Origin of the sequence: Bacillus sp. G16 (genome assembly GCF_021282335.1) — a bacterium.
In the GTDB taxonomy this organism is placed as follows: Bacteria; Bacillota; Bacilli; order Bacillales; family Bacillaceae; genus Bacillus; species Bacillus inaquosorum.
This window is the reverse complement of the sequence record NZ_JAJSOZ010000009.1, coordinates 57,672-115,342: the sequence shown is the minus strand read 5'-3', so window position 1 is coordinate 115,342 and position 57,671 is coordinate 57,672. Positions and strand designations below refer to the sequence as shown.

At 44.2% G+C, this 57,671-nt stretch carries 56 protein-coding genes (1 of these 56 only partly in view); 27 read left to right on the top strand and 29 right to left on the bottom strand.

The genetic code is table 11. The features are described 5' to 3' along the window. The 3 genes from LWH95_RS13585 to LWH95_RS13575 all read right to left on the bottom strand — a co-directional run. Positions 1 to 186, bottom strand: partial view of a metallophosphoesterase family protein gene (locus LWH95_RS13585; RefSeq protein ID WP_232919768.1) — the beginning only. The gene continues 1,041 nt to the left of window position 1, outside the view; the window shows 186 of its 1,227 coding nt (coding positions 1-186); the start codon lies at positions 184 to 186; its stop codon lies beyond the left edge, outside the window. 106 nt (positions 187 to 292) lie between these two features. Then, complete coding sequence (locus LWH95_RS13580; protein ID WP_232919767.1) at positions 293 to 1,552, bottom strand: ABC transporter permease; 1,260 nt, start codon at positions 1,550 to 1,552, stop codon at positions 293 to 295. After that, positions 1,545 to 2,441 carry an ABC transporter ATP-binding protein gene (locus tag LWH95_RS13575; protein ID WP_003239512.1) on the bottom strand — a complete coding sequence of 299 codons (897 nt, stop codon included), beginning with the start codon at positions 2,439 to 2,441 and terminating at the stop codon, positions 1,545 to 1,547. Before LWH95_RS13575 ends, LWH95_RS13580 begins: the two co-directional genes overlap by 8 nt. 126 nt (positions 2,442 to 2,567) lie before the next feature. On the opposite strand from LWH95_RS13575, the gene LWH95_RS13570 reads away from it, so the two are divergent. Beyond that, positions 2,568 to 2,753, top strand: a complete 186-nt coding sequence (locus LWH95_RS13570) for a YhzD family protein (RefSeq protein WP_133488082.1) — start codon at positions 2,568 to 2,570, stop codon at positions 2,751 to 2,753. Between the two features lie 20 nt (positions 2,754 to 2,773). On the opposite strand, the gene LWH95_RS13565 is transcribed toward LWH95_RS13570, so the two are convergent. Further along, positions 2,774 to 3,541: an enoyl-CoA hydratase gene (locus LWH95_RS13565; RefSeq protein WP_232919766.1), complete on the bottom strand. Its 768-nt coding sequence runs from the start codon at positions 3,539 to 3,541 to the stop codon at positions 2,774 to 2,776. A gap of 165 nt (positions 3,542 to 3,706) precedes the next feature. Here LWH95_RS13565 and LWH95_RS13560 point away from each other — a divergent pair, with 165 nt between their 5' ends. Genes LWH95_RS13560 through khtU form a run of 3 tightly spaced genes read left to right on the top strand, consistent with a single transcriptional unit; the run spans position 3,707 to position 5,825 of the window. After that, a complete protein-coding gene (locus LWH95_RS13560; protein WP_080010760.1) occupies positions 3,707 to 4,045 on the top strand; it encodes a hypothetical protein in 339 nt (112 codons plus the stop codon). A gap of 57 nt (positions 4,046 to 4,102) precedes the next feature. Beyond that, a complete protein-coding gene (gene khtT, locus LWH95_RS13555; RefSeq protein ID WP_003239516.1) occupies positions 4,103 to 4,600 on the top strand; it encodes a K(+)/H(+) antiporter subunit KhtT in 498 nt (165 codons plus the stop codon). A 7-nt stretch (positions 4,601 to 4,607) separates the two neighbouring features. Next, complete coding sequence (gene khtU / locus LWH95_RS13550) at positions 4,608 to 5,825, top strand: K(+)/H(+) antiporter subunit KhtU (RefSeq protein ID WP_232919765.1); 1,218 nt, start codon at positions 4,608 to 4,610, stop codon at positions 5,823 to 5,825. 19 nt (positions 5,826 to 5,844) lie between these two features. On the opposite strand, the gene LWH95_RS13545 is transcribed toward khtU, so the two are convergent. Both LWH95_RS13545 and LWH95_RS13540 read right to left on the bottom strand, forming a co-directional pair. Next, positions 5,845 to 7,350 (bottom strand): coproporphyrinogen III oxidase, encoded by a 1,506-nt coding sequence (locus tag LWH95_RS13545; RefSeq protein ID WP_003239518.1) that lies wholly within the window; start codon positions 7,348 to 7,350, stop codon positions 5,845 to 5,847. Between the two features lie 111 nt (positions 7,351 to 7,461). Then, the gene (locus LWH95_RS13540; protein ID WP_003239519.1) at positions 7,462 to 8,328 is read right to left on the bottom strand and encodes a Cof-type HAD-IIB family hydrolase; all 867 of its coding nucleotides are present in this window, start codon (positions 8,326 to 8,328) and stop codon (positions 7,462 to 7,464) included. Between the two features lie 488 nt (positions 8,329 to 8,816). Between LWH95_RS13540 and LWH95_RS13535 the strand changes: the two genes are divergently transcribed. After that, the gene (locus LWH95_RS13535) at positions 8,817 to 9,890 is read left to right on the top strand and encodes a DNA alkylation repair protein (protein ID WP_232919764.1); all 1,074 of its coding nucleotides are present in this window, start codon (positions 8,817 to 8,819) and stop codon (positions 9,888 to 9,890) included. A gap of 43 nt (positions 9,891 to 9,933) precedes the next feature. Here the strand turns inward: LWH95_RS13535 and LWH95_RS13530 are convergent, their stop codons facing one another. Continuing rightward, positions 9,934 to 10,287: a YlbF family regulator gene (locus tag LWH95_RS13530; RefSeq protein WP_148982676.1), complete on the bottom strand. Its 354-nt coding sequence runs from the start codon at positions 10,285 to 10,287 to the stop codon at positions 9,934 to 9,936. Between the two features lie 92 nt (positions 10,288 to 10,379). Beyond that, positions 10,380 to 11,513, bottom strand: a complete 1,134-nt coding sequence (locus LWH95_RS13525; RefSeq protein ID WP_232919763.1) for a DUF445 domain-containing protein — start codon at positions 11,511 to 11,513, stop codon at positions 10,380 to 10,382. A gap of 266 nt (positions 11,514 to 11,779) precedes the next feature. Here LWH95_RS13525 and spaC point away from each other — a divergent pair, with 266 nt between their 5' ends. From spaC to LWH95_RS13495, 6 genes are all read left to right on the top strand, one after another. Further along, positions 11,780 to 12,871: a spore coat associated protein SpaC gene (gene spaC, locus LWH95_RS13520; RefSeq protein WP_003239523.1), complete on the top strand. Its 1,092-nt coding sequence runs from the start codon at positions 11,780 to 11,782 to the stop codon at positions 12,869 to 12,871. After that, positions 12,861 to 14,222 (top strand): spore coat associated protein YheD, encoded by a 1,362-nt coding sequence (gene yheD / locus LWH95_RS13515; RefSeq protein ID WP_019257930.1) that lies wholly within the window; start codon positions 12,861 to 12,863, stop codon positions 14,220 to 14,222. The genes spaC and yheD overlap by 11 nt, the downstream gene beginning before the upstream one ends. Before the next feature lie 150 nt (positions 14,223 to 14,372). Beyond that, positions 14,373 to 14,591, top strand: coding sequence for a YheE family protein (locus LWH95_RS13510; RefSeq protein WP_080010759.1), 219 nt, complete (start codon positions 14,373 to 14,375; stop codon positions 14,589 to 14,591). Positions 14,592 to 14,801: 210 nt separating this feature from the next. Further along, positions 14,802 to 15,005, top strand: a complete 204-nt coding sequence (sspB, locus tag LWH95_RS13505) for a beta type acid-soluble spore protein SspB (RefSeq protein ID WP_003233287.1) — start codon at positions 14,802 to 14,804, stop codon at positions 15,003 to 15,005. A 104-nt stretch (positions 15,006 to 15,109) separates the two neighbouring features. Beyond that, the gene (locus LWH95_RS13500) at positions 15,110 to 15,235 is read left to right on the top strand and encodes a hypothetical protein (protein WP_080010758.1); all 126 of its coding nucleotides are present in this window, start codon (positions 15,110 to 15,112) and stop codon (positions 15,233 to 15,235) included. A 37-nt stretch (positions 15,236 to 15,272) separates the two neighbouring features. Continuing rightward, on the top strand, positions 15,273 to 15,893 hold the full coding sequence (locus tag LWH95_RS13495) for an NAD(P)-dependent oxidoreductase (protein ID WP_232919762.1): 621 nt from the start codon (positions 15,273 to 15,275) through the stop codon (positions 15,891 to 15,893). A gap of 46 nt (positions 15,894 to 15,939) precedes the next feature. Here the strand turns inward: LWH95_RS13495 and bmrD are convergent, their stop codons facing one another. The 3 genes from bmrD to LWH95_RS13480 all read right to left on the bottom strand — a co-directional run bounded on the left by bmrD (position 15,940) and on the right by LWH95_RS13480 (position 19,996). Then, the gene (gene bmrD, locus LWH95_RS13490) at positions 15,940 to 17,961 is read right to left on the bottom strand and encodes a multidrug resistance ABC transporter ATP-binding protein/permease BmrD (protein WP_232919761.1); all 2,022 of its coding nucleotides are present in this window, start codon (positions 17,959 to 17,961) and stop codon (positions 15,940 to 15,942) included. Beyond that, positions 17,958 to 19,715, bottom strand: coding sequence for a multidrug ABC transporter ATP-binding protein BmrC (gene bmrC / locus LWH95_RS13485; protein WP_148982684.1), 1,758 nt, complete (start codon positions 19,713 to 19,715; stop codon positions 17,958 to 17,960). The genes bmrD and bmrC overlap by 4 nt, the downstream gene beginning before the upstream one ends. A gap of 119 nt (positions 19,716 to 19,834) precedes the next feature. Continuing rightward, positions 19,835 to 19,996 (bottom strand): hypothetical protein, encoded by a 162-nt coding sequence (locus LWH95_RS13480; protein WP_019257926.1) that lies wholly within the window; start codon positions 19,994 to 19,996, stop codon positions 19,835 to 19,837. Between the two features lie 163 nt (positions 19,997 to 20,159). On the opposite strand from LWH95_RS13480, the gene LWH95_RS13475 reads away from it, so the two are divergent. Further along, positions 20,160 to 20,660: a universal stress protein gene (locus LWH95_RS13475; RefSeq protein WP_003239531.1), complete on the top strand. Its 501-nt coding sequence runs from the start codon at positions 20,160 to 20,162 to the stop codon at positions 20,658 to 20,660. A gap of 125 nt (positions 20,661 to 20,785) precedes the next feature. Beyond that, a complete protein-coding gene (gene nhaC, locus LWH95_RS13470; protein ID WP_119913614.1) occupies positions 20,786 to 22,147 on the top strand; it encodes a Na+/H+ antiporter NhaC in 1,362 nt (453 codons plus the stop codon). Positions 22,148 to 22,189: 42 nt separating this feature from the next. Here nhaC and dat read toward each other — a convergent pair whose 3' ends face one another. Then, positions 22,190 to 23,038, bottom strand: coding sequence for a D-amino-acid transaminase (gene dat / locus LWH95_RS13465; RefSeq protein WP_003239533.1), 849 nt, complete (start codon positions 23,036 to 23,038; stop codon positions 22,190 to 22,192). A gap of 286 nt (positions 23,039 to 23,324) precedes the next feature. Between dat and LWH95_RS13460 the strand changes: the two genes are divergently transcribed. Continuing rightward, complete coding sequence (locus LWH95_RS13460) at positions 23,325 to 24,173, top strand: polysaccharide deacetylase family protein (RefSeq protein ID WP_133488100.1); 849 nt, start codon at positions 23,325 to 23,327, stop codon at positions 24,171 to 24,173. Between the two features lie 26 nt (positions 24,174 to 24,199). Here the strand turns inward: LWH95_RS13460 and srtN are convergent, their stop codons facing one another. From srtN to LWH95_RS13445, 3 genes are all read right to left on the bottom strand, one after another. Continuing rightward, on the bottom strand, positions 24,200 to 24,943 hold the full coding sequence (gene srtN, locus LWH95_RS13455) for a sirtuin NAD-dependent deacetylase (protein ID WP_232919760.1): 744 nt from the start codon (positions 24,941 to 24,943) through the stop codon (positions 24,200 to 24,202). Between the two features lie 73 nt (positions 24,944 to 25,016). Beyond that, on the bottom strand, positions 25,017 to 26,132 hold the full coding sequence (mscY, locus tag LWH95_RS13450) for a small-conductance mechanosensitive channel protein MscY (RefSeq protein ID WP_003239536.1): 1,116 nt from the start codon (positions 26,130 to 26,132) through the stop codon (positions 25,017 to 25,019). Between the two features lie 150 nt (positions 26,133 to 26,282). Further along, a complete protein-coding gene (locus LWH95_RS13445; RefSeq protein ID WP_003224203.1) occupies positions 26,283 to 26,390 on the bottom strand; it encodes a YhdX family protein in 108 nt (35 codons plus the stop codon). Positions 26,391 to 26,623: 233 nt separating this feature from the next. Between LWH95_RS13445 and LWH95_RS13440 the strand changes: the two genes are divergently transcribed. Genes LWH95_RS13440 through crcB form a run of 3 tightly spaced genes read left to right on the top strand, consistent with a single transcriptional unit; the run spans position 26,624 to position 28,090 of the window. Then, positions 26,624 to 27,355 (top strand): glycerophosphodiester phosphodiesterase, encoded by a 732-nt coding sequence (locus LWH95_RS13440; protein WP_119913612.1) that lies wholly within the window; start codon positions 26,624 to 26,626, stop codon positions 27,353 to 27,355. After that, the gene (locus LWH95_RS13435) at positions 27,342 to 27,737 is read left to right on the top strand and encodes a fluoride efflux transporter FluC (RefSeq protein ID WP_232919759.1); all 396 of its coding nucleotides are present in this window, start codon (positions 27,342 to 27,344) and stop codon (positions 27,735 to 27,737) included. Before LWH95_RS13440 ends, LWH95_RS13435 begins: the two co-directional genes overlap by 14 nt. After that, entirely contained in the window at positions 27,734 to 28,090 is a 357-nt protein-coding gene (crcB, locus tag LWH95_RS13430) for a fluoride efflux transporter CrcB (RefSeq protein ID WP_232919758.1), read from the top strand. The genes LWH95_RS13435 and crcB overlap by 4 nt, the downstream gene beginning before the upstream one ends. Before the next feature lie 13 nt (positions 28,091 to 28,103). Here crcB and LWH95_RS13425 read toward each other — a convergent pair whose 3' ends face one another. Both LWH95_RS13425 and loaP read right to left on the bottom strand, forming a co-directional pair. Further along, the gene (locus LWH95_RS13425; protein ID WP_060398268.1) at positions 28,104 to 29,489 is read right to left on the bottom strand and encodes a hemolysin family protein; all 1,386 of its coding nucleotides are present in this window, start codon (positions 29,487 to 29,489) and stop codon (positions 28,104 to 28,106) included. A gap of 196 nt (positions 29,490 to 29,685) precedes the next feature. Beyond that, entirely contained in the window at positions 29,686 to 30,228 is a 543-nt protein-coding gene (loaP, locus tag LWH95_RS13420; RefSeq protein ID WP_232919757.1) for an antiterminator LoaP, read from the bottom strand. Between the two features lie 971 nt (positions 30,229 to 31,199). Between loaP and pdxR (LWH95_RS13415) the strand changes: the two genes are divergently transcribed. Further along, a complete protein-coding gene (pdxR, locus tag LWH95_RS13415) occupies positions 31,200 to 32,618 on the top strand; it encodes a MocR-like pyridoxine biosynthesis transcription factor PdxR (RefSeq protein ID WP_232919756.1) in 1,419 nt (472 codons plus the stop codon). 152 nt (positions 32,619 to 32,770) lie between these two features. On the opposite strand, the gene LWH95_RS13410 is transcribed toward pdxR (LWH95_RS13415), so the two are convergent. Then, positions 32,771 to 33,952 carry a pyridoxal phosphate-dependent aminotransferase gene (locus tag LWH95_RS13410; protein WP_232919755.1) on the bottom strand — a complete coding sequence of 394 codons (1,182 nt, stop codon included), beginning with the start codon at positions 33,950 to 33,952 and terminating at the stop codon, positions 32,771 to 32,773. 36 nt (positions 33,953 to 33,988) lie between these two features. After that, on the bottom strand, positions 33,989 to 36,223 hold the full coding sequence (fabD, locus tag LWH95_RS13405) for an ACP S-malonyltransferase (RefSeq protein WP_232919754.1): 2,235 nt from the start codon (positions 36,221 to 36,223) through the stop codon (positions 33,989 to 33,991). 938 nt (positions 36,224 to 37,161) lie between these two features. Here fabD and cueR point away from each other — a divergent pair. From cueR to LWH95_RS13390, 3 genes are all read left to right on the top strand, one after another. Then, the gene (gene cueR / locus LWH95_RS13400; RefSeq protein WP_003239551.1) at positions 37,162 to 37,593 is read left to right on the top strand and encodes a Cu(I)-responsive transcriptional regulator; all 432 of its coding nucleotides are present in this window, start codon (positions 37,162 to 37,164) and stop codon (positions 37,591 to 37,593) included. Between the two features lie 60 nt (positions 37,594 to 37,653). Next, positions 37,654 to 38,988 carry a hemolysin family protein gene (locus tag LWH95_RS13395; protein WP_003239552.1) on the top strand — a complete coding sequence of 445 codons (1,335 nt, stop codon included), beginning with the start codon at positions 37,654 to 37,656 and terminating at the stop codon, positions 38,986 to 38,988. Between the two features lie 160 nt (positions 38,989 to 39,148). Beyond that, entirely contained in the window at positions 39,149 to 40,048 is a 900-nt protein-coding gene (locus tag LWH95_RS13390; protein ID WP_003239553.1) for an NAD-dependent epimerase/dehydratase family protein, read from the top strand. A 21-nt stretch (positions 40,049 to 40,069) separates the two neighbouring features. Here the strand turns inward: LWH95_RS13390 and LWH95_RS13385 are convergent, their stop codons facing one another. The 3 genes from LWH95_RS13385 to LWH95_RS13375 form a co-directional block, all read right to left on the bottom strand. Next, the gene (locus tag LWH95_RS13385) at positions 40,070 to 41,197 is read right to left on the bottom strand and encodes an NAD(P)/FAD-dependent oxidoreductase (RefSeq protein ID WP_232919753.1); all 1,128 of its coding nucleotides are present in this window, start codon (positions 41,195 to 41,197) and stop codon (positions 40,070 to 40,072) included. Positions 41,198 to 41,298: 101 nt separating this feature from the next. After that, on the bottom strand, positions 41,299 to 41,898 hold the full coding sequence (locus tag LWH95_RS13380) for a 1-acylglycerol-3-phosphate O-acyltransferase (RefSeq protein ID WP_019257912.1): 600 nt from the start codon (positions 41,896 to 41,898) through the stop codon (positions 41,299 to 41,301). Between the two features lie 134 nt (positions 41,899 to 42,032). Next, positions 42,033 to 43,028: an aldo/keto reductase gene (locus LWH95_RS13375; RefSeq protein ID WP_232919752.1), complete on the bottom strand. Its 996-nt coding sequence runs from the start codon at positions 43,026 to 43,028 to the stop codon at positions 42,033 to 42,035. Between the two features lie 196 nt (positions 43,029 to 43,224). On the opposite strand from LWH95_RS13375, the gene sigM reads away from it, so the two are divergent. The 3 genes from sigM to LWH95_RS13360 are packed head-to-tail and all read left to right on the top strand — an operon-like array spanning position 43,225 to position 45,060. Continuing rightward, positions 43,225 to 43,716: an RNA polymerase sigma factor SigM gene (sigM, locus tag LWH95_RS13370; protein ID WP_003224177.1), complete on the top strand. Its 492-nt coding sequence runs from the start codon at positions 43,225 to 43,227 to the stop codon at positions 43,714 to 43,716. Further along, positions 43,706 to 44,782, top strand: a complete 1,077-nt coding sequence (locus LWH95_RS13365) for an anti-sigma factor (RefSeq protein WP_080010757.1) — start codon at positions 43,706 to 43,708, stop codon at positions 44,780 to 44,782. Before sigM ends, LWH95_RS13365 begins: the two co-directional genes overlap by 11 nt. Continuing rightward, on the top strand, positions 44,770 to 45,060 hold the full coding sequence (locus LWH95_RS13360; RefSeq protein ID WP_003239559.1) for a hypothetical protein: 291 nt from the start codon (positions 44,770 to 44,772) through the stop codon (positions 45,058 to 45,060). The genes LWH95_RS13365 and LWH95_RS13360 overlap by 13 nt, the downstream gene beginning before the upstream one ends. A gap of 32 nt (positions 45,061 to 45,092) precedes the next feature. Here LWH95_RS13360 and LWH95_RS13355 read toward each other — a convergent pair whose 3' ends face one another. Beyond that, on the bottom strand, positions 45,093 to 45,521 hold the full coding sequence (locus LWH95_RS13355; RefSeq protein ID WP_019257909.1) for a GNAT family N-acetyltransferase: 429 nt from the start codon (positions 45,519 to 45,521) through the stop codon (positions 45,093 to 45,095). A gap of 109 nt (positions 45,522 to 45,630) precedes the next feature. Here LWH95_RS13355 and pdxR (LWH95_RS13350) point away from each other — a divergent pair, with 109 nt between their 5' ends. Beyond that, on the top strand, positions 45,631 to 47,040 hold the full coding sequence (gene pdxR / locus LWH95_RS13350) for a MocR-like pyridoxine biosynthesis transcription factor PdxR (protein WP_232919751.1): 1,410 nt from the start codon (positions 45,631 to 45,633) through the stop codon (positions 47,038 to 47,040). A gap of 32 nt (positions 47,041 to 47,072) precedes the next feature. On the opposite strand, the gene LWH95_RS13345 is transcribed toward pdxR (LWH95_RS13350), so the two are convergent. The 4 genes from LWH95_RS13345 to citA form a co-directional block, all read right to left on the bottom strand. Continuing rightward, positions 47,073 to 48,428, bottom strand: a complete 1,356-nt coding sequence (locus LWH95_RS13345; RefSeq protein WP_060398262.1) for a sodium-dependent transporter — start codon at positions 48,426 to 48,428, stop codon at positions 47,073 to 47,075. A 120-nt stretch (positions 48,429 to 48,548) separates the two neighbouring features. Continuing rightward, the gene (gene bcaP, locus LWH95_RS13340; protein WP_003239563.1) at positions 48,549 to 49,946 is read right to left on the bottom strand and encodes a branched-chain amino acid transporter BcaP; all 1,398 of its coding nucleotides are present in this window, start codon (positions 49,944 to 49,946) and stop codon (positions 48,549 to 48,551) included. A gap of 255 nt (positions 49,947 to 50,201) precedes the next feature. Further along, complete coding sequence (locus LWH95_RS13335) at positions 50,202 to 51,071, bottom strand: SDR family oxidoreductase (RefSeq protein ID WP_232919750.1); 870 nt, start codon at positions 51,069 to 51,071, stop codon at positions 50,202 to 50,204. 73 nt (positions 51,072 to 51,144) lie between these two features. Then, positions 51,145 to 52,245 (bottom strand): citrate synthase CitA, encoded by a 1,101-nt coding sequence (gene citA, locus LWH95_RS13330; protein WP_133488118.1) that lies wholly within the window; start codon positions 52,243 to 52,245, stop codon positions 51,145 to 51,147. Positions 52,246 to 52,353: 108 nt separating this feature from the next. Between citA and citR the strand changes: the two genes are divergently transcribed. Beyond that, complete coding sequence (gene citR, locus LWH95_RS13325; RefSeq protein ID WP_003239568.1) at positions 52,354 to 53,229, top strand: transcriptional regulator CitR; 876 nt, start codon at positions 52,354 to 52,356, stop codon at positions 53,227 to 53,229. 70 nt (positions 53,230 to 53,299) lie between these two features. Here the strand turns inward: citR and LWH95_RS13320 are convergent, their stop codons facing one another. Then, positions 53,300 to 54,310: a C40 family peptidase gene (locus LWH95_RS13320; RefSeq protein ID WP_003239569.1), complete on the bottom strand. Its 1,011-nt coding sequence runs from the start codon at positions 54,308 to 54,310 to the stop codon at positions 53,300 to 53,302. A gap of 542 nt (positions 54,311 to 54,852) precedes the next feature. On the opposite strand from LWH95_RS13320, the gene phoA reads away from it, so the two are divergent. Further along, the gene (phoA, locus tag LWH95_RS13315; RefSeq protein WP_232919749.1) at positions 54,853 to 56,229 is read left to right on the top strand and encodes an alkaline phosphatase PhoA; all 1,377 of its coding nucleotides are present in this window, start codon (positions 54,853 to 54,855) and stop codon (positions 56,227 to 56,229) included. A gap of 34 nt (positions 56,230 to 56,263) precedes the next feature. On the opposite strand, the gene spoVR is transcribed toward phoA, so the two are convergent. Then, positions 56,264 to 57,670, bottom strand: a complete 1,407-nt coding sequence (gene spoVR, locus LWH95_RS13310; protein ID WP_003239572.1) for a stage V sporulation protein SpoVR — start codon at positions 57,668 to 57,670, stop codon at positions 56,264 to 56,266. Between the last annotated feature and the right edge of the window lies 1 nt (position 57,671).

Genomic DNA, 57,671 nt, shown 5'->3' with positions numbered 1-57,671 from the left:
CAGATCCCCCGCCAGCAAAATGAAATCAACGTTTTCTCTCACTGCGGCATCTATTATATGTCTCACGCTTGCAAACGTGCTTTCTTTGATCCGGGCAAAAATCGGTTCCGGCAGATGCGATATCCCGTAAAACGGGCTGTCAAGATGAAGATCTGCCGCATGAATAAAGGTTAGATCAGTCAACATTCTGCTCCTTTCCAGGATGAAGTACCCTTATTTTAGCACCGAATTCTTGCGAATGCACGTTCTGTCAATAAAGAAACAGCCTGAGAATCCCCAGGCTGTTTTCCAATCAGTTTTTCGCTAAACGCAGCGCTTGTTTGATCGCTTTGAACGCGCTTGAATTGCCGTAAATCAACACACCGCCTTTGTAAATTCTGGCGCCGATGACGGCCAGTATGATAATGGTGAGCAGTGTGATTCCGATTCCGGCAGCCGCCTGCCAAAACGGAATATCAAGCATGCCGACGCGCAAGAACATAATCATTGGCGTAAAAAACGGAATAAACGAGGTTACCGTAATAAATCCTGCGTCAGGTGCATTCAAGCCGAACATCGAGATCATAAAACCGGCGACAACCAATAGCGTCATCGGCGTGATCGTTTGCTGCACGTCCTCTATTCTGCTGACGACACTGCCGAGAAACGCGGCGAGTGTCGCATATAAAAAGTATCCGAGCAAAAAGAAAATCACAGCATAGATAACAGTCGTTACTGAAACGTCGGTCAGGTTAAGAAATCCGCCGACAGATGAAGCCGTGTCGCTCGTTTTGTTCAGCTTAAGGGACAGAGAGCCGGCTGCTATAATGACAGCAAGCTGAGTAATCCCGACGAGCCCGATGCCGAGCAGCTTTGCAAACATCTGCTGGATCGGCGGCATGCTTGAGATAAGAATTTCCATGACACGCGAAGATTTTTCGGTTGCGACCTCCATTGCAATCATGCTGGCATACATAATCACAGAGAAATAGATGACAAACAGCATAATATAAACAAGCCCTACCGTCTGGCCCAGCTCTTCCTCAGACTTCGCTCCCTCTTTCAGCGCCTCCTGCCCGACGGTAACGGGCGCATAAAGGCTGCTGATCGTTTCCTGCGAAACGCCGAGCTCCGCCGTTCCGACAGCCGTTTTGGTTTGCGTCAGCGCCTGCTGCAGCGTTTGGTATGTGCTTTCATCAGAAATCGTTAACGCCTTATATGTTCCTGAAATGGTCCCTTTTTCATCACGTTTGATGATGAGCATGCCATCGAGCGCTTCATCTTTGACTTGCTTTGTGACCTCTTCCTCCGATTGCTTCGACTGCTTCACATCAAGATCGCTGTCTGTATCCACCGCTTTCAGCTGCTTCGAGAAAACCGGATATAATTCGTTTGTTTCATCAACAACGGCGATTTTTTCTTTCGCATCATCACCTTGAAACAGAGAAATGATCGACTCCAGATTCGTTACAACTAAAACAAGCAGTACCGTGATAACAGTCGAAATAATAAAGGATTTTGCCATAATCTTATTTTTATATGTATGAGAAAGCATGATCCAAAATTTATTCATAGACGGCCCCCACCTTTTCTATAAAAATATCATGCAGTGACGGCTCTTCAAGTTCGAACTTTCTGATAAACCCTTTTCCTTGGAGCATGGCAAAAATCTCTTGAGAGATGTCTTCATTGGCAATCTGCAGCTTGACGCCGCCGGCCGTTTCCTTCCATTGAAGAATGCCTTCATGAGACTGCAAAAAACGCAGATCGTCATCGGAGTGAATCGTGACATTCTTTTTGCCGAAGGAACGCTTTATCTCCTTCAGCCTGCCTTGTACAACCGGCTTTCCTTTCTGCAATATGCAAAGGTTCTCACAAAGCTCCTCGACATGCTCCATCCGGTGGCTGGAAAATAAAATAGAAACACCGCTGTTTTTCAGAGAGATTACAGCCTCTTTTAACAGCTCCACATTGACAGGGTCCAAACCGCTGAATGGTTCATCAAGAATCAGCAGCTCCGGCTTATGCAAAACTGCCGAAATAAATTGGATTTTCTGCTGGTTGCCCTTCGAAAGCTCTTCCACCTTCTTATTTTCGTAATCTGTTATATTGAAGCGATCAAGCCATGTGCCGAGCTCTTTTACAGCCTCCCGCTTCTCCATCCCTTTTAATCTGGCAAGATAGACAAGCTGATCCTTTACCTTCATTTTCGGATAAAGGCCCCGTTCTTCCGGCAAGTAACCGATTTTGTTGCTGATACTGTAATTCACAGGACGGCCTTTCCAGCTGATTGAGCCCTCCGTAATGCTTAATAAGCCAAGGATCATGCGAAACGTCGTCGTTTTTCCCGCTCCGTTTGCGCCTAAAAGACCGAACATTTGCTGCTCCGGAATGTCTAAGTCTAATCCGTCAACGGCTTTATAATCTCCAAATGTCTTCGTGACATGATCAATCTTAAGCACCGAATCTCCTCCTTCCCTGACCCATTATATACTAATTTTGGATGAAACATAATGAAGGATTTTGATTTCCTATTTAGAATATAAATGAAGAAAGACTGAAAACCTTGAAAATGGAGGAGAAACCTGATGGCTGATTATTTCCTTACAGCTTTTGATCCTTCGGGGAAAACACTGGTAAACGAACGATTCGAGGCAGAAAATGAAGAAGCGGCAAAAACGCACGGTGAGGCTCTGTTAAAAGAAAAAGAGCTTCACAGTCATACCCATCGTTTAGTCAATGCAGCCGGAAAGCTGATTTTGTTTCACAGATGATCAGCTTTCCGGCTGATCTGTTACACTTGGAACTTCGGCTCCCGTTTTTCTAAAAAGGCACGGATTCCTTCTTGGTGATCCTTGGTCCTTCTCATTTTCTCTTGGGCGCTGCGTTCAAGGGCAAGCACCTTTTTCAGTTCTTCAAGCTGGAGGCTCTGAAAGATGGCTTTCGTTTCGATCATCGCCAAAAGAGGTGAGGCCAAAAGGGTTTCGATAAAGGGTCTTGCGCCTTCCGCAGGGTCTCCGGCAAATGTCCCGTCAAGGAGGCCCATATCGGCGGCTTCCGCGGCGGAAAGCTTTTTCCCGGTCCAAATCAGCTTTTTCGCTTTCGCTTCCCCTATTCTTTTCTTCAGCAAATAATGCCCTCCGCCGTCCGGAACAAGCCCAATGCCGATAAAATTCATCGCGAGAACAGCGTTTTTTTCTGCGAGCACAATGTCAGCGCACAGTGCCAAACTCAGGCCCAGTCCCGCAGCAGCACCGTGAATAGCAGCAATTGTCACTTTCTTCATTTGATATAACGTCAAAGTGACAGCCTCAATCGTATCCATCAGCTGCTTAAATTGATCAGGGTCATGCTCTGACGTCATCATCCGGATGTCTCCGCCGGCCGAAAAGCCTTTCCCGGTTCCTCTCAGGAGAACGATAAGCGCCTCGCTTGCAGCCGCCTTATCAACCGCCTCCTTCAGTTCAGACAGCATCTGTTCATTCAGGGCGTGATGGGCATCAGGGCGATTCAGGATAATCTCCGCAACGGCTCCATTCCGTTCATATTGAATAAATTCCATATGAAGCACCTCCATGTATGCGCTTGCTTTTTTCTTTCTCCTATACATTCCCCGCCATCCTCAAATAAACCTTTTTATTTTTCAAGGTCAATAGATACTGAAAAATGCATATTGTTTGAATGAAAACATAAAGTTTTATATAGTGAAAAAGAAGGGATTATCAGGATGAGAAAGGGGGAAAGGAATATGGATAAATTGCTGATCAGTTTTCTGTTAAGTTTATTTATGGTGTACTTTCCCCCTTCGGACGTGGTTCTGCCTTCCCAGCTTGAAGCAAGCACTGACAGCTATGTGCCTATGTCCTCATATCCGCAGGAAACACAAACGGCCAAAACACCGTCGCCGGGCAGCATGTACCCGGCAGAGCTGATCAAAGAGTACAGCCCGCTGGCGCAGTCTGTCAGGCAGCTGTCTGTCAAACCTCTTGACGAACCGCTGATAAACAGGTTGGAAAAGGTTTGTGCCGTCCCTGTCAAATACCAATCTAATTACCTCCGAATATAAATGTTCTTGTTTTTAACTTACCCCATTTAGCCAACACTACATTCGGAGGGATTTTCATTGAATATTAAAGAAAACGATCTGCCGGGCATCGGCAAAAAATTTGAAATCGAAACGAGAAGTCACGAAAAAATGACGATTATCATTCATGATGACGGAAGAAGAGAAATTTACCGGTTTAATGACCGGGACCCCGATGAGCTTCTTTCCAATATCTCATTAGATGATTCTGAAGCAAGGCAAATTGCCGCTATTTTAGGTGGCATGGTCTATAAACCGCAAGCGCTGGAATCCATCGAAATGGCCTTCAGCGATCTCATTATTGAATGGTTTAAGGTTGAAAAAGGCGCCAAATCAATCGGGCGCACGCTCGGGGAGCTTGATGTCCGCCAAAACTACGATGTCACTGTGATTGCCATCATCAAACACAGCCAGGAAAAGCTTTTAAATCCAGGAGCCGATTCGGTTATTGAAGAAAATGACACCCTTGTCCTCTCAGGTGAAAGAAAGCATCTGAAGAAACTGATTCACGATTTTCTTTCTGGAGAGGGCGTGTGAGCGGCCGATGGATCATCTTGTATTTGAAGTCGGGACTGCGCTTGTTCTTGTAGCGATTGCCAGTGTAATCGCCAACAAAATTAAATTTTCGATTATTCCATTTCTGATTGTGCTTGGAATGCTGCTTGGACCGCACGCGCCGAAAGTGGGGATTATTGACCTTACGTTTATAGAAAGCAGTGAAATCATCGAGTTTTTCGGGCGGATGGGCGTGCTGTTCCTCCTTTTCTATCTCGGACTCGAATTCTCCGTCGGAAAATTAATCAAATCCGGAAAATCAATTGCAATTGGCGGAACGATTTATATCTTGATTAATTTCAGCCTCGGGCTGCTTTATGGGTTTATCACCGGGTTTTCCTTTCTGGAAGTCCTCGTCCTCGCAGGCGTCATCACAATCTCGTCAAGTGCAATTGTCGCAAAAGTGCTCGTTGATTTAAAAAGAACGGCCAATCCGGAAACCGAGCTGATTCTCGGCATCATTATGTTTGAGGATATTTTCCTTGCCGTGTATTTGTCCGTTGTTTCCGGCCTTGTGTTAGGTGATGCGACATCAGTCGGGAGTGCGCTCTTGTCCATTTTGATCGCCTTCGGTTATATGCTGCTGTTTTTTATCGCAGCCAGAAAGCTCCCGCCGCTCTTGAATAAGCTGTTGGACATTCGCTCAAATGAAGTGTTTATTATCGTCATTTTCGCCGCACTCTTTTTTATCGCCGGATTTTCAGAGACGATCCATGTAGCGGAAGCGATTGGCGCGCTGCTGCTCGGTTTGGTTTTTTCAGAAACAGAGCATTCCGATAGGATTGAGCACCTTGTCGTTCCGTTTCGCGACTTCTTCGGCGCGATGTTCTTTTTCAGCTTCGGCCTCAGCATTGACCCGTTTTCGCTCGGTGAAGCGGTTTGGCTTGCGCTGGGAGCAGTGATTCTGACCATTCTCGGAAACTTTATCGCCGGGATGGTTGCTGGACGACGCGCAGGGCTTTCCCATAAGGCTTCATCGAATATCGGACTGACGATCGTATCACGGGGAGAGTTTTCGATTATCGTTGCGAATCTCGGGATAGCCGGCGGCCTGTCAGCCACTTTAAAGCCGTTTGCCGCATTATATGTCCTCATTCTGGCGATTTTAGGACCGCTTTTAACAAAGGAATCAAAACCAATTTACCGCTTACTGAACAAGGTATTTAAATGGAAGCCTGATGTTCAGCCTGCAAGAAAACAGGGATAAAAAAAAAGCAGCACTGTGATCAGTGCTGCTTTGTCGTTCTCTCAAAAATCTGCTCTAAATATTTGATTTTTTCGTCCGTGTAGTGTTCAAAGCGCTCATTGTACGATTTCGGATCTTTCGGATTGGCAAAGTGCGTAATTTTCCCTGTATCACGGTCTATAAATTTGCTTGCTGCGCCGCAGCCGATGCCGATAATCGTCTGCACCTCTTCCATAATCATGATGTTGTAGATGCTTTCTTGTCCCGGCAAAGAGTATCCGACGTTTTCAAGGTTTCCAAGAATATTTTTCTGGCGGTATAAATAATAAGGCACGTATCCATGCTCTTTCGTCCAGGCTACCGCGTCATCCATCATTTGAGAAACCTCTTCCCTGCCGGCGACTTTGTACTTATGCTTGTTTCTCGTCATTTCTGAGGCCCGTTTAAAGGAAAGAGTATGAACCGTAAGGGATTCCGGCATCAGTTTTTCCGTTTCTGAAAGGCTGTGTCTGAACTCCTTCACGCCTTCCCCCGGCAAACCGATAATCAAGTCCATGTTGATATTATTCATGCCGTGCTGGCGTGACAGATGATATTTCTCAATGGTCTCTTCAACTGTATGATGCCGTCCGATCGCCTTCAGCGTTTCGTTTTCATAGGATTGCGGATTGATGCTGATCCGGTCAATGTCATATTTGTTTAAAACGGCGAGTTTTTCTTCTGTAATCGTGTCAGGGCGGCCGGCCTCTACCGTAATCTCGCGAATGTTTTTCACATCAGGGAAGGAGCGGACCATTTCTTCATACAGCAGATCCATTTCCTCCGCTGTAATGCTTGTCGGCGTCCCGCCGCCAAAGTAAATGGTTGTAACCTTCACATCATGCGCCTTCAGCCATTCGCCGATTTTCTGCATTTCGTAATGCAGCCCCCATAAGAATGAGCCGACTCTGCCCGCCTGCCCTTGGATGGCGTACGCAGGGAATGTGCAATACGCGCATTTTGTCGGGCAGAACGGTATGCCGATATAAATACTGACTTCATCCTTTACTTGATACAAATCCGGCACTGCCGCCAGCTGCCGGTCAACAATTTCCTGCATTAACCCGATTTTCTCATCATGAATTAAATAGTCCTTTTTCAATTCAGCATGTGCCTGCTCCTGCGGCATTCCGCTTTGCAGCTTTTTATGAAGCAGCTTTGTCGGCCGGATTCCTGTCAGGATTCCCCACTTTTGCGTGATGCCCGTATGCGCTTGAAGAAGATTGAGATACACATAAGAAATCGTGTTTTTCACTTGCTTAAAAGCTTCTTTTTCATTCATGCCGGGAGAAAAAGATTTTGTATGCTGTTCCGTTATGCCAGTTCCCTTCACTTCTCCCGAAACCGTCACATGCTCATCCGTTTGTGAACAGTCTAAAGAAATGACAACATCTGCGGGCTCCCCTCCGCCGTACACAAGCTCGCACTCTTCATAAAACAAATTTGCAATATTTTGCAGAGGCCGATGCAGGCGGTCATCATGTATGCCTTCTATTTTAATTTGCAACTTCATCACCTAATTTATCAGATTCAAAACTTTCTTTAGTGTACAGAAATAAACCGTTAAAATCAATCCGGCAAAAAAGCCGCCGCACCTGTCAGGGCGCGAGCGGCTTTTTTACACACGTTTCATGTGGAACTTATCAAGAAATCCTTTTCGCTGCTGCATCCGGAAATATTCCTTCATCATGTAAGCAACACCCTGCTCGTCATTGGACCTTGTGACCCAATCGGCCTTTCTCTTAATCTCCGGAGCGGCGTTCCCCATCGCTACCCCAAGACCGGCAAGTTCAATCATCGGGAGGTCGTCATACTGATGCCCGATGGCCACGACATCATCCATGGTCAGGCCCAGCTCTGAAGCGACGAGGGCCAGACCCGCTTCCTTCGAGACACCTTTCGGGACGATATTCAGCTTCTCATCGTTTACGCGAATAACATCAACCGCAGAGAAAGCTTTCGTAATCGTTTCTGTAATGTCATGCTGAATGTCGTGCTCCGTGTACACCTCGATGACAGGTGCGCTCACTGGCTCATCCATGAGAAGATCACTTAATGATTCAACAAACTGGACTGGATAAAAGATCGGATCAGACGGGTGAATGAGTGCTTTCCCTAATAAATTTGAATTCACCTTTTTCTTGTTTCCGATCGAATACTTCTCGTGAAGAAGCCGAATATTGCATTGATAGCTCTCCAGCACTTGAACAATATTAAAGGTGTGATCGTCAGAGATTCTTTTTTCAAACAACGGGGCGTCTATTTTCTCAGCGATGTATGCCCCGCTATGAGTGATCAGCTTGGCATCAAGCTTCAGCGATTTTGCTATTTTCTGTGCTGAACGAAAATGACGGTTGGTTACGAGTGTGACATAAATCCCTTTTTTCTTAACATATTCGATCGCGTCTTTCGTTGCCTGATGAATCTTTCCGTTCGACCGAAGAAGCGCTCCATCTATATTTAAGGCAAGCAATTGTTTTGACACAGAGATGTCCCCCTCCTTGATGACTGTACTTGTGTATAGAATATGACCCTGTCTCTGTGTTTAGAACAACCTTTTCTGCAAAGCAAAAAAAGCCTGGCTCAGCAGACTTTATGTTTTTGGCATTATGATAGGATACGATCGAAGCAGCCATTCTCCCTAATATCGTTATTTCGATTTACGAAAAATCATGTATCAGGAACCCCTTGTTTGACCAATGATGCGCTCCGAACACTTACTCTCTGTTGCTTATCCCCTCTATATAACGGCATGATATGCGACCGTATCCAATTGAAATCAGGTAAGTGTAGGCGCTTTCAATGCCATTATCTCAGTTTTTCTTGCTGATGACAAGGGTTTTTTTAACTAAAAAAAGTATCCAAATGATGTATACTAAGGTAGGATTGGTTGTTAATTTTTGGAATGTATCGCTTGATTCAGAACATACATTCCCATATAATATAAATAATAAATGAAAGAGCGGTGATCAGGTGGCTGACTTAAAAGAAATATACAATGAAAAACTGATATCTCAATTGATACACCATATAAAGGCATCTTGTCCTGATTTTAACCAAGACAGATTCGAGGAACAATTGCTGCAGGAAGACTGGCCTGAACTCGCTTTAAAAGAGCGGATGCGCCGCATTACAGCTTCCTTATACGAAACACTGCCAAAACATTACGATGAAGCGCTCACAATTTTACGGGATGCAGCCCCTCATTTTAAAGGACTAAGCGGAATTCTATTCCCTGATTATGTAGAACAGTACGGGTTAGCGCATTGGGAAGAATCAATAAAGGCATTGGAATACTTTACGCAATATTCAACCTCAGAATTTGCTGTGAGGCCTTTTTTGCTTTTAGATCAAGAAAAAATGATTGCACAATTGCTTAAATGGTCCGAGCATGAAAATGAACACGTGAGAAGACTTGCGAGCGAAGGAAGCAGGCCACGCCTGCCATGGGGAAAATCGATACCCGCTTTAAAATCAGACCCTTCCCCCGTTCTGCCGATCCTTGAGAAGCTGATGCAGGACAAGTCCTTGTATGTAAGGAAAAGCGTGGCCAACAACCTTAATGATATATCAAAAACGCATCCTCATTTGCTGAGAAAAGTCGCAGATCAATGGTACGGAACACATCCCTATTCCGATTGGATCATCAAACACGCCTATCGGACCTTATTAAAAAAGGGTGATAAACAGGCCTTATCGCTTTTTGGTTATGAAAATGCTGATTTAATACAATTACATGATTTAACATGTCAATCAAGCCGTATAGCCATTGGTGAAAGCCTTGAATTTTCTTTCTATATTCATTCAGACAGGGATCAAAAAGTAAGAATTGAGTACGCAATTGATTTTGTAAAAGCAAGAGGTCAGCGTCATCAAAAAGTATTTAAAATAACAGAAACAAATATTAGAAAAAACGAAACTAAGCCGTACACAAGAATTCAATCCTTTAAGGATCTAACTACCAGAAAACATTACAAAGGAATTCATACATTATCAGTGATCATCAATGGAGAGGTAAAAGATTCATTGGATTTCCAAGTTTGCTGAAAGAATAAAAAATCCCTTCTTTTCCAAGAAGGGATTTTGCTGTTTAGCCTTCGACACTGCCGTAAAGCTCTTCTAAAGGCTTCATAATAATTTTGTTCAATTCACCGATCAGCACGCTCATGCGCTGCTCCGCTTCCATCAGCTGAGAAATTTTTTCGTGCTGCTGTACAAGCGCAACTGTTTTTTGAGCCTGCGTCACTTCTTCTTGTGTAATTTCTTCTCCTGCCATTTGTTTTTGCTGGAGACTAAGCTGCACATCACGGAAGTTTTCGAACATGCGCTTCGCTGATTCATCTGCGTTTACTTCATCGTACAGGTTTTTTAAACGGGTGAACTCTTCGCTCCCGCGTAATGCTTTTTCCAGATCATACGCTACATCATAAAAATTAACAGCCATTGTGAATAGCTCCTTTCATCATTGCCGTTTGACATACCACTCCACTATAACAGACTATGGAGCTGCTTTCATTAATCAAGAACCATTTCTTCTTAAAAAAGGATGACAAACAATGCTTGAATCGCACCTATGATTCCGCCGAGAAGGCCTCCCAAATAGGTAATCATTTTAAATTCTTTTTTTGAAATGGATAGCACCATTTCTTCAAGACGCTGCACCGGGAACTGATCCACCTGCTCCTTGACGATTTCCTCAAGGCGCATCCGTTTTAAAACACTTTCAAGATTGGCCGAAATCCCTTCAAGCAATTTGTCTAGCAGTGCTGGCAGCATTTGCTGGGTCAGCTCAGATTCATAGCGCACGGTAAGCGTGCCAATCGTATTGTCAAAGAAAGGAGCAGTCGAGAATGTTTGCAGCACTCTTCGTTTCAGGCTGAAAATGAGCGATTTGGCATTCCATTTTTCGTCTGCCTCATAAAACGTGTACTCCCTCAGCTTACCCCATTCATTTTGCAAGAGATCAGAAAGCAGTTTATTTGTTTCCTCATTCCGCAAAAACTTCAGCAGCTCCGGCAGCACGCGGTCCGCGAGGCTTGTATTGCCCAAAAACATTTGCACCATGCTTCCAAGCATGCCGCGCTCTTTTAAAAAGTCATCAATCATATTGCCGAGACGGATTTTCCCTTCATCACTTTCAAAATAACTGACACTTCGTGACAATATATATCCTGAAATCATCGGGATCTTTTCCTCAAGCTTTTCCTGCACTTCCAAAGGCACCAGCTCTTTTAACGATTGGTGCTCGTATTGGCGGAAAAGCTCATTCAGCTTATCATCGGTCCAGTTGCTGATCCATGCGTCTGCCGCTTCATCAGGACGCTTTACCCCGGCATTTTCAAGTGCTTCTTTTACTGTCATTTCAGAAAGTGACAGCTTTTGAATCAGCTGTTCCCCGACTTGAAGAGCCTGCGCTTTGGCTGTATCAGAGACGAGCCGCTTTTTAATGCCCTCAGGGGTTAAGAGATGATTCACTACCATCAGTCCCATTTGTTTTGCAAGTTCATCCCGTCTTCTCGGAATCAGCCCGGGCGTGAAAGGAACTCGTTTCCCAAACAAATAGTACGCTTTATATGGCCTAAATAGCATTTGAATTGCTAAATGATTGGTCACCGCTCCAATGGCAGCGCCGATCACGATCATAAAAATAAAGGTTCCTGCAATACCCATTCCTATTCATCTTCCTCCATCTGTGCTTCAGCTTTTTTCATATAGATGTTGTACCTATTCGTATTATAGAGGCTGATGCAATCACTTAGCAAATGAGGAGACAAATTCCTGTTGTCAGAAAATCAGCTTGTTCTTTTGGAATAGGGCAAGGTGGAGAATCGTATTCTGTAAAGTAGAATACCGTCAGCTGCGTTCGTCTTACACGTATTTAGCGTAAAGCTGCTGACACCCGCCGGCAGCTTTTGAATAAAAGGGGGAGTCTCACCATGATAACACTTGGTTTTATGTCCTTATCCCGCCAGCATGAAGCGGACTATTCCGCAGAGTTGGCCAAAAGAGCACCCGAATTTGGCATACGTTTCATCCGGTTTACACCGTTTGATATTTTACCTGACACCTTGCGTGTCAAAGCATCGGTCTATCATTCGGCCAGCAGCACATGGAACGAAACTGAAATGGCGATTCCAGATTATATTTATGACCGCTGTTTTTACGGCAAGGATTCACAATCCCAAAAAGCAAAACCGATCGTTGAGTGGCTCAAAAAATATCCGAAAACGGAATTCATCGGGCTGGGTCTTCCCGATAAGTGGACCGTTCTTCATGATCTACAGCAGCACGCTGTGATCAACCCCTATATTCCAGAAACGATGAAGGTGAGCCGCTATGAACAAATCCACTCCTTCTTAACCAAAGAAAAAGCCTGCATCTTAAAACCGGCGTTCGGCGCAGGAGGCAGAGGCGTGATTCTTTTGGAGCTGGGTAAGAAAAACATAACCGCTACTTATCACATCGGAAAGGATAAGCAGACAAAAACCTTTTCCAACCAAACTTCTTTCAAAACATGGTGCAAAAAAGTGCTTCAGCATCAATATTTGCTTCAGCCTTATTTAAATATTCAAGATAAGGAGCAATACCCGTGTGATATCCGCCTCTTCATGGAAAAAAACGAAGCAGGTGAATGGAATACAGTCGGAAAGGCAGTGAGACGCGGATACAAACACGGGCTTTTGGCCAATTTGTCAGGCGGATCTGATGCGCTGACATTCGATTCATGGTTTGAAGATATACCGAAAAAACAGCAAGTGGTCTTACTTGATGACGTGTTCTCGATTACCCAGTCGGTTCCGTATTACCTTGACGAGCGCTACGGGCCGCTGTTTGAACTCGGGCTCGATATATGCCTTGCGAAGGACGGGAGAATTTGGATCCTAGATATCAATTCCAAACCGGGCAGGAAATCAATCCTGCGTGTCTCTCCCGAGCAAAAAGAACAGCTGTATACCTGTCCCCTTAAGCGCTGCCAATATTTGTTTTCTGAGCAAAGCCAGAAAGGAGTTCTTCCGCGTGAATCGTAAACGGTTTTTGATCGGCATAGACAAAACCAGTGAAAATACCCTGTTTCTCCCCTCTTCCATGAAGCGAGACGGACTTTTGCATGCCGCATTCGGGACGAAGGTTGTCAGATGCCACGTTTCTTACAGACGGCATCTAGAACAAACCGTGCTTCTCTCTGAAAATCTGTTTCATGAGCTTTTGCTTCCCCATCGAAGCAGGGCTGACATCCTGATTCATGATCATACGGTGCATATCGGGCCGTTAATCGGCATCTTTACGGCAGGTTTTACCGTATCTCTTGAGCGCCCTTTTAAGGATCGTTCCCTCTTTTTTTCTAAGCTTGTTACGTTACACGAGCAAGCAGGAGGCTACTGCTTCGTTTTCGGCGCACACCAAATCAATTGGGAGGAGGGTACGATTGAAGGGCTCCTATACAGAGAAAACGGCTGGGAGAAAAAGATCGTCCCGCTGCCGAACGTCGTTTATGACCGTTTGCCAAACAGAAAAATTGAAGATTCGCTTCTCTTGCAACATACAAAGAAACGGCTGATTGATGAATATCAAATCCCATGGTTTAATAAAACATTTTTTAATAAATGGAGTGTTCATCAATTGCTCGAAAAAGATCCGAGAACCGCCCCTTTTTTGCCGAAATCCGAGCTGACACCATCTGTGGAGAAAATTGCAGAACTCTGTGGTGCATACAAAAAAGTCTATATCAAACCGGCAAACGGAGCACTTGGCACTGGGATATATCAGCTGACAAAAACAGACGATGGCCTGACAGTGAAACATACAAATGACGCCAAAACGTTTTCTTCAATCGATTATTCCGATGCTGCCGCATTTCTGGCAGAATTTCAAAAACAGCACGACCCGTCTGACTTTCTCATTCAGCAAGGTGTTGATCTGATCAAATTTCAAGGCAAACCAGCGGATTTTCGTGTCCATACCAATAAAAACAGAAAAGGGAAATGGACTGTGACAGCAATAGCCGTAAAAATTTCCGGAGAAAACAGCATTACAACACATCTTTCTAATGGCGGAACTGTAAAAACACTTGCAGAAGTATACGATGATCCTGCTGAAAGAATTAAGGTCATTAAAAAGCTTTCTGCTGCGGCACTGACGGCAAGCCATGTGCTTCACGATCATATTGAGGGGTTTATCGGGGAGATTGGCTTCGATTTTGGCATTGATCAGAACGGTAAAGTATGGATGTTTGAAGCGAATTCACGTCCGGGCCGCAGTATTTTTTCTCATCCGAATTTGTATCATGTTGATTCTTTAACAAAACGAAGAAGCTTTGAATACGCGTCCTATCTATCCGAGAAGGCGATCACCTCCCATGAAGCGCTGTGGCCTTCGTAATCTGTCCGCTTTTTTGTTAAAGCGGGCCTATCTTTATCCAGGGCTGGGACAAACTGCATCATAAAGACCTCTACAATGATGTTCTGAAACAGTGATACAATGAACATAATTCGTTCGTATCCAGGTCAATTGACATCAATTTTAAGGAGCGTGGCCGTAATGATTTCTCATTTCAGCTGGAAACCTTTGTTCCAAAAAGAAAAGCTGCCCGGATGGAGAATTTCGTTTTATTATAAAGGGACCCATTATGAAGGCATCTATCATAAAAGCGGTGAGATTGAATGGGGAAATTTGTTTCCCGCCCGCGCTGACGAGCCTGCTCTTAAAAACGAGATACATGAACTGATGCTTTTTCATATTTATGACTAGCTTAGCCTGAACGGCTAAGCTTTTTTTTATGTCTTCTCAAGATTTACCACTCAATTCTCCGCATGAGTTTCCGGCCATTTTAACATAATACTAGTAACAAGCCGGCAAGCATTGGGTTACGCCGAGACGGCAGTGATACCCGAGACGGGTCCACAGACTGGTGCAACTCCAGTTAACCCAACCATACTAAACAAAAAGGAGATTTTACACATGGCTAACCAAAACTCTTCAAATGACTTACTAGTTCCTGGCGCAGCTCAGGCTATCGATCAAATGAAACTTGAAATCGCTTCTGAATTCGGCGTTAACCTTGGAGCGGATACAACTTCCCGCGCTAACGGTTCTGTCGGAGGAGAAATCACAAAACGTTTAGTATCTTTCGCTCAGCAGCAAATGGGCGGCAGAGTACAATAACAACTCAATATATGGCTATGAGGGCGCGGTTTCCGCGCTCTCTTTATATTTGTCACCCTTTTTTCCTGATCCACATATCCTAGAAAAAAAGGGAGGGAATAAGGGTGTCATTCATCGCCGTTGTGAATTGGGAACTGGTTCAGTTCGTAAGTATATCCATGATTCATGAATATGTTTCCCATCGTTCTGTCTATTTGTACAGGTATTCTTTCCCGCGCTGTTCAAATTGAGAACATCCTTTTATAATGAGGGCGAGGAGGTTTTTTGATGAAAATCGCTTTATTTGGAGCCAGCGGCCGCGTCGGACAAGCTTTTTTAAAACAAGTTGCCGCAGATGAACAATTTGACATTTATGCTCTGGTCAGATCTCAACCTGCTGAGCTTCCTCTTCCAAAAGAGCGAATCGTTATGGGGAACGCACGCTGCCGGGAAGATGTGAAAAAAGTTATGAAGGATGCTGAAATCGTGATCAGCTGTCTCGGTACAGATGGTGATGATACCCTGTCAGCAGCTTTGACACACATTCTCGACATTATGCTGGAACAGCATATCAAAAGGCTGATTACAATCGGCACTGCAGGCATTCTTGATTCCCGATATGAACCGGGAAAATACCGGTTTGAAACAAATGAATCAAAACGAAAGCTGACCCGCGCAGCCAAGGAGCATGCAAAAGTATACGAAATGCTAAAAGAATCATCTTTAGACTGGACCATCATCTGCCCCACTTACCTCCCGGACGGAACAGCAACCGGCGTTTATCGTGCGGAGCGTGACGTTTTGCCGGAGGGCGGTTCAAGCATTACGGTCGGTGATACTGCTGATTTTCTCTATCGTGAGCTCGTTACAGGAGAGTATGTCGGATACCGTGCCGGACTGGCTTATTAAGTACATATAAAAAACCCAAAACACGATTGTTTTGGGTTTTTGAGCGTTATGCAATGGAATGCTTTTGACCCTTTTGCAGCTCATACATTTGATAATATTGGCCTTTGACCTCCATCAATTCCTCATGGTTCCCTCTCTCAACAATTTCTCCTTTATCGAGGACCAAAATCTGATCCGCGTTTCTGATTGTTGAAAGCCGGTGGGCAATGACAAAGGTTGTGCGTCCTTGTTTGACGACATCGAGCGCCTTCTGAATCACGGCCTCTGTCTCTGTATCAATGTGTGCCGTTGCTTCATCTAAAATCAAAATGGCGGGATCAAACGCCAAAGCTCTTGCGAAAGAAATTAACTGCCGCTCTCCAGAGGACAGCGTGCTCCCTTTTTCAATCACAGGTTCATTAATGCCTTTCGGAAGCTTTTCCAGAAGCGGCTCGGCTCCGACTTGCCGCAATGCTTTTTTGATATTTTCTTCAGTCATTCTCTCGTCATCCAGACTTACGTTAGAACCGATTGTGCCCGAGAATAAGTACGGGTCCTGAAGCACAATGCCCATATGGGATCTGAGTTCCTGTCTTGACATGTTGTAAATGCTTCTCCCATCAATCAGAATATCCCCTTTTTGTGCGTCATAAAAACGAAACAGGAGATTCAAAATTGAGCTTTTTCCTGATCCGGTATGGCCGACGAGCGCTACGGTTTCGCCTTTTTGGGCGGTAAAGGAAATATGCTTTAATACCTCTTCACCTTCTTGATAGGCAAATGACACATCACGAAATCCAACCCGCCCCAGCGCGTGCTCCTTCGCCGGTTCACCCGCTTCTTCCGTATTCTTTTCTTCAAGCAGTTCAAAAACGCGGCCGGCGGAGACCCGTGCAAGCTCCAGCTTTGAAAACTGATTGACGATGCCTGTAATCGGCTGAAATAACCGGTTTAAATAATCGACAAACGCGTACAGCACACCGATGGAAACAACCCCGGCCGCATTCAGGCTTGCACCGCCAAAATGCCAGATCAGACTGACAAACGCAAGGTTCCGGATCACATTGACAAGGTTATGGGACATTAAGGAGTTTAAATTCAGCATCCTGTTTTGAAAGTAAAAATGAGATTCATTTAATTGCTCAAATTCTCTCATCGTTTCCTTTTGATGACGGAAAGCCTGAATAATCGTCATGCCTTGAATGGATTCATTCATTTTTGCGTTAATGTCACTGTTGATCGAACGGATTTTTTGATTGTAATAAGACGCGTATTTTCGGTATATGACCGACCACAGCCAGATAATCGGCACAATTGCCAGACACACAAACGCGAGCTTAACATCCAGCAGAAACAAAGCCGTGAATATCCCGAGCATATAAATTCCGCTTGTCACAAATGTTGACAGCACTGTGACATATAAATCCCTGACGGCCTCCGTATCATTGGTAATCCGTGCAACCACTTTGCCGGCCGGAAGGTTGTCAAAATAGCGAATCGGCATTTTTTGTATGTGCGAAAACACGTCCTGCCTCATCTTTTGGATAATGCGGTTGGCGCTCATCTGCAGCAAATAATGCTGTCCGTATTGAAAGAATACCGAAAAGACGAGCAAGCCCCCATACAGACAGATCAGAAACACCATTCCCTTTATTTCCGGTTGATAGAACTGGAAAAGTTCCTGCTTTGACAGCTTTTCGGCAGCATATGTCCGGCTCTCATCGCCGTTTGTAATCGTCAGCTTTCCGTCAGAAACCGTTCTATTTCCGTCAAAACTGACCGCCTGATCAACAAAATAAAACGCCATTCCCACTTGATAAATATGCGCTTCTTTTTCTTTAGAAACAGGTCCCTGCGTACGGTCCTCTCTGACATAAGAGACGCCGTGAAACTGAACGGCGTTTTTATCTTTTTCCGCAGCTTCATACCATGTTTTCTCAATGCCAAGGATATGGTCGTCAATCATTTTTTTGCCGATAAACGGCCCGGTCAGTTCTGCCCCGACAGCGATCGCAAGCAATAGGACGGCTGTGATCAGCAATTTTCGATAAAGGAGTGCGTATCTCCATAACGTTTTCCCTGTTTTCATGCCCCTGTTCCCCCTTCCTCCGCAGTGAACAGCTGCTGTCTTTCATATTGTTCCCGGTACCACCCATTATTGGCCAGCAGTTCCTGATGCGTGCCTCTCTCAGAAATCACGCCGCCGTCCATCACAAGGATCAGGTCAGCATGCTCTACCGCGGATAAACGGTGCGTCAAAATAAATGTCGTTTTTCCTTTGCGGTTTTCTCTGATATTGCTGATAATCGCCGCCTCTGTTTTGGCATCTACAGCAGAAAGCGAATCATCCAAAATCAAAATCTCCGGATTCGCCATGAGTGCTCTCGCAATCGAAATTCTTTGCTTTTGCCCGCCGGACAGCGCCACGCCTTTTTCACCGACCATTGTCTCCAGACCGGACGGAAGCATGTGTAAATCGTTTTTAAAGTGTGCTTCGGCAATCGCTTGCTTAACCTCTTCATCACTTGCATCCTGTTTTCCGTATAAAATATTTTCTTTTACCGTCCGTGAAAACAGCAAATGATCCTGCGGCACATATCCGATCCACCCGCGGAGCCGGTCAAGAGGGATCTGCTCAATCGGCACGCCTGAGAATGTGATGCTCCCTTCACCGGCAGGGTACTGGCGCAAAAGCTGCTTAATAATCGTCGTTTTTCCGCTACCGGTTTTACCGGCAATCCCGACAGTCTGTCCTTTTCGCACTGTAAAAGAAATATCTTGAATATTGCTGCTTGTTGAGCTTGGATATGTAAAGCTGACATGGCTGAAAACGATATCTCCAGGCTCTTTCAATTCAGCTGGCTGCTTTGGATCTGTCACATCCGGTTCATAAGATAGGGTTTCATTTACCCGATCTAATGACGCATTGCCTCGCTGCATCACATTAATGAGTTCACCGATTGCAAACATCGGCCAAATCATCATGCCGAGATAAACATTAAAGGAAACAAGCTCGCCAAGCGTCAGCTCATTCCGGAACACTAGAAACGCTCCGTAGCCGAGCCCAATCAGATAGCTGGCGCCGACAAGCAGCTTCACCGTCGGCTCAAACAGCGAATCAATAAAAGCCACTTTCATATTTTTCTGATAAACATCGGCGGTCATTTCATTAAACCGGCGGACATCGTTTGTTTCCTGTACATACGCGCGAACCACCCGCACGCCTGAAACAGATTCAAGCACCCTGTCATTCAGCGCCCCGAACGCATTTTGGGCCTCCGTAAACCGCTCGTGAATTTTACTTCCGTATAGACTGATTGCAATCGCCATGACGGGAAGCGGGATAATGGCGGCAAAGGTCAGCTTCCAGCTAATCAGTAAACCCATCGTCAAAAAGATCGTCATCATAAACATCGTAGAGTCGACTAACGTCAATATGCCAAACCCCGTCGTTAAACTGACGGCCTGAAGATCATTCGTCCCCCGTGCCATTAAATCGCCTGTACGGTTTTTTTCATAAAACGGCGGTGACATGGCCAGCAGATGTCCCATCAGCTTCGTACGAAGAATTTTCTCCATCACATTCGCTCCGCCAAACAGCTGATGCATCCAAAAATAAGACATGATATACACGGCCGCTGTCAGCACAAAAAAGATACCGATATAAAACAGCAGCCCTTCCGCAGTAAACGCCCCAGATTTCATATCATCTATGGCGTTCCCCAAGAGCTTAGGCGGAAACATTTCAATTACATTGACTCCTAATAAAAGTACAATCGCAATCGTATAGCGCAGCCAGTAAGCTTTAAAAAACCAGCCAAGCTTTTTCAATACTGAAAACATCGATTCCCATCTCCTCATCAGCCGCCTTCTATTTTTTCCTTGCAGCTTTTTTCGTTCAGCTTGACATGAGCTGCCCTCGCCTTTGTATTTGTCTTCACATCCCATACACCTGTCTTTCCTTAGATTTTGTATATAAAAAAGGCATGAAGCGTCAGCTCCATGCCTTTTCTAACCGATATGATATGCACAGCGCTTTTCAGCGCGCGGCTCGACCCAAAAAACCGTTCAATTAAACAGAACATAGGGTTTGCCGCGCCAATATGAAACTGTTTGATAAACACGCAAATTCCTTGGCATAGCAAACCCTCCTTCCATTCTGATTTCATCTTTTTTCATCATATAAACAAAACCTTTTTTTGTCAATCATGACTTGAATAGGAAAAGGTTAATTGTACTCAAATCCGGGTATTGTGTTGTAAGACGTTTTTTGAAAGGGTGAGAATGATGTTTCATGCTGACCGTATCATTGTCGCGTTTGACGGAAGTGAAAATAGTAAGAAAGCGCTTCAGACAGCCATCGATCTTGCTAAAACCGTAAATGCCGCCATTACCGTCGCCCATTCACATGATATGAAAGACAATCAAACCATCATCGACCCGCCGAGGCCCGCAGCAGGGGCAAGCTATATTGGCGGAGGCATGACAAGTGTTCCTGATCCGCTGATATCAGATGTTGCACCACCTGAGCCAATGATCTATGAAGACCGTACGGAAGAAGTCATCGCCGAAGCCAGAATGATGCTGAATGACCAGCAGGCAAATGGAGATATCGATATATTAGAAGGTGATCCGGCTGAATCGATTATCGAACATGCAAACCGCATTTCTGCCGATATGATCGTAACCGGAAGCAGAGACCAAAACAGGCTGAAAAAGCTAATATTCGGAAGTGTAAGTGAAAAGCTTTCAGCGAAATCTGATATACCCGTTCTGATCGTGAAGTGAGCACGCCCTGTGCTCGCTTTTTTATATTCATAATTGTGAAAAAACATAGATTTTCGTTTTTTTCTGTTATAATGCTTTCGTGCCCAAAAGCACAAAAGCATTAAAGATATATATGGGGTGTTATTTTGGATTCTCAAAAAAAGCTGACGTTTCCGTTAGCCGTCGGTTTATTTATATTCATGTTAGGCATCATTATTTCTTGCTTATTCTTTCTTCATACAGAACCGCATATCCCGCTGTTTCTATGTGTTGTCATGCTTTCAGCAGCCGGTTTATGGTTCGGTTTTTCTTGGAAGACCCTAGAAAAAGGGATTGTGGATGGGATCAAAAACGGCGCACAGCCAATTATCGTTCTGGCGCTGATCGGCATCTTAATCGGCGCTTGGATGTACAGCGGCGCAATACCGTCCGTGACAGTCTATGCCCTGTCCTTTATTGAACCAAGCCACCTTCTTTTGACAGCTTTGTTTTCATGCATGATCATCAGCACACTTGTCGGCTCAAGCCTGACAACTGTGAGCACGATTGGGGTAGCGCTGATCGGCGTGGCGAGTGCGGCCGGCGTTCCCCTTGAATGGACAGCAGGCGCAGTCATTTGCGGTGCTTGTTTTGGTGATAAAATGTCTCCGATGTCGGACACAACCAATTTCGCCGCCGGCATAGGCGAAATACCGATCTTTGAACATATTCGCCATATGATGGGCACTACCATTCCGGCTTTGCTTATCACCATCGTTTTGTTTTACTTTCTCGGTTTATCTGTATCAGCGGATGCTGCTTCAACCGATGATATCCAACATGTCATCACCGGTATAAAGGATGCCGCAAACGTGACACCGTGGGCTCTTCTTTCCCCGCTCTTAGTCGTTTTGCTGGCGATTAAGCGTGTATCTGTAATTCCCGTTCTGACTATCGGAATTATTTCCTCGGGAATTTTGACTGCTATTTTTGTACCTGACAGCAGCTTGCAGGCGTTTATGACAGCTTTGCAAAATGGCACGACGTTCCAAACTGACAATGAAGCGGCCGCAAAAATTATCAACAGAGGCGGACTGCAATCCATGATGGGCTCTGTCTCTCTCATTATGATTGCTTTTGCACTGGGCGGATTAATGGAGAAAATCGGATTGATTTCTGCACTTTTGGAAGGCGTCATGAAAGGCATCCGCTCAAAAGGCCGTCTTGTTGCGGCGACCGTCGGCTCAAGCATCGGCGTCAATCTTGCAACCGGCGAACAGTATTTATCAATATTAATACCGGGACAATCATTTAAATCCTTATATGACAAACAAAACATCCAGCGAAAATTTCTGACAAGATCATTGGAGGACGGCGGGACATTGATTAACCCGTTGATCCCTTGGGGCGTCAGCGGCGCTTTTATGGCGAGCGCGCTTGGTGTTCCCGTCATAGACTATATCCCGTTTACGTTCTTCCTCTATATATCACCGATGATCTCCATTTTGATTGGATTTGTTAAAAAATAAAAAGAGAGCCGCTTGCAAAGCGGGCTCTTTTTTTATGCTTCATTATGAAATGCTTGCGGCCTGCTGAATGCTTTCTTGAAAAGCAGCCTGAAGCTGCTTTGTCACCGGTCCGGGTTTACCGCTTCCGATCGACTCTCCATCGAGCGTCACGACCGGAATGATCTCTGCCGTCGTTGAGGAAATAAAGATTTCTTCCGCCTGTCTCAGCTCTTCCTCACTGACAGGCTTCTCATCAAGCTTGATCCCATTCTTTTCAATCAGCCCTAAAATCTTCATCCGTGTAATTCCATTAAGAATGAGCCGGTTAGCAGGATGTGTTCGCACCGTTCCATTGATAACAACATAAACGTTAGAGGATGTACCTTCCGTGACAACGCCGTCTCTCATTAAAATGCTCTCAAATGCTCCAGCTTCATAGGCTTTTTGCTTTGTCATAACATTATACAGTAAATTCAGACTTTTGATGTCGCATCTCAGCCAGCGAAGGTCCTCATCTGTAATGGCTGCCACTCCGTATGCCTGCTCTTGCTCCGGTTTTTTCACAGTAAATGTGTAAGCAGTCGTCTGCGGCTCAAGTCCTGCTTCATACTGGTGTTTTCGCGGCGCCACACCTCTTGTTGTCTGAATGTATACCGCTCCTTCACTGACCGCATTCTCCTGTACAAGCTTTTGCAGGTCCCACTCGAGATCTTCTATACTGAACGGCAGTGAAATCCCGATTTCAGCCGCACTTCTGAAAAAACGCTCCGCATGCTCGCGCAAGCCGAACAATACCCCTTTGTACACCCTGATAACCTCATAGATACCGTCACCAAACTGATAACCGCGATCCTCCAAATCGATCGATGCTTCGCTGCGCCCAATCAGCTGGCCATTGACTAAAACCTTCATAAAAGCCCTCCCTTTTCGAGATTTTCCCTGATGCTTTTCAAGCTGTTGTTGTCACTTATTCTATCATATTGGACAAGCTGAAAAACAGAAAGATCAAGAGATCTATAGCGGGAAGGAGTTTATTTTTCCCTTAAAATCTGATATTTCGACAAATTCCCTATGTTCTTTCCAGGTTTTATTCCTGTATACTTGACTGGTAATACATAGGTTGTAAACATATGGCATCTTCATAAGCTGCCTGCTGTACAGCGGTATGTAGAGATTTTATGCCAATGGAGAGATTGTTATGCGACAAACGAGAGGAGACGCTTCTCCTTCTGCAGTTTCGCTTGCTTTTAAATTTGCAAGTTTAGCAGTTTTATGTGTGCTGCTTTTGCTTATGGTGATTTTAGGTTATTCCAACAGCTCATCAAAAGCAAAGGAAGTCACTGTCACAACAAACGGCCAGCTTCGCAATGAGAAGGAAAGCCTGAAGCTGAAAAACGACTCCCCCGATCTGCTGATAAAACATCTGCAGACAAAGCGGAACATGGGAGATAAGACGGTTTACTTAACCTTCGATGATGGCCCGTCAGCCTTTACAAATCGCTTGCTCGACGTACTGAAAAGCGCTGATGTAAAAGCGACATTTTTTATGCTGTCACCGCGGATGAACGAATTCAAACAAGCTGTGAAAAGGTCAGAAAAGGAAGGTCACGCACTCGGTTTACACGGCGTTACCCATAATAACAAACTGTTCTATCAAACGCCGACATCTCCGTTAAAAGAAATGCAGGAGGCGCGTGACACGCTGCAAGACATTACAGGTTATAAAACCGATCTTGTCCGAACGCCATACGGGAGCAAGCCATCACTGACCGCCTCACAAATCCGCAATCTTGAAAAAGACGGTTTTGTGTACTGGGATTGGACAATCGACAGCATGGACTGGAAATACCGCAATTCAAAATATGTGACTGCAGTATTACAGCAGCTTGAGAATATGGAACACGGCCATTCAAGCCGGCCGTATGTGATTCTCATGCATGATCTTCCTGCTACAGTAAACGCGCTGCCGGTACTAATCAATAAACTAAAAGAAAAGGGCTATTCCTTCGGAGTGTTAGAGGACACAATGGTTCCTGTTCACGAATAAAAAAAGTGAGGCGCATAAGTGCGGCCTCACTTTTTTATGCCCAAACTCCGGGCAAACTCTCCAATTTTTTGATGGATGACCATGTCAAACAAGCTGTCGCAATACGTCGGCTCGAGGTTAATGATGACTTTCTTCATGCCGGGAATCCGGCTTGCGTCCTCAGGCACAAATCTCGCCGGAGCAACCTCGAGAGACGTGCCGATGACCAATAAAAGATCTGCTTGATCCAGTTTTTCATAAAGGGTGTCAAAGTGCAGGACGGCATCGCCAAAAAGAACAACATCGGTTTTTAATACCGTTCCGCAAATCTCCCCATCTTTTCCAGTTGCCGTACACTCCGGCACCTCCCGCTCCAGCAAATAAGGGAGATCATATCGGGCGCCGCATGCCGGACAAGCTGCTGTCTGGATAGAGCCGTGCAGTTCATACACATGTCTGCTCCCGGCTTTTTTATGAAGATCATCAATGTTTTGCGTAAAAATATCGACCTGCTTCCCTTGCTTCTCCAGCTCAGCTAAAAGCAAGTGCCCTTCATTCGGTTCAAAGCTGCCGCTCATTTTCATCTGGAACAATTCTTTGAACTTGGGCCAAAACAGACGCGGATAGCTTAAAAAATAATCAAGGCTCATCGCTTCCATTCTTGAGGCATCCTCCGTCCAAATGCCCCCGGCTGAACGAAAGTCGGGAATTCCTGATTCTGTGCTCATTCCCGCTCCGGTCAGCACAACAATTCGCTGCGCTTCATTTAAAATATTTCTGAATGTTTCCACCTCAACACCGCCTTTTTTCTCTTATTTTACCATGAAAAAGACTCCGCCTCTGTCAGACGAAGTCTTCCCCTTTTTAAGCCCGTTCCTTTTCCTCTTTATTTAGATTCACTTGGAACGGATCGTTTTGGTGCTTTTGCTTTACAACAACCATTTGGCCGGGATATGCAAACTCGACACCTTCTGCGCCAAGGATTTCAATGATTTTATAGTTGATGTCCTCTCTAATATCGAGGTTTTCAGCCCAAACCGTTGTTTTTGTATAGAAGTTGAAAAATAAATTGTAATAGCTGTCCGCAAACGTATCAAAATTGACCATGATCGTTTCATTATCAACGCCTTCATGCTCCAAGAGCATTGTTCTGAGAGAACGAATGGAGCGTTCAAGGTTCTCAATCGGCGTAGCGTAGGACACATGAATGGAAAACGTAATTTGGCGTTTGGTCATTCTTGTCCAGTTCGTGATCGCTTCCATCGACAGCGTAGAATTCGGCACCGTTACAAGTGCCCCTTGTGCTGTTCTGAATCTCGTGCTCCTGAAGGTAATATCCTCTACTGATCCGGTTACCGTCGACGTCTCCACCCAGTCACCGATAGTAAACGGCTTCTCAGTAATAATAATGATCCCGCCGAAGAAGTTGCTGATGGTATCCTTCGCGGCAAGCGCAAAAGCCAGTCCGCCAAGACCAAGGCCCGCTACAAATCCGTTGACATCATAATTGAATTCCTGAGCGATCACACTGACACTGAGCGCAATAATGACAAAACGGAGCAATTTGGATAAAAACGGCGCCAGAATATCATCCATGTCCAGCTCGAAGCGCTGATTCACCTTATGGAAAATAAACGACGACGTTGCGGTTAAATTACAAAGCCCCCAGCACAAGAGCGCCACAATCAGTGAACGGTATATTTTGCTGATGACCGGCATTTGCTCGTCTAAAAACGGTGAATAGCGGATCGCTAAAAACAGCCCCAAGGCAACAAAAAACCATCTGGCCGGCTTGTCAAACGCAAGTACCACCTGTTTGAAAATTTCTGTTTTCGGCCGGTTTGTCAAATTAAAAAGCAGATTAAAGAAATATCTTGTAAACAGTTTTCTAAGTATAAGAAACACCAGCAAAATCGCCAAGCTGATGCCGATTTGTATGATTTTATCAAGTGTGAAATATTGCTGCAGATAATCTGGCATGACAGTCTCCCCTCTATCCCAATCGAATGTTTATTATACTAAAAGATTCGTAAAGATGCTCTTCTAAATGTCTTTTTGCAGCACAAAACCCCGGCGGAACGCCGGGGCCATTTCTCAATTCATCTTTTCAGCCAGATTCAATAGGGACAGTCACTTACTTTTTTTCGTTTGTGTCTGATCAAGGAGAGTTGCTTTTTGCATTTCAGCATCCGTTTCGGCTTTAATTCTTTCCTCCACTCTAATTCTCCCTTTTCCCATGATCTCGCCTCCTTTTTTGCTATTATAAAGGATCAGAATTTGTTGTGAACATGTCGAAAGACCTAATTTTCTGACGAAATATGCTCTGATACGCTGAGTGTCTTTTTTTAGTTATACGCAACGCTCAGCCCGGACGATTCCGCTCTGGCAGAAAAAATTCACCAGTTTGTATCGCCGCGCATATATGGATTTGATACAATAACAGAAATGCCCATACGAGGAGCTGACTGAGCTTGTACACCATTGCCCATCGCGGAGCATCCGGCTACGCTCCGGAAAATACGATTGCCGCCTTTGACCTTGCGGTGAAAATGAATGCAGATATGATCGAACTGGATGTTCAGCTTACTAAAGACAGGCAGATTGTTGTGATACACGATGACAGGGTTGACCGAACAACAAACGGATCGGGTTTTGTTAAGGATTTTACATTGGAGGAATTACAGAAGCTCGATGCAGGAAGCTGGTACGGCCCCGCTTTTCAGGGAGAGCGTATTCCAACCTTGGAAGCGGTGCTCAAGCGCTACCACAAAAAAATCGGCCTTTTAATTGAATTAAAAGGCCATTCATCTCAAGTCGGTATTGAAGAAGAAGTGGGACAGCTGTTAGGGCAATTTTCTTTTTCTATTAATAATATTGTCCAATCCTTTCAGTTCCGCTCCGTCCAGCGGTTCCGCGAGCTTTATCCATCGATTTCGACAGCAGTCATTACAAGGCCCAATTTTGGCATGCTGTCCAGAAATCAGCTGAAGGCCTGCCAATCTATCGCAAACTATGTCAATATAAAATACACACGACTCAACCGGCTAATGATTGCTTCCGCCCATAAAAGCGGCTTAAAAGTATTTGCATGGACTGTCAATAATCAAAAGGCAGCAGCAAAATTGCAAGCCATGGGCGTGGACGGCATCGTAACAGACTACCCGGATTTCATCAAAAAGGATGGCAAACATGAAAATATATAGCGCGGTTTTTATCGGAGGCGCGCTTGGCGCCTGCCTCCGATACGGATTAAACATGTGGATACACACCGGCACGTTCCCGGCAGCAACCTGGCTGGAAAACGCGGCAGGCAGCCTTCTATTAGGCATTTTGACCGGCTTTTTTATGATCAGGGCAAAACGCCCTCTTCTGTCGGCTTTTTTAGGCACCGGTTTTTGCGGCGGCTTTACAACAATGTCCACATTTTCTAAAGAAACGGTGATGCTTTTGCAAACACAATCCTCACTGGCTGTTTTGTATATGGCAGTTTCATTGATATCAGGAATCGTTCTTGCGCTGATTAGTGTTCTGGCGGGACGGCGCATTGCAGGCATTCAGCAAAGAAAGGGGCTGCAGGAAAGATGACACTAGCAGGTATCTTCATAGCGGGCGGACTTGGTGCGATGCTGCGCTTCTGGCTTGGCAATGTCATAACCGCCAAAACCAAAGGCCTCAGCCTGCCCATTGGCATATTAACAGTTAATATTCTCGGAGCTCTCGGGCTCGGAATGTTTACAGGGCTTCACGTTACGAATGCTTCGGCCTCCCTCATCATCGGCACGGGATTTTTTGGCGCCTTTACGACCTTTTCCACTTTCAGTGTTGAAAGTGTTCAGCTCCTGCTGGCCAAACGCGTAATGGAAAGCATCCTGTACATCGCCCTGACGCTTTGCGGGTCGCTTTTGGCATTTTGGTGCGGCTGGACAATCGCAACGTAAAAAAACCTTGAGCTTATTTCTCGCTCAAGGTTGCACTGTTCAGCATTACAGGCTCGGGCATCGGCAGCGTATGGTGCGCTGTAACCCCGATTGTGTTGCCGGCCTCTTCTTTTATATCGATTTGCTTGATTAATCGGCCGTCCATCTTCAGCACCTTTATCGTATATGAACCGATGCGGATGGATTCACCAGCCTCAATATCGATGTTTTCTTTCAATATCAGACCGCCGATCGTATCGACGTCTTCTTGAATCGATGCGCCAAGAAGGCTGTTCACCTGATCAATTCGAACCTTTCCATCCATCACATAATGGCGGTCGCCAAGCTTTTGGATCAGCGGCTGTTCATCTTCATCAAATTCATCCCTGATCTCGCCGACAATTTCCTCAAGAATATCCTCAGTCGTCACAAGTCCCGAGGTCCCTCCGTATTCATCTGACAATATGGCCATATGAATGCGTTCGCGCTGCATTTTAATCAGCAAATCATGAACCGGGATGGTTTCAATCACTTCGATTACGGGCCGCACATACGGATGAATCGTCATCTTCATTCGTTCCTCTTCTGTCATAAACAGCAAATCAGAAAACAAATGCTTCGTATTGACCAAACCGATGACACTGTCTTTGTCCCCGTCTGTCACAGGCCAGCGCGTGTATTTTTCCTTCAGCATGACTTCAAGCATCTCGGCCATCGTCATCTCTGTTGATACAGCGGCCATTTCCTTCCGCGGTATCATAATTTCTTTGGCGATCCGATTATCAAATTCAAAAATCTTATTCACATATTTATATTCAGACGGATTAATCTCTCCGTTTTTTAAACTCTCAGACAACAGCATTCTAAGTTCTTCCTCAGAATGGGAACCATCATGTTCTGACGCAGGCTTTAAACCGAACATGCCGCATAAAAGCCGCGCCGATCCATTGAGGATCCAAATAAACGGAAACAGGAGCAAATAGAATAAACGCAATGGACCCGCTATCAGCAAGGTCAGCTGTTCTGCCTTTTGAATCGCGACCGTTTTCGGGGCCAGTTCGCCCACAACAACGTGCAGGAACGTGATCAAGGCGTACGCGACTGCAAAAGAGACTGCATGAGAAACCGATTCCGGCAGGCCGAGCGGTTCAAACAATGGTTGCAGCAGCCGTTCAAATGCCGGCTCCCCCAGCACGCCGAGTCCGATTGATGTCAATGTAATGCCCAGCTGGGATGCGGATAAATATTCATCCAAATCTGTAATGACACGCTTTGCGAGTATCGCCCGTTTGTTTCCTTCCGTTATAAGCTGATCAATTCTGGATCTCCTTACTCTAACAATCGCAAACTCGCTTGCAACGAAAAACGCGGTTAAAGCAATGAGCACGCCAATTAAAATCAGACTGTCAATATCGTCCATTTAACCTTATCCTCTCATCAAAGGATAAGGAGTCACCTCCTGATATAATCATTTTTCCTTAACATTGAGGTACGCGGTGTATTGTTGCCTAAGCAGAGGGCCCCATCATACCACCTCCAAGTCAAAGTTTGATTATAAATTGTATATTTTATTGTAACACAACTCATTCCAAAAATGATTTTTAATTTTTAGACTTTTAGAAACGGACGGAATCATTAACGCTCAGTTCAATCCCGAGTTCTACCGTTTGTTCTTTACCGAGCAAATTTAGCTGGACTTTTGCTCTTTTTTTGCGTTTATCAATTTTTTTAATGGTGCCTTCCAGCCCGTGAAGAGGTCCTGAGACCACATAAACTTTGGATTCCTCTATTTTAATCTTCGAATAGCTGATAATGTCGCCTTTTTCTATCAATTTAAATAAAACGCTCATTTCCTCTTCTCTTATTTGACAATAATATTCCCCGGCTTCTTTAGTGTAACAGCTGCCATTATTTACGAATCGATAGAAGTCAGGAATTGAACGCATTTTATGTAACATGTTGCCATTCATCCTTGTTTTGATAAGTACGTAGCCCGGAAATAATGTTTTCATGACATGATAAATTTTTCCTTTTCTTCGTTCGGGCACAATCCTCCTCGGGACCATTGAATAAAGTGTATCCGCATCAAAATACATGCTCAAATACTTTTGGACAATTTCTTCTTTTCCGCTTTCAACAAAGATTGCATACCAGTTCATTTGATATTATCCTCCAAGTAAAATAGAAATATCTCATTTTAATGTCGGCGCCATCTCTTTGATCGGCAAAACAGCAGCTGTCGACTGTGCACAGCATCTGGATTTATTCTGTCCCAATCTAGATGCGCAGCCTTGTTTTTCAACAAATTTTCACTGAGGTACCGGACATGGATTCGTTTTCAAGCAGATCTTAATTCAATTGTTCCGCCTTTATACCATCGGGGAGGGAGAATGCATAAAACAAAATTCGTCTGCGATGGTATAACACAAAGCCGATGTTTTTTTATTTTTCCGTTAAGCGGCGGCTTGTGCTTCTGATCCTTCGATCTAAGCTTTAAGATCCTCCTAATCACACAGTGCTGCCAGCGTCAGCTTTTGCCTGGAGCCAGTTTACGTATATTATCATTACCCTCATCAATTTCTGGATAAGTTCTTTATCAGCAAAACAGCGGCCAGCACGGGCACCACAAAGTGAAAAAATATTGGAACTGTTCACACCACTATCGCATTGTCATATCTTAAATCAAGGGTATCTCTGATGTATTTAAAACTGCAAAATCCTTATAAAATTCATCTATGAAGACGAGTCCGGAGAACATACGGGCCAGTCTTTCTGCTTCTGAGGATGGCTGCAGGAGCACTGTCGGAGCATTCGATGTCGGATATAATCGCATGTTTTCTTCTCAGTACTTCCCTGACTAAAACTGGAGGCGGATATGAATTTTTACTCAGATTCAGCTTGATGGCTCTGCTACCTTTTATGGGCTGGCATGCAGATACATACGGGTCATCAGTTTGATATGAGGCAAAGTGACAGGCATATCTTACAATCCTTAACTATTAAAATCTAGCAATTATATACATAAGTTTGAAGAAATGTTATGATTACCGTATCAAAATTTCAGAAAATGTTAAATGGTCAGTTTTTGTTTACTTTTGGATGTCAGTTTATTAATAAAGGAGTACTATCAGTGATTGAACTCACGCCGCTACTGAATGAAAAATCGAATATCCCTTTGTACATACAACTGTACCAATACATACGCGAGGAAATCGTATCGGGGAGAATCAAACAGGATACAAGGCTTCCATCAATCAGAAATCTATCAGTATATTTAAAAATCAGCCGAACGCCTATCGCTGATGCCTATGAACTATTGCTAGAAGAGGGATACATCAGAAGCAAGCCTAGAAGCGGTTTTTACGCTGTTTCACCGGAAACCATATCGGTTTTGCAAACTGAAGCTTCCAGAGAACCCAAAGAAGAGAACCCCAAAAATCAAATTGCGAGTTTCGACTTTCATTATGACCATGTCGATCTCTATCATTTCCCTTTTAAAAAATGGAAAAAATGGAGCAGTTTATGTTTAACGTCTGAAAATCTTCATCTGCTCCAAAAAAACGCTGACTTGCAGGGTGAATATGGCTTACGAAAGGAAGTTGCTTCGTACTTGCATCAAGTACGGGGGGTGTGCTGTTCACCAGATCAAATTATAATCAGTGCAGGAACCTATCATTCACTTCAGCTTTTGTTTCATCTACTGAAGGATGATGTCAAAATAGTAGGTACTGAAGAAGCTGTGAACATTGGGGTAAAAGCAATATTCGAACAATACTCATCCTTCAGCTACCGCTCAATAACCCTGGAGTCTGATGGTATTAGTATGGAAGATTTATATAATAGCCAGGCTCAAGCCGTTTATGTAACCCCCTCTCATCAATTCCCTTTTGGTATGACGTTTTCGATTAAAAAGCGAATGGAGTTGCTGCAGTGGGCTTATGAAAAAAACGCTTACATAATCGAAAATGACTATGACAGCGAATTCCGTTTTAATGGACGTCCGCTCCCGGCGCTCCAAAGTCTAGATAAGCATGATAGGGTGATTTATATCGGTACTTTCTCGAGGATTTTGTCACCTTCTTTCAGAATCAGTTATCTCATCCTACCCCGCTCTTTGTTTCACCGCTTTCAGCAGCAGACACACAGCTATAATCAGATTGTGTCCCCTATATTGCAAAAGACACTCCAATTGTTTATGGAATCAAATGATTTTGCAAGGCACATGCGGAAAATGCGACATTTATACCAAAAGAAACATGATATTTTAGTTGATGCGGTAAATTATTTCTTTAAGGATCAAGCAGACGTTTCCGGGCAGGGGTCAGGCTTACATATTTTGTTGAAAGTAAAGAATGGTATGACTGAAAATGAATTGATTCTTGCCGCGAAAAAAGAGGGCATCAACGTGTACCCATCATCCATTTATCATCTGGAACCGTCATCGGCATCATCCACTGCCGTTCTGCTAGGATTTGGTGCATTATCTGAAGAAACGATAAAGCAAGGTATAAAAAAGCTGGCAAAGGCTTGGAGAATCAAACAAATATAAAAAGCTAACAGCACGCACTGTTAGCTTTCTAGCTAGCTTATTCATGTGTTGGATATCTTCTTCAAATCTCATCAGCCGGTTGTATCGAGGAAACAAAGATATGACAGTCGCGCTCCTTTTAAGGCTAATTGTTCATCCACTTGCTTCACTCTTTACACAAAATCTTTATATAAGGCAATAAAGATATCCCGTGAGTTTTTAATCTGTTCTATCGGCACACTGAAGGATAAACGGAAGTGCCCTTTCATTCCAAAGCCGCTGCTCGGCACGATTAATAATTTGTATTTTTGGGCAGCATGCACGCAAAATGCGACTTCATCTTCAATTGGCGATTTCGGAAACACAAAGAAGCCGCCCTTCGGCATTTCAAATTCAAAGCCGGCTTCTTTTAAAATGCCGACCATTAAATCCCTGCGCTCTTTATAAGCGCTTGCGTCTACTCTTAAATCATCCATTCTTGCCACAGCCCGCTGCATCATGACAGGCGCATTCACAAATCCAAGCGTTCGATTACAGAACACAAAAGCGTTGATCAAAAGGGCGGCATCCGGCATCTTGCTGTCTAATCCGATATACCCGAGCCGCTCTCCGGCTATGCCGAGATCCTTACTGAATGAGCTCGCCAAAATCACACGATGATACGATTGAAACGGATTTGCCAGCTCTTCATCATAGATTAATTGACTGTATGGTTCATCAAACAGCACATAAATCGTCTGTCCGCTCTTCTCTTCTATTTCTTTTAATAAAGCGCCTAAATCATCTATATTTTTCTGGCTGAGAACAGTGCCTGTCGGGTTATGAGGTGTATTGAGAATCAGCCCTTTCGTCTTTGAGGTAATCGATTGTCTCACCGCCTCAATATCAATCTCAAACCGGGACGTCAACGGGCAGCTGACAGCTTTTCCCCCGTAGTTCTCAATATACAATTTATACTCGGCAAAATAAGGTGCGAGAATAATAACCTCTTCACCCGGATTTACGATACTTTTTAACGCGACATTCAATGCGCCGCCTGCGCCTACCGTCATGACGACTCGCTCCGCCAAGAACTCGGCTTCAAAACGGGACCTCAGAAATTGCGCGACTTTTTCTCTTGCTGCCGGAAGCCCTTGATTTTGTATGTATCCATGATTGCCTTTGGCAGCTTCCTCTATTAATGCTCTCTTAAAAGCTTCAGGCGGTTCAACAACCGGATTTCCGATTGAAAAATCAAATACCTGGTTATCCCCGAACTCTTTCTTCAGCCTTGCGCCTTCATCAAACAGCTTGCGGATCCATGATCCTTTATTTAAGTTTTCTTCAACTTCCCGGGATAACCCAGCCAATTTCATCTGTCCCTTCCGCACTTAAAAATTAAAATTCTATCTTTAATTGACCATCGCGAGATAACGCTGATTCAATAAATCGGCAGTTTCCGTTATCAATTTTTTTCCAATTTTATGGACGTGGCGGTTTCTCCAATTTTCCAGTTCTGATCCTTTGACCCATTGGTTAAAAGCGCCGAGAGCAGGACCACAGTGAATCTGATAGTTTACTTTTTGTTCTTCATCCCCAATTAGTGCAAGCCGCGTTGCGTTTCCGAAATACCATTTAAAGATAAGTGCCATTTTGTGTTTTGGCTGACGTTCCGCTCTTTCTATCTCATGCGGAGACCTATATTTTTTTATGTCTGCATAAACTTCTTTAAATGTCCGGTGAAAATATTTATCTTCTATCATTTTTCTCGTTTTTTCATCTATTTCATCTATTGATTTATAATTCCGATACAAGTCATAAAGCTTATTAGCTCTGACAGGAAAAAATAATCCTTTTTTAAGTACCTGGACTTTGGCCCCGATTTCAAACATATCTCCGGCTGGAGCATAATCGGTATCTTGTACATTCGCGAGCTGAAGCAAATCCTTTACGGCATCGCTTGTCCCGGCTTCCACAGTACACTGGTTAATGGAGCCTGTCACAATATAATCAGCGCCGAGCATAAATGCAGCAGCAGCCGCTTCTGGCGTTCCAATCCCCCCCGCTGAGCCGATTCGTACTTTTTTGGGATAGCGGTATTCAGCATGAATCTTATCCCGCAACTTAATCATAGCTGGCATGAGAGCGTACGCAGAACCATTGTCCGTATGTCCGCCAGAATCAGCCTCGACAGTTATATTATCAGCCATCGGAATTTCTCTCATTAATTCGGCCTGTTCCCGAGAGATTTTCCCCTCCCTAGTTAACTGCTCCAATAAATGATTCGGGGCAGGTCGCAGGAAAACTTCTGCCACCTCAGGCCGAGAGACCTTCGCAAAAATCCGGTTTTTCGCTTCAACCTTTCCATTCTGATTTCGTTTGACACCCCGAGCCCTATACATCACGAGCGGAGCTGTTAAGCTGATATAGGCGGCTGCTTCAATAATGTTTATTCCATACTGCAAATACAATTTTATCCTTTCTTCCTCTATATAAGGCTTGTCCGGACTGCACAGTAAGTTCATGCCGAAAGATTCAGCATTTGTCATTTCACGTTGGATACATTGAATTGCTCGTTCAATTGATTCAATTTTCATGCCTCCCGTTCCATAAAACCCAAGCATCCCCGCTTTTCCGACTTGTACCACCATTTGTTCCGACGCAATCCCTTTATACATAGAACCTGTCACATATGCATATTGTAAGCCGTATTCTTCTTTAAATGCATTGCTGCCAAGAGCCTTCGGTGTAATCTTTGTGACGGGCTCAGACTGTTCTTTCCTATGATTCAGCTGAAGGGGCTCTGCTTCTTTTTGAATTTTTTGCGTCAGCTTCGTGAGCACATTACCTGGACCCACTTCCTCAATGGACTGCACCCCAATTGCAGACAAGTACCTTATGCTGTCTGTCCATTTGACTTGATGGGTAATTTGCATGGTAATATTCTTTTTAATGTCATCTCGGACATAAGGCATTCCTTCAACATTTGAAATAACAGGAATTTTTGGAGTCTTTAGTTGTATGCCTTCTAGAAAGTCGGAAAACTCTCTTTTCGCATCCGCCATATAACGGGAATGAAATGCTCCGCTTACCTTTAACGGGATAAAAGCAGCTGCGCCTGCCTTTTCAAAAATAGGCTGCGCCTGCAGGATATCCGATTCCAAACCAGAAATCACAATTTGTGTCGGTGAATTGTCATTAGCAATATCAACCGGCAGGCTATTTTCTTTTAATAGGTGCTTAATCTTTTGGACAGAAAAACCGATGACTGCAGCCATGCCTCCGTTAACGGCCTTGCCCATCAGTTCTCCTCTTTTTTTGACAAGCCGCAATCCAGTTTCAAAATCAAATACACCCGCGGCAAACAAAGCGTTATACTCGCCAAGGCTATGTCCAGCCACAAAATCAGGCATTTTTCCTGTTTCATTGACCTTGTTTAAATAGCATAATGCATTCACAACAAAAAGGGCCGGCTGAGTATATTCAGTTTGTTTTAGTTTTTGGTTTTCGTCATGTAAACATAAATTCTTAATTGAATATCCCAAAATATCATCTGCTAGTTTTGTCAGGTTTGAAAACTCATCAAATAGGTTGCTGCCCATTCCCTTATATTGAGAGCCTTGACCCGGAAAAACATATGCTTTCAATCTTTTGTCTTCCTTTCTGTTTTGTAATAAGTCTGATTATTTCACAGCAGAGCAAGACCAATATTTCTTTTGGCGAAATTATCCGAAGACCATAAAAGATTAATTTCGACATACATATATGCAAACCATTAATTACTCTCACCGACAGTCAATGATTTCATCTGCGAAGCGGACATGAGGCTGCCTGTCAGGCTAGATATTGAGGCTGGCACAGACAGCGTGATAAAAGGCGAACTTAATTCCTGCAATACATTTCCAAGAGAATTACTAAAGAAGCATTTGCAAAGGGCTGCCAAACCGCCAAAACCGCAAATTCCAAGCCGCATCATCGCTGAACTCTCTTCTCGATTATGCTTTTGGAGGCTTTAATGAAGAATTCCTCTTTATATCTGCTCTCATATGAACTCTCTCCTATCCTTATCGTCAAGCTCAGTAAACAGAATTGCAAATCTATATCCATCTGATAGTACGAGAGCCTTGATTAGAAATACAGTGCGGTCATTCAGCATTTATTCCTTTATGTGCAAAAGAATAAATTCTGAATATTCAGAAAAATAAAAACAAGTATAATCAAATATACAGTTATAAAAAATTGTATATCATAAAGTTCGCAAGATCAATGCTTAGCACGCCAGGATATTAACCTGGTGAAATCTTGTGAGATTGTTTCCATTTCCCTTGATCTCTGCTTATGTTCCCTATGTTCCACCATCGTGCCGCAACAGCGAATGGCTTCCCTTATTTCTTTTTCGATTTCGTTCTGTATCACACTTGATTATGCAAAATATGTATCATTTAGTCAATGCTTTTATAGGATATTTTCAAAAAACACACTAAATTTATATTCTTGCCTAAATTAGCTTCGCGAACTCATCAAAAACAATAAACTTGTGCAAGACACCGTTCATATATTAAACTATTCTCATAACTATAACGTGATGGTTGGGAGGGATATAGATGGGGCTGAGACATATCGCATCAGTGAACTAGCGGCACTTGCCGGAGTAACGAAACGAACAGTTGATTATTATACGAATCTCGGTCTGCTTACGCCGGCCAGATCCTGTTCAAATTACCGTTACTACGATGAAAACGCACTAAAACGACTCATATTTATTGTAGATTGCAAGAAGCAGCGATTGGCCCTGTCCGATATTAAAGATCGACTGGAGAACCAGTTTCCCTCTTCAGCTAAACTTGATGATGAAATTGGAAATCTGGCATTAGAAATTGATCATATGAATCAAAACATCTCCGGAATCTTGCATCGGTTTGAACGGCTGAAGCCCGAGGAGCGTGACAAGCTGAAAAGCAAGCTCCCGCCCGAAAAGCTCGCCGTGTTCCAATCATTTATGCTGCTGTTAAGTTAAAACCATTTTATCTAACAGGAGGTGTTACCTTCATTCTCATTGCTAGGATGAAGGTTCTAATTGGACATAGTGAATTTGATTTTTGTCGCTGTTTTAATCGCCCTGACGGCATTTTTCGTGGCATCTGAGTTTGCCATTATCAGAATCAGAGGCTCACGGATTGATCAGCTGATCGCGGAAGGAAATAAAGCAGCAATAGCCGTAAAAAAAGTGACCACGCATCTTGATGAATATTTATCTGCGTGTCAGCTCGGAATTACATTGACTTCCATTGGATTAGGGGTTTTAGGTGAATCAACGATTGAAAGGATGCTTCACCCGCTTTTCGTACAATTGAACGTTCCAGGTTCCCTTTCACATGTCATATCGTTTATTTTTGCGTATGCCATTATCACGTTCCTGCACGTTGTTGTCGGAGAACTTGCACCTAAGACAGTCGCTATCCAAAAGGCGGAAGCAGTGTCTATGCTGTTTGCGAAACCGCTGATTTGGTTTTACCGCATCATGTTTCCGTTCATTTGGCTTTTGAACAATTCCGCACGGTTATTGACAAAAGCATTTGGCCTGGAGACCGTTTCAGAAAACGAACTGGCTCACTCTGAAGAAGAGTTGCGCATCATTCTGTCTGAAAGCTATAAAAGCGGTGAAATTAACCAGTCAGAGTTTAAATATGTGAATAAAATCTTTGAATTTGACGACAGGCTCGCGAAGGAAATTATGATTCCGCGGACCGAAATTGTCAGCCTTCCGCATGATATAAGAATTTCTGAAATGATGGACATCATTCAGATTGAAAAATATACCCGCTACCCTGTGGAAGAGGGCGATAAGGATAACATTATCGGGGTTATTAATATTAAAGAAGTGCTGACCGCCTGCATCAGCGGCGAGGTATCAGTTGATTCCACGATTTCACAATTCGTCAACCCGATCATTCATGTCATTGAATCTGCGCCGATCCAAGATCTGCTTGTCAAAATGCAAAAAGAAAGGGTCCACATGGCCATCCTGTCTGATGAATACGGCGGGACTGCCGGGCTCGTAACGGTTGAAGACATCATTGAAGAAATTGTCGGCGAAATCCGCGATGAATTTGATATTGATGAAATTAACGAAATTCGCAAAATCGGCGAAGGCCATTATATTCTTGACGGAAAAGTGTTAATCGACCAAGTAAACGACCTGCTCGGCATTCATTTAGAGAACGAAGAAGTCGATACAATCGGCGGATGGTTCCTTACCCAAAAATACGATGTTGAAAAAGACGATTCCATCATCGAAGAAGGCTGCGAATTTATCATCAACGAAATCGACGGCCACCACGTCGCTTACATTGAAGTGAAAAAGCTCGCGACAGAAGAGCTGATCGAAGCTGGAGAACCGAAAGAAGCGTAATATAAAAAGGCACCTTTTATTGAGGTGTCTTTTTTATTATGTTTTGTCTTAACATTCCTATTCTTCTCCTATGAAAACTGCTGCTAATAAAACGGTAATCCTCGGGAATTCTAATCAGGGGACTGGATCTCATTTAAAAGCGAGAAAAAGGAGTGAAAACATGAAAGTAGTGGTAACTGGAGCAGCAGGTAAAATAGGACGGTGGGCCGTAAGAGCAATATTGGAGGCCGGCCATGATGTAACAGCGTCAGATCGGTTATTAAGAGAAGAATCAGCATCGAAAAAATTTATTCAAGCAGATTTGCGGGATTATGGCCAGGTATGTCAGCTTATTATGGGCTGTGATGCTGTGGTCCACCTTGGGAATATTCCGACCGATGTCAGGAATACCTCCCAGGCGATATTTGAAAATAATATGCTCGTCAATTTTAATGTCCTGGAAGCCTGTAAAGATTTTAAAATCCCTAAGCTGGTATGGGCTTCAAGTGAAACGGTGCTGGGATATCCGTTTGTCCCGAAAGAGCTCAGCTACCTTCCTGTAGACGAGGAGCACCCGACGATCGTAAAATCATCTTATGCCATGGCAAAACGGCTGACTGAAATCCTCTCAGACATGTATTCAAAGCTTACCAATACACAAATCGTCACCCTCCGTTTTGCGAATATATACGAGCCTGATGAGTACGAAAAAATCCCTGGCATGCACTGGAACGAGCAGCAAAAAGATATACAAAAGAAAAATGCATGGGCCTATTGTGATGTCAGAGATGCTGCACAAGCTTGCCTTCTTGCAGTCGAAAAAAACAATCTCGGAAACGATGTCTTCCATATTACTGCGCCGGACACCATCATGAAAGAACCGAGCGAAGACTTAGTTAAGCGGTTTTTCCCGGATGTCTCTTTAAAAAGAGATATAAAAGGATATGAAACGCTGATGGCAATTGATAAAGCGAAAAAGATCCTTGGTTATGAACCGCGTTATACATGGCGTAATGTGTTAAATAATGACGGTTCACTCAAAGCACTGCCAGAGGATCAGCTGTCATTGTCAAACAAATAAACACCAAAAAGCAGCAGATGTTCAATGAACTTCTGCTGCTTTTTTTATATCATAATCCTCTAAATTGATATCTACATCCATTTTGAGAGCCAGCTTCGCCAGCTGTTGCCCCATATAGGGCCCCATAGTCAATCCTGACGATCCAAGCCCATTTGCTGCTATTATCCCGTCCCAGCCGGGAAGACGTCCGATCACCGGCACATCACCTGGGGTAAAAGGGCGTAAACCGACTCTTGCCTCCTGAAAGGTGCTGTTTTCTAAACCAGGAGCCATTTCTAACCCCTTGTTCAACAACTCCTGCAGCCCGCCGGCCGTTATCCGTACATCATGTCCTTCTATGTTATCTTCACGAGTCGCTCCGATGGCCATTCTCTTGTCAGCATAAGCTAACAGATATTCCTTAGAAGGCGGCATCACAGCAGGCCAGCTTTCCATATTGTTTGCGGCCGGAACCTGCACATATATGATTTGCGCTTTTTGCACGCTTACTTTGAAGTGAATGCCTAAAGGCGCCAGCAATTGGTCTGCCCATACACCGGCACAAACAATCACCTCGTCAGCAGCATAACTTTCATCACCGACGGATACGCCTGTCACTCGTTTTGAATGATATTGAAGCTTGGCATCGCCTGTTAAAAAAACGGCTCCCATTCTTTGAGCAGAACGAACTAATGCATCTCTCAGCACTTCACCATCCACTCGGGCTGCTCCGCTTATATGAATGGAATGGTACCGTTTAGCCAGCATCGGAAACATTCCAGCGGTTTTCATTTCAGAAAGAAAGGAAATCTCACCGATTTCCGGGGCATCTGGTTTACGTTCCTGCACCCTTTTTTCAATTTTTTCTATCTTTTCTTTCTCGTGATGTACACTAAGAGCACCAACAGGAGCATAACCCGTTTCTTTCTCGCCTTCTTTTCTAAGCTCCTCTATGAAACAGGGGTAAAAGTGGGCTCCTGCCTTCGCCATCCTGTACCACGCCTGATTTTTCCTGGGTGACAGCCATGGACAAATAATGCCTTTCGCCGCATGGGTGGCCTGTCCCTTATCTTTCCGATCTATAACAAGAACCTCAGCCCCCATTTTGGCTAACTGATATGCTGTTGACGCTCCTAAAATCCCAGCCCCTACTACAATGATTTTTTTCATTTTCCGTAACCTTTCCCAATAATCAATTCCTCAATTAGTATAGCTAATTGCCAAGGAACTTATAAACAATCGGGAAACCAGTGCGTGCAAGTAATGATGGTTTATAACTGCTCCAGCTTCATTTCAAGCTCTTTAATACTGTTATTCAAAGCCTCTGTCATTGCTGCGAGTCTTTCCTTTGACGGCAGGTGGGCAAAATCAGCCTGTTGAAGAGGTTCACCGATAATAAGCTTCATTTTACCTTTTTTGAATAATTCCTTTCCGCTTGAAGGCCCTTTATAAGCAGCGGGAACGAGCGGCGCTTTCCCCATTTGCGCAATCGTTACCGCACCTCTTTTCAAAGGCACGTCCTCAGAGGTTCTTGTTCCGCTTGGGAAGATACCTACGATCTCTCCTTCTTTCAGCAGCTTAATCGGTGTTTTAATACTGCTTGGCCCGGGGTTTTCCCGATCTACCGGAAAGGCATGAATTTTCTTCAGAAACGAACCGATCCATTTATTTTGAAACAGCTCTTTTTTCGCCATGTAGTGTATTTGATAAGGAAGAATCCCGACTCCGAGTGTGATCACATCAACCCAGCCAGAGTGTGTACACGCGATGACAAAACCTGAATCGGCCGGAAGGTTTTCTTTGTTATACACCTTCACTCCTCCGCGAAGAGAAAGAATAACTTTTAAAGCATTAGCACAAAACTTATACATATCGCACTTCCTTTGTCGTAATCAATGATTCTTTCTGTTACTTATTATAACAACATTTTTTATTACCTGGTACTAATTTTTATGATTTCTCAGGTTAAAACGCGAAAAAGCTGAGGATTCGCCCTCAGCTTTTGTTATATTTCCTCCCTGGTCGGAGGTGCCATAAACTCCGGCCCGACCGGGTCTGATATCGTATTTTCCAATATGGTACTGATGTCTTTTTGATCTTCACTGCTCAGTGTCCAGCCTGTAATCTCAGATACCGCCCCAACCTGCTCAGGCTTTCTTGCCCCCCAAAGAGCGATATCCGCCCCCGGCTGGTCTAAGATCCATCTGACGGCCAAGTGAATCACTGATTTTCCATAACGTGCCTTCGCCAGCTCGTCCAATTGATGGACAGCAGAAAGATACTCTTTAAAGCGGGGCTTCTGGAATTTCGGATCGTGATTTCGCAGATCGTCGCCCTCAAATGTATACTCTTCGGTCATTTTGCCTGTTAACAGCCCTCTGCATAAACTGCCGTATAATAATGTTGTGATCTGTTTGTCTTCCGCATACGGTAGTACATTCTCTTCAATTTCTCTTTCAAACAGATTATATGGCGGCTGAGTCGTATGAAGCGGTGCAGCGGCGCGAAATGTATCCATTTGCTCAACTGAAAAATTGCTGACGCCAATCGCCCGGATTTTCCCGGCATCATATAATTCCTTCATGACTTCAGCCGTTTCTTCAATTGGCACAAGCGGATCAGGCCAATGCACCTGATAAAGATCAATATAATCCGTTTGAAGCCGTTTCAAAGAATTCTCGACTTCCTCTATGATTCTCGCTCTGTTCGCATGGCGGAACAGCTGGTTGTTCTTCCAGTCCAGAGCCGTTTTTGTTGCGAGAATCACCTGATCTCTTTTGCCGTGCTCCTTTATCGCCTTCCCGACGATTTCCTCGGACTGCCCGAAGCCGTAAGCCGGCGCGGTGTCAATCAGTGTGATCCCCTGATCAAGAGCGGCGCGGATTGTTTTGATTGATGTTTTTTCGTCCGTGCCTCCCCACATGGTTCCGCCAATCGCCCATGTGCCGAGGCCGATTCTGGAGGCTTTGATTCCTGTGTCTGCTATACTGGTATATTCCATTGTGCCACTCCTTCACTTTTTCACTATCTTTTCCCCGCTGGCAAAAATGTTAAACATTTCTCGGTACTATCTTTTGCGGCCAATTTTGGTTACTATATATAAATGGTGTTTGATTAGGTATAAAAAAGCCGTTTGCACGTAATGTGTAACTTTAAACCTTTCTTATACGTGTATAAGATAGAGGGGAGAAAAGGCAGTGACGATCGATGAAATTTACCAAATGTACATGAATGATGTTTACAGGTTCCTGCTCTCCATGACAAAAGACAAGCATCTTGCCGAAGACTTGCTGCAGGAAACCTTTATGCGGGCATACATACACATTCACTCCTATGATCACAGCAAAGTAAAGCCCTGGCTTTTTCAAGTGGCGCGAAACGCCTTCATTGATTACGTCAGAAAGCATAAGAAAGAAGTAACCATTTCTGATGACTTGATCGGAAGCCTCTTTCAAAATGCTGTTCAGAGCCCTGCCCACCAGGTAGAGATAAAGGAAGTGCTGACTGGTTATATGTCCGAGCTCCCCGATAATTATCGGGAGGCCTTAACGCTATATTATTTAAAAGAGTTAAATTACAAAGAAGCATCCCATATTATGAATATTTCAGAGGCGAATTTTAAAAGTGTTTTATTTCGTGCCAGACAGCGGCTGAAAGCACTTTATAATAGAGGTGTTAATGATGAATGAAGAATTTAAAAAGCGTTTTGATCAATATAAAAACGGGGAAATGAGCGACCAGGAAATGACCGCATTTGAGGAAGAACTTGAGAAGCTCGAAGTGTATCAGGAATTGATTGACAGCGAGCTGCAGGACGATAACGATTGGGATGTCAGCATCAGTCCTGAAAAACAAAAAGCGATTTTAGCCTACGGCAAACGCAAGTCTTATTTGCGAATTTCTGTGCTTGCCGTCATTTCGACATTGATGATTTTGCCGCTTTGTACGCTGGGAAGCTACCTCTATTACGGAATGGGAGGAAAACACAGCACCGGCAATGAGTTTATGGAAACCGCCGCAGTCACTGTAGCCCTAACTATGCCGAATGTTCTTGTCGATACATCCGGACTGAAAAGCCAAGTGAAGCTGTTTGGCATGAATACGGAATTCCCGCTGCAAAAGCAGATCGGTACGAAGACGGTCGCAGTAGGGAATGAACGGGTTGAGATGTTTTATAATAAAGTGAAAGCGCCGGCCGTTAACTACTATGACCTAGAAGTGCATAAAACCGGCCATTACTTTACACACCCATCAAGTGCGTCAGAACAAACAACCGCAAAAGCAGAAAAAACGTTAAAGACATTGCCTGAAGGAACTGTATCCGAGGTCTACCTCTCATATGACCGCGCATACCCGACAAAAGAAGTGTATAACAAGTTCAAAGGCTATGATGTGAGCTTTTTATGGAATGCAATCGAAACAGAGAAAAACACAAACGATACAGTATACGCAGAGCCGCTTGGCTATCCTGGAAAGGATTCAAAGTTCTTGGCTGCGCTTAATTCAAAAGGCAAATCAAATGGCGATCAGTTTATCAACGCCCTGACATTCATGTCCAAGCATGAAAAATGGGCACAGGTCATTTCCAAACGAAAAGACCTGAAAGTGGATAACCGATTGGATTATGTAGAGAAAAACGGTGTCAATGTATACGGTTCGGTCGTTACAGGACCAACAAAGGAAATTCAACGCATGCTGAAAAACAAATCTGTAAAATCAGCGAATGTCGGCGAGGTGGAATTATGGAACTGGTAAGAATTTTTAAAGAACACAATGTATTCGGCTGGATTTCAGTCGGGACAGCGATTCTGTCCCTGCTCTTGCTGAATTTGGCGATTATCAGCAACGTCACAATTTATTCCTATCAAATGCTTCCGTTCGCCATGGCTGCCGTTCCGTTTGGCATTATTGAGCTCTTCATCAAGAGAGGGCGCACAGGCCCCGGCCTGCTCGGCGTCGTCCTTAATCTCTTTGTAATTATTTGTGTGTATACCATTGTATCTGTTGATACCAATTTACAGTTTGGCTTTTAAAAGAAAGACGCCTGAAGAGGCGTCTTTTTTCATTACACTGGCTTTCGAAACAAGTAGCTTTCTATAGTAAAGCCCATTTTGTCTGTATAAAATCGGTGTGCGTCTTTACGCTGAAGGCCAGATGAAAGACTGACAGAGCCAAATCCGGCTTTTCTCGCCCAGTCTGCGGCATAATCCAAAAGCATTTTGCCGTATCCCTTTGATCGGCAAGGCGCGGTTGTCACAAGATCCGCAATCCATAAGTGCTCTCCTTTATGAATGGAAACCCTCGGCAGCGCGCCGCACAGCGCCCTGATTGCTGTATCCTCATATAAGGCAAACAGCATATACGATTCTTTCCGCACACAGGCTTCAAGCCTTTGTAAATACGTCTCTTCATCCAGTTCTGTTCTCAATTCACTCATTACCGGAAACGACTCGGCCCATTCTTCTTTCGTGGTTAGTTGTTTCATATGTATCATCTTCTCAATCCCCTTTCCTTTCGTTACAATGATCATAGCTAATAAATGGCATTTGCCAAATAGCCAATATCAGAAAAAATGACCATGCCAGATATAAAGGAGATATACGATGGATATCACGCCGTTTCTTGATAAAAAAAGCAAAACACCGCTGTATGAGCAGCTTTATACCTTTTTTAAACAAGAAATTTCACATGCGAGAATAACGAAGGGAACAAAGCTTCCGTCAAAACGCATGCTCTCCGGCTCGCTCGGTGTCAGTACGGCAACAATCGAACGTGCTTACGAGCAATTAACTGCTGAGGGCTATGTCAAAAGCAAGCCAAAAGTCGGCTGGTTCGCGGCGGGAGTAGAAGCAGACTTCCCAGCGGCTCCTGTACATTTTCAGCAGTCTACGCAACCGGTCTTACATGAAGAAAACGCACCTGCTATTGATTTTCACCAAGGCAATGTTGATCCGGCACACTTCCCCTTTAACGCATGGAGAAAAAGCATAGTAAAAAGTCTGGACCGCTATTCCGGATCGTTCCACACCTCTGGCGATCCTCTAGGAGAACCTGAACTCAGGCAGATGATTGCCCATTATGTCAGGCTGTCTCGGGGAGTAAATTGCGAGCCCGGCCAGATCATCATCGGCGGAGGAACCACCGTGCTTCTGCAAATTCTTTGTCTTACGCTTGGGCGCGGAACAAAAATCGGTTTTGAAGAACCGGGATTTCACCGGTCAAGAAGGATGTTTGAAGCAAATCACATGACTGTCATTCCTATTTGTTCTAATGAAGAAGGCGTCCTGCCAGGTGAGCTTAAACAGCGGAATCCGCACCTCTTGTATACGACTCCTTCGCATCAGTTTCCGCTCGGGACCATTATGACGATAGCCCGCAGACAGGAGCTTCTGGCATGGGCAAAAGAAGCACACTCGTTCATTATCGAGGATGATTACGATGGAGAATTTCGCTACAGCGGCCAGCCCATTCCGTCTTTGCAAGGGCTTGATCCGAATGGCAGAGTCATCTATCTCGGCACTTTTTCAAAATCACTGCTGCCTACCTTGCGGCTCAGCTTCATGATTTTGCCTCCCGCGCTGATGGAATCGGTCGGAAAAAACGCTCATTTAATGAAGCAAACGGTCTCTTCCCACTCGCAAATGGCACTGGCGGACTTCATCGAAAGCGGAGAGTGGCAAAAACATGTAAACAGAATGAGAGCCTTATACCGAAAAAAACACGCTGTCCTGTTAGAGGCCATACGGTCTGAACTAGGAAACAGCGTTGAAGTTCTCGGAAAAAACTCCGGGCTTCATATCGTGCTGCGGCTTTTGTTTCCAGCAGGTGAGGAAGAAGCAATTAAAGCAGCCGCCGACAATGGTGTAATCATCTACCCCGTATCTCCCTCTTATAAAGGACAGCCGCCATTTGTTTCTGTTTTAATCGGTTATGGCGGATTGTCAGAAGAGGACATTAGGCTCGGTATCCAAAAACTGAAAATGGCGTGGACTCCGCTGATCTCGTCTTGTTAAACAAAACAGGCTCCGGGAACGGAGCCTGTTGTTTAAAATGATAAAATACCGATTAAATTTAAGAATACAATAATAATTGCCAACGGCACGATAAAACGAAGCAAATAAAACCATGTATAAAAGAATGCTTTACTTGCATTTGATCCGTTTCTCATTTCTGCCAAGAGCTCTTGTTTCGGAATTTTCAGCGGGATAAAAAGAGAAATTAACAGAGCGCCTAATGGCATCAAAACATTGCTGACGGTAAAATCGGCAATATCAAAAAACGTTTTACCAAACATGTGTACATCGCTCAATACACCATAAGACAAGCAACAAGGGATTCCGACCAAGAAGATCAAAAGCCCGCTCGTCCATGACAGTTTTATTCTCTTCTTTTCGTCCCCTTTTCCGATCGTAGCCACAATAATTTCAACCATCGAAAAAGCGGAGGTTAAGGCTGCAAATAAAAACGCAACGAGAAAGCCGATAAAAAACAAGGTGCCGAACGGAAGCTGTTCAAAAACAGCCGGAAGCACTGTAAACAGCAATGTCGGACCTTCATTTGGCTGAAACCCGAATGAGAAAACCGCCGGAAAAATGGCCAAGCCCGCCAAGAGAGTCACAATGATATTCATCACGACAATGGAGGCTGCCGAGCGTGGGACGTTTTGTGTTTTCGGCAAGTAGGAGCTGTAAGTCACCATCACCGAAACCCCCAGTGTTAACGTAAAGAAGGCTTGTCCCAGCGCGAATAATATGGATTCCGGAGTCAGATCGCCGAAATGAGGCACAAGCAAAAATTTTACGCCTTCCATCGCACCATTAAGTGTGAGAGACCGAAGAACGAGCAGAATAAACAGTAAAAACAAAATCGGCATCATCACCGCACTGACTCGTTCAATCCCTTTTTGAACACCCCTGGCGACTACTATAACAGTCAACACCATAAAAACAAGCTGAGCCGCGAGTGTCTGCATAGGATTTTGAATAATAGAAGCAAAAAGAGCGCCATACTGTGCTTGGGTAAGCCCTGACAGTGATCCTGACGCTGTTTTCACTATATATAGCAAAATCCATCCTCCGATTACACTGTAGAACGACAGCACTAAGAAACATGCGGCCACGCCGATCCATCCTGTAAGAAACCAAGCTGTTCTCGGCGCTTCTTTTTTATATGCATCAATGGCATTCGTCTGGTTCCGTCTTCCAAAAATAAATTCTCCCACTAAAAGCGGATAGCCCAAGAGAATGGTAAATAACACAAAGATAAGAAAAAAGGCGCCTCCTCCATTGGTCCCCGCTACATAAGGGAACTTCCATATCGCGCCTAAGCCGATAGCCGAGCCGGCGGCTGCCATGACGAAACCGATTTTCGAAGCCCATTGGACTGGTTTTTGCTCAGACAATAAACGTCACTTCCTTTCCAGCCTATATTATCTCTTATTTTTGTCTTCATTTCTATAGATTCATTTGCCAAGAACATAAAAGAGAGAGCGGCCTGTATGGCCGCTCTCTTAATCACAAGATTATTGATTTAATTTTGAATGCTTTCTTGAATACAGGAAATAGATTGCCAAGCCGATTAACAGCCACACAAGGAAGCGGACAATCGTCACCCATCCAAGATTTAAAATTAAGAACAGGCAGAACAGAATCGCCAGGCCTGGGATAACCGGAACCCCTGGGCATTTAAAGGCTCTCGGAAGATCCGGCTGTTTCTTTCTCAAAACAATAACTGCCACAGAAATCAGCACAAACGCTGACAGCGTTCCGATGTTTACCAGTTTTGCAAGTTCATCCAGCGGAACAAGTGAGCCTAGAAGCGCCGACATCGTTCCGAAAAACCAAGTGGCTACATAAGGTGTTTTGTGCTTTGGATGCACCTTAGAAAGTGAACCCGGCACCAGTCCATCACGCGACATGGCAAACATGACGCGTGTCTGTCCATAAAGCATCACAAGCATAACTGTTGTCATTCCCAAAACGGCGCCAATATCAATGATGCCTGCCACCCAGTTTTGCCCGGCGCTTTGAAGGACGAGAGAAACCGGATGATCCACACCCGCAAACTGGGCAAACGGGATAACCCCTGTCATGATCGCTGATACGGTGACATATAAAACCGTGCAAACCAATAATGAGAAAATAATGCCTTTAGGCAGATCCTTCGCAGGATTTTTTGTCTCTTCCGCAGCAGAGGATACAGCGTCAAATCCGATAAAAGCAAAGAATACGAGCGCCGCTGCGCTGAATACGCCGCCAAAGCCCATCGGCATAAACGGCTGCCAGTTATGCGGCTTCACGTAAACGGCTGCCACCGCGATAAACAGCAGAACGACAAGCACTTTCAAGATAACCATGATGTTGTTGACTCTTTTTGATTCTTTGATCCCTAAATAAAGCAAAAACGTTATCGCCATCACAATCACGAATGCAGGCAGATTAAAAATGGTAAATGTACCTTTTACCGCCCCAGGTGCCGCTGTTAAAGCAACCGGAAGATGAATGCCGAGCCCTGATAAAAACGATTGGAAATAACCAGACCAGCCGACTGACACCGCGCTTACCGCCAGCATGTACTCTAAAATTAAATCCCACCCGATAATGAAGGCCATAAGCTCTCCCAAAGTCGCATAAGTGAATGTGTACACCGAACCAGAAACAGGCACACTTGAAGCAAATTCTGCGTAAGACAGGGCAGCGAATAAACAAGCCAGCGCCGCTACAACAAATGAAACGGTTAGTCCGGGACCAGCCGTGACTGCACCTGTTCCCGTCAGTACAAAAATCCCTGTGCCAATAATGGCTCCTATTCCAAGCAATGTTAAGTCGAATGCCCCTAATTCTCTTTTTAAAGATTTTTCACCGCTCGTCGCAGCGAGTAAATCCTGAATGCTTTTCTTCCTAAATACGCTCCCTTTCATTCCCCTTCAACTCCTAGACTAATTATCTATTTTTATATATTTTATTTGAATTTTCTGAATTCATGAGTGACAATGGTCATTTTTCTTTTTTTCTACTCTATTTGTACCGGTGGCGAATCATTCCTTTCTCCTACTCAATATTATATATAAAATCACAAAAATGAAAACAAAATTTTTGGAAAAATCGACAAATTTTTTATTTTGAAATATCTTGCCACGCAAAAAAACCAGCAATCATGCTGGTTTTTCGTTTCATTATGTTGAAATAAAACGGCCGCCATTTACGTGGATGGTCTGACCTGTCATATAGGAAGATTCATCAGACGCCAGCAGGACATAGGCGCCTGCATGCTCAACCGGCTGTCCCGGTCTTCCCATTGGGGTATCCAAGCCATGCTGTTTCACTTTTTCCTCCGGGAATGTCGCCGGAATAAGCGGTGTCCAAATTGGGCCGGGCGCCACCGCATTCACTCTGATGCCTTTATCCGCAAGGGACATCGCCATGGACCGCGTAAAGGAGACAATCGCACCCTTTGTGCTGGAATAATCAATTAACATCGTATCGCCTTCATAAGCGGTAATCGATGTCGTATTAATAATGGCACTCCCCTCTTTAAGGTGAGGCAAAGCTTTCTTCGTCATATGAAACATGGAAAAAATGTTTGTGCGAAATGTTTTTTCCAGCTGTTCTGTTGAAATATTGAGAATGCTGTCCTGCGGATGCTGTTCAGCAGCGTTGTTCACCAAGATATCGAGTTTACCAAAATGGTCCACTGTTTGCTGCACAGCTTGTTCACAATGGTTCTCGTCCCTGACATCTCCCGGGATAAGCAGGCAGCGGACATGTTCCTTTTCGATCCGTTTACGCGTTTCCTCTGCGTCAGAATGCTCATCTAAGTAAAGAATGGAGATATCGGCCCCTTCTTTAGCAAACGCAATCGCTGCCGTCCTCCCTATTCCGCTGTCGCCCCCAGTAATGATCGCGACTTTTCCTTTCAGTTTTCCGCTTCCTTGATAATCCTCGTCCTCTGACAGAGGCAGCGGATTCATTTGTGACTCAATGCCCGGCTGTCTGTCCTGATGCTGCGGCTCTTGCCCTTCTGTTTGTCTGTCCATTGGGTTCATATTCTTCACTCCTAGACATGTGGTTGATACTGAACGTTACCACGCTATAGAAGCGAATAAACAGCAAAATATGTTATGAAAGAACTTCTTCAGGAATGGCACCTGTATATTTCGCTGACGGGCGGAAAATCATGTTGTTTTCTGCCTGTTCCAGCACATGGGCGCACCACCCTACCATTCGGCTTGCTGAAAAGGTCGGTGTGAACAATTCATCGTCAAAATCAATCGCCTTCATCACAGCAGCCGCATAAAATTCAACATTTGTATATAGCTTGCGTCCCGGTTTGTAGATTTCAAGCAAACGAATCGCTTCTGCTTCTACGTGCAGTGCAAGATCAAGGTCGCGGTCATTGCCGGCCACCTCTTCTGCTTTCTGTCTCAGAGCTTCTGCCCGCGGGTCCTTCGTCTTGTACACCCTATGGCCGAACCCCATCAGGCGCTCTCCTTTCTCGAGTTTTTTTGTCAGATAAGCTTCAGCATTTTCTTTTTCTCCAATGTCTTCAAGCATTTTGGTCACCGCAGAAGGAGCGCCTCCGTGCAGCGGGCCTTTCATCGTGCCGAGAGCAGCAGTGACAGCTGACACTAAATCACTCTCTGTAGATAATGTGACACGTGCAGAAAAAGTGGAGGCGTTCATGCCGTGCTCCATGGCCAGAATCATATATGTTTCAAGCGCTTTCTTTTTTGCCTCTGAAGGCTGTTCACCTGTGAGCATGTAATAGTAGTTTTCGACATGTCCGTACTGGGAAGATGGCGCAATTGCTTTTTCATCTCGCGTCCATCGTTTTCTGTACGCAATGATGGAAGGCGTGATTGCAATCAGCCGAATTGCTTCTTCTGTTTTCGGATGAAACGTGTACGCATTTTCCCCCAATGCTGAAACAACCGTTCTCAGCACCGACATATCGTCCATGTTGTTTGGCAGTGACTGAATCAAGCGCTCTATGTGTTCCGGCAAATGCCGCTCCGCAGCAAGCTTCTCTTCAAATGTCTGCAATTCTTCAGATGACGGCAGTTTCCCAAATAAAATTAAATAAGCCGCTTCTTCAAAGCTGTGATTCAGGGCGATGTCTTTTGCATGATGCCCTCTGTAAATCAGGCGGCCTTTTTCGCCATCAATATGGCTGATAGATGTTTCCACACATGTAATTCCCTTTAATCCGTAATGTACCAATTGTATTCCCCCTATCCTTTTCTGTTATTATAGTAAATATAATATTTAAAAAATATTGAATATTTTAAAGGGAATTAATTAAAATTATTAATCAGAGGGAGAAGAGAAATGGATTTTAAATGGCTACACACCTTTGTGACCGCTGCGAAATATGAAAACTTCCGAAAAACAGCGGAAACGCTTTTTTTATCTCAGCCTACTGTGACCGTGCATATTAAGCAATTAGAAAAAGAAATCAGCTGCAAGCTGTTCGAGCGCAAAGGCAGGAAGATCCAGCTGACTGATGAAGGCAGGGCTTATTTGCCGTATGCACTCAGGCTTCTTGATGATTACGAAAACAGCATGGCAGAGCTTCACAGAGTGAGACAAGGCTACTGTCAAACCTTACAGCTCGCAGTTTCTCCGCTTATCGCAGATACTGTGCTTCCATCTGTCATGAAGCGGTACACAGCAATGAATACAGAAACTGAAATGGCAGTAACGATTTTTGAATCGGCAGAAATCGCGTCACTGATTAAAGCCGGGGAAGCAGATATCGGACTGAGCTGTTTAAAGGTGCAGTCTTCCTCTTTAACCTGCCACTGCTTATATAAAGACCCTGTTGTCCTTGTTGCCCCGCCCGATCAGCGTTTCATGGCAGACAAAGAAATTGATGCCAAAGAGGTGCTCGAGCAATACCTGCTTTTGACCCACAATCATCCTGATTACTGGGACGACTTGCTCCGTCAAGTCAGAGTGACATTTCCATTTGTGAGAACAATGAAAGTCACACAAACACATATAACGAAACGGTTTATCAAGGAAGGACTCGGGGTTTCATTTCTACCCTTATCTACGGTAAAGCGTGAGTTGGCAGAGAAACAGATGATCAAAATCCCTTATCAATCTGTACAGCTGCCCTATGCCGGCGCTTACGCAATCGCCCTTTATGAAAATAAGAAAGAAAAAAAATTCTTGGATTTTTTATCACATTTTCATTTTTAGATGCAACCAAAACGGATGAGCTCCGTCTAATGAAAAAAACCCGTTCCAATGAACGGGTTTCCTTCTAAAATTAGAATCTTTTCGCACCGAGGTAACGAGGCTTCCAGTAGCTGTTGTTCAGGCTGCTGATTTGTACGCCGTCAGATCCTGCATGAATGAAACTGTTGTTTCCAACGTAAATCCCCATGTGAGAAGGGCCGGATTTATATGTTGTGAAGAAGACGAAATCACCGACAGACGGGTTGGCAATGCTCTTCATAGAACTCCAGTAGCCCGCAGTGCTTGTTCTGCCCACACTTGTTTGTTTATTCAGTACGTACCAGATGAACCCGCTGCAGTCAAAGCCGGAAGTCGTCGTTCCGCCCCATTTGTATGGCGTTCCGACTAACGCTTTTGCATCAGAAACCAGCTTGCTCACATTAAGTGATGTAGATGACGTTTTGCTGCTTGAAGATGATGAAGTGCTGGAAGAAACATTTTTTGATCCTGTGCTTGAGCTTGTTCCTTTCACTTTCAACACTTGGCCGGCATAGATTAAATCTGATTTTAAGCCGTTTAAGCTTTTTAATTTGCTAACTGTTGTGCCATATTTGCTCGCAATTTTAGAAAGGCTGTCTCCGCTCTTTACTTTATATGTAGAAGTTGAAGACGATGACACCTTAGATGAGCTGGAGCTGCTTGAACTTGTTGAACCTTTCAGTTTCAGGACTTGTCCAATGCGGAGCAAATCTGATTTTAAGCCATTCAGTTTTTTCAGTTCACTGACTGTCATGCCGTATTTGTTCGAAATTTTCCAAAGGCTGTCCCCGCTCTTTACTTTGTATGTAGAAGAAGATGAAGAACTGCTGCTTTTTGAACTTGTAGATTTGCCGTTAATCGATAAAGTCTGCCCTGCGTAAATGATGTCTGAACGAAGGTGGTTCTCTGATTTAATTTTACTGATCGTTGTGTCGTATTTTCTTGAAAGTTCCCATAACGTGTCGCCTTTTTTCACCTTGATGCTTTGTGCAGATGCCGCTCCTGCAAATAATGTCGATCCTAAAACTACTGCTGTTGTGGCTGTAATGATTTGCTTTTTCATATTTTCCTCCCCAAATATTTATATCTATATATATTGATCTCTTTTTTTAAATTAATCTTATTGTTTTCTATTATAAGGATAGATTCCCAATAGAAATAGACTTGACTTCATGTGACAAATTTCTTAATTATTCGTTCTAAAAAAAAGTTTGTAAGGGTATTAAATATTTCATTTTCGTTTCAAAGGTGACAAAAAACGAGTCCTTTTGTCATGTGATTTGGGAGGTTTTTCAACTTAAAGGAAATAAATGAAAAACTTTCGGGGTCTACACACATATTGGAAGAATGAGTGATAAAGAGTATTCGGGGAAAGCTGCGGAGAACCGCAGTTTTTTTATTTAAACAAACATATCATGCAAGGACAGAGAGGTAAAGATTTTTCTGGAAAAATGAATGCTTTGAACCAAATAAGACAAAATAACGAAACGACGTTTTTCATTTCAGTTACAATGCTTTACTTAATGTTTACACGGTCAACAGCCGCATTTAACAAAATTCCCCTAACATAATATACAGAATACATTAAAGGAGGCCTGCAAAAAAATGAGTCTGTTTCAAAACTTGAAATCAAAACTTGTGCCCATCGCAGCTGTTTCCGTGCTTACAGCCGGCATATTCGCCGGTGCAGAACTGCAGCAGACCGAAAAAGCAAGCGCCAAAAAACAAAACAAAGACGAGATCAGAAATGTCATTGTGATGATTGGTGACGGCATGGGAGCATCGTACATAAACGCCTACCGTTCCATGAAAAATAACGGTGAAACACCGAATAACCCGAAGTTAACTGAATTTGACCGGAACCTGACAGGCATGATGATGACGCACCCGGATGACCCTGACTATAATATTACGGACTCAGCTGCAGCCGGAACTGCATTGGCGACAGGCATTAAGACATATAACAATGCAATTGGCGTCGATCAAAGCGGAAAAAAAGTAAAATCTGTGCTCGAAGAAGCCAAACAGCAAGGCAAATCGACCGGTCTTGTCGCAACGTCTGAAATAAATCACGCCACCCCTGCCGCATATGGCGCCCACAACGAATCTCGGAAAAACATGGACCAAATCGCCAACAGCTATATGGATGACAAAATAAAAGGCAAACAAAAAATAGACGTTTTGCTTGGCGGCGGAAAATCGTATTTTAACCGTAAGGACAGAAATTTAACGAAGGAATTCAAACAAGCAGGCTACAGCTATGTGACAACAAAACAAGCGCTGAAGAAGAATAAAGATCAGCAGGTGCTTGGGCTTTTCGCAGACGGAGGGCTTGCTAAAGCGCTGGACCGTGACAGCAAAACACCTTCTCTCAAAGACATGACGGTTTCAGCCATTGACCGTCTGAACCAAAATAAAAAAGGATTTTTCTTAATGGTCGAAGGCAGCCAAATCGACTGGGCGGCCCATGACAATGATACAGTAGGAGCCATGAGCGAGGTTAAAGATTTTGAACAGGCCTATAAAGCCGCGATTGACTTTGCGAAAAAAGATAAACACACGCTTGTCATTGCAGCTGCTGACCATACAACCGGCGGATTTACCATTGGCGCAAACGGCGAAAAGAATTGGCACGCGGAGCCGATTCTCGCCGCCAAAAAAACACCTGAATTTATGGCAAAGAAAATCAATGAGGGCAAACCGGCAAAAGATGTGCTCGCCCGCTATACTGACCTTGACTTCACAACTGAAGAAATCAAAAGCGTTGAAACAGCAGCCCAGGCTGACAAGGACAAAGGCGCCTATAAAGCCATCATCAAGATCCTGAACACACGGTCTAACAGCGGCTGGACGAGTACCGATCATACGGGCGAAGAAGTGCCGGTATACGCGTACGGTCCAGGAAAAGAGAAATTCCGCGGACTGATTAACAATACCGACCAGGCAAAAATTATCTTTAAGATTTTGAAAACAGGAAAATAAAAAAAGAGGATGCAGAACGCTGCATCCTCTTTTTTTAAAGGTACCTGCGGTGAACACCTTTTCCGTCATACGAAAACACGACTTCCTTATCCTCAAGCACAGACTCGATGTGCACGCTTCTCCCCCAAAGCTGAAATAAATAAGGGAGCACCTTCTCCAAATATTTCAAATCCAGCTCTATGCCCTCATACCAATGCTTAATATAGAGCTCGTTATTTTTCATATAATCGCCGTCGTTTACTGTCAAATACGGAAACCCGCCGTTTACCCGCATGCTCACGAGCTGGTCGCGCACCGACTCCCACTCTTTATCGACGATTTTATAATCTCTGCCCTGCTTTTGAAATAAATAAAGATCCTCCCGCATGACTAAGTCTTTTGTTAAATAATTGCGGATGAAAGAGATATCGGATTCAATTTCCCTGACCTCAAACATTTTCTCCCGGCCCGAGTCAGGCTTTACGCCTATTTTCTTCATTTCCTCAGTCGGGTTGTTGTACCGCTCCTCAATGTCTTCAAAAATTTTCAGTCCTAAATAATAAGGGTTGATACCCGTTTTGGACGGCTGGACGACACCTGCATTCAGCTTGGCAAACTCTATCGCTTCATCAGAAGTTAAATCAAGCTCACGTATAATTCGCTGGTGCCAATAGGAAGCCCAGCCCTCATTCATAATCTTTGTTTCCAGTTGAGGCCAGAAATAAAGCATTTCCTCTCTCATCATCGTTAAAATATCACGCTGCCACGGCTCTAGATCCCGGGAATGCTCCTCGATAAAAAGCAGAATATCTTTTTCCGGCCGCGGCGGGAAAGGTTTTTTTGATTTTTTCACTTGTTTTTTCGGTTTCTTTTCATCTAAAGACCATAAATCATCGTAAGGCGTCGCTGCCTCTTCAAGCTCCTCTTCCTCATCATCCACACTCCATAGGAGCTTCGGACGGACCAAAGACGGATCGATATGCTCCTGAATCGATAGGATCGCGTCTAAAAAAGCCTCGACTTCCTTTATCCCGTGAACCTGTTCATAGTGTTTAATCCGCTCGGCCGTTGCCGCCATGCTTTCCACCATATCGCGCTTCGTGTTTTGGAAGCGGCAGTTGTTTTTGAAGAAATCACAATGGGCGAGAACGTGAGCAACAATCAATTTATTTTGGATCAGTGAGTTGCTGTCCAGCAAAAAAGCGTAGCATGGATCTGAGTTAATGACCAGCTCATAAATCTTGCTTAATCCAAGATCATAATGCAGCTTCATTTTGTGAAACTGCTTGCCGAAGCTCCAGTGGCTGAATCTTGTCGGCATCCCGTACGCGCCGAATGTATAAATAATTTCAGCCGGGCAGATTTCATATCTCATCGGGTAGAAATCAAGGCCGAATCCCTTTGCAATTTCGGTAATTTCCTCAATTGCCCGCTGTAATCCCTTCTTCTCCTCCGCGTTCAAC

What these genes read in the sequence shown, in the direction of transcription:
- LWH95_RS13570 (WP_133488082.1), top strand. Translation starts at nt 2,568, where the DNA reads ATGGCTGATTATTTCCTTACAGCTTTTGATCCTTCGGGGAAAACACTG.
- LWH95_RS13380 (WP_019257912.1), bottom strand. Translation starts at nt 41,898, where the DNA reads ATGTATAAGTTTTGTGCTAATGCTTTAAAAGTTATTCTTTCTCTTCGC.
- bmrC (WP_148982684.1), bottom strand. Translation starts at nt 19,715, where the DNA reads ATGTTTTCAGTATTGAAAAAGCTTGGCTGGTTTTTTAAAGCTTACTGG.
- LWH95_RS13445 (WP_003224203.1), bottom strand. Translation starts at nt 26,390, where the DNA reads ATGGGAAAAGGGAGAATTAGAGTGGAGGAAAGAATTAAAGCCGAAACG.
- LWH95_RS13410 (WP_232919755.1), bottom strand. Translation starts at nt 33,952, where the DNA reads ATGAAATTGGCTGGGTTATCCCGGGAAGTTGAAGAAAACTTAAATAAA.
- phoA (WP_232919749.1), top strand. Translation starts at nt 54,853, where the DNA reads ATGAGTCTGTTTCAAAACTTGAAATCAAAACTTGTGCCCATCGCAGCT.
- bmrD (WP_232919761.1), bottom strand. Translation starts at nt 17,961, where the DNA reads ATGAAAACAGGGAAAACGTTATGGAGATACGCACTCCTTTATCGAAAA.
- mscY (WP_003239536.1), bottom strand. Translation starts at nt 26,132, where the DNA reads ATGCCAGATTATCTGCAGCAATATTTCACACTTGATAAAATCATACAA.
- sspB (WP_003233287.1), top strand. Translation starts at nt 14,802, where the DNA reads ATGGCTAACCAAAACTCTTCAAATGACTTACTAGTTCCTGGCGCAGCT.
- LWH95_RS13495 (WP_232919762.1), top strand. Translation starts at nt 15,273, where the DNA reads ATGAAAATCGCTTTATTTGGAGCCAGCGGCCGCGTCGGACAAGCTTTT.
- LWH95_RS13580 (WP_232919767.1), bottom strand. Translation starts at nt 1,552, where the DNA reads ATGAATAAATTTTGGATCATGCTTTCTCATACATATAAAAATAAGATT.
- LWH95_RS13435 (WP_232919759.1), top strand. Translation starts at nt 27,342, where the DNA reads ATGAAAATATATAGCGCGGTTTTTATCGGAGGCGCGCTTGGCGCCTGC.
- LWH95_RS13390 (WP_003239553.1), top strand. Translation starts at nt 39,149, where the DNA reads ATGAAAGTAGTGGTAACTGGAGCAGCAGGTAAAATAGGACGGTGGGCC.
- LWH95_RS13335 (WP_232919750.1), bottom strand. Translation starts at nt 51,071, where the DNA reads ATGAACCCAATGGACAGACAAACAGAAGGGCAAGAGCCGCAGCATCAG.
- dat (WP_003239533.1), bottom strand. Translation starts at nt 23,038, where the DNA reads ATGAAGGTTTTAGTCAATGGCCAGCTGATTGGGCGCAGCGAAGCATCG.
- LWH95_RS13365 (WP_080010757.1), top strand. Translation starts at nt 43,706, where the DNA reads ATGATGAATGAAGAATTTAAAAAGCGTTTTGATCAATATAAAAACGGG.
- pdxR (WP_232919751.1), top strand. Translation starts at nt 45,631, where the DNA reads ATGGATATCACGCCGTTTCTTGATAAAAAAAGCAAAACACCGCTGTAT.
- loaP (WP_232919757.1), bottom strand. Translation starts at nt 30,228, where the DNA reads ATGAACTGGTATGCAATCTTTGTTGAAAGCGGAAAAGAAGAAATTGTC.
- LWH95_RS13460 (WP_133488100.1), top strand. Translation starts at nt 23,325, where the DNA reads ATGCGACAAACGAGAGGAGACGCTTCTCCTTCTGCAGTTTCGCTTGCT.
- LWH95_RS13565 (WP_232919766.1), bottom strand. Translation starts at nt 3,541, where the DNA reads ATGGAATTTATTCAATATGAACGGAATGGAGCCGTTGCGGAGATTATC.
- LWH95_RS13375 (WP_232919752.1), bottom strand. Translation starts at nt 43,028, where the DNA reads ATGGAATATACCAGTATAGCAGACACAGGAATCAAAGCCTCCAGAATC.
- LWH95_RS13530 (WP_148982676.1), bottom strand. Translation starts at nt 10,287, where the DNA reads ATGGCTGTTAATTTTTATGATGTAGCGTATGATCTGGAAAAAGCATTA.
- spaC (WP_003239523.1), top strand. Translation starts at nt 11,780, where the DNA reads ATGATAACACTTGGTTTTATGTCCTTATCCCGCCAGCATGAAGCGGAC.
- LWH95_RS13385 (WP_232919753.1), bottom strand. Translation starts at nt 41,197, where the DNA reads ATGAAAAAAATCATTGTAGTAGGGGCTGGGATTTTAGGAGCGTCAACA.
- LWH95_RS13360 (WP_003239559.1), top strand. Translation starts at nt 44,770, where the DNA reads ATGGAACTGGTAAGAATTTTTAAAGAACACAATGTATTCGGCTGGATT.
- crcB (WP_232919758.1), top strand. Translation starts at nt 27,734, where the DNA reads ATGACACTAGCAGGTATCTTCATAGCGGGCGGACTTGGTGCGATGCTG.
- LWH95_RS13560 (WP_080010760.1), top strand. Translation starts at nt 3,707, where the DNA reads ATGAGAAAGGGGGAAAGGAATATGGATAAATTGCTGATCAGTTTTCTG.
- LWH95_RS13355 (WP_019257909.1), bottom strand. Translation starts at nt 45,521, where the DNA reads ATGATACATATGAAACAACTAACCACGAAAGAAGAATGGGCCGAGTCG.
- LWH95_RS13525 (WP_232919763.1), bottom strand. Translation starts at nt 11,513, where the DNA reads ATGGGTATTGCAGGAACCTTTATTTTTATGATCGTGATCGGCGCTGCC.
- citR (WP_003239568.1), top strand. Translation starts at nt 52,354, where the DNA reads ATGGATTTTAAATGGCTACACACCTTTGTGACCGCTGCGAAATATGAA.
- LWH95_RS13475 (WP_003239531.1), top strand. Translation starts at nt 20,160, where the DNA reads ATGTTTCATGCTGACCGTATCATTGTCGCGTTTGACGGAAGTGAAAAT.
- khtU (WP_232919765.1), top strand. Translation starts at nt 4,608, where the DNA reads ATGGATCATCTTGTATTTGAAGTCGGGACTGCGCTTGTTCTTGTAGCG.
- cueR (WP_003239551.1), top strand. Translation starts at nt 37,162, where the DNA reads ATGGTTGGGAGGGATATAGATGGGGCTGAGACATATCGCATCAGTGAA.
- LWH95_RS13320 (WP_003239569.1), bottom strand. Translation starts at nt 54,310, where the DNA reads ATGAAAAAGCAAATCATTACAGCCACAACAGCAGTAGTTTTAGGATCG.
- LWH95_RS13425 (WP_060398268.1), bottom strand. Translation starts at nt 29,489, where the DNA reads ATGGACGATATTGACAGTCTGATTTTAATTGGCGTGCTCATTGCTTTA.
- bcaP (WP_003239563.1), bottom strand. Translation starts at nt 49,946, where the DNA reads ATGAAAGGGAGCGTATTTAGGAAGAAAAGCATTCAGGATTTACTCGCT.